At 51.0% G+C, this 57,671-nt stretch carries 50 protein-coding genes and 1 riboswitch (2 of these 51 running past the window's edge); of the genes, 13 read left to right on the top strand and 37 right to left on the bottom strand.

Annotation, left to right across the window (positions count from 1 at the left end; all coding sequences use genetic code 11):
* The 3 genes in view from BJP58_RS23775 to BJP58_RS23765 are tightly spaced (at most 25 nt apart) and all read left to right on the top strand, a layout consistent with a single transcriptional unit that may run on beyond the window.
* Nucleotides 1–1,278, top strand: the 3' portion of a protein-coding gene (locus BJP58_RS23775; RefSeq protein WP_194540832.1) for a sulfatase family protein. It extends 261 nt beyond the left edge of the window; the window shows 1,278 of its 1,539 coding nt (coding positions 262–1,539); the start codon falls outside the window, past its left edge; the stop codon is at nucleotides 1,276–1,278.
* Complete coding sequence (locus BJP58_RS23770) at nucleotides 1,278–1,925, top strand: chromate transporter (protein ID WP_194540831.1); 648 nt, start codon at nucleotides 1,278–1,280, stop codon at nucleotides 1,923–1,925. Before BJP58_RS23775 ends, BJP58_RS23770 begins: the two co-directional genes overlap by 1 nt.
* Nucleotides 1,926–1,950: 25 nt before the next feature.
* Nucleotides 1,951–2,481 (top strand): chromate transporter, encoded by a 531-nt coding sequence (locus BJP58_RS23765; protein ID WP_194540830.1) that lies wholly within the window; start codon nucleotides 1,951–1,953, stop codon nucleotides 2,479–2,481.
* Between the two features lie 222 nt (nucleotides 2,482–2,703).
* Here the strand turns inward: BJP58_RS23765 and BJP58_RS23760 are convergent, their stop codons facing one another.
* The 3 genes from BJP58_RS23760 to BJP58_RS23750 all read right to left on the bottom strand — a co-directional run bounded on the left by BJP58_RS23760 (nucleotide 2,704) and on the right by BJP58_RS23750 (nucleotide 5,377).
* Nucleotides 2,704–3,450, bottom strand: coding sequence for a phytanoyl-CoA dioxygenase family protein (locus tag BJP58_RS23760; protein WP_194545041.1), 747 nt, complete (start codon nucleotides 3,448–3,450; stop codon nucleotides 2,704–2,706).
* A gap of 78 nt (nucleotides 3,451–3,528) precedes the next feature.
* Nucleotides 3,529–4,407 carry a helix-turn-helix transcriptional regulator gene (locus BJP58_RS23755; protein WP_194540829.1) on the bottom strand — a complete coding sequence of 293 codons (879 nt, stop codon included), beginning with the start codon at nucleotides 4,405–4,407 and terminating at the stop codon, nucleotides 3,529–3,531.
* A 61-nt stretch (nucleotides 4,408–4,468) separates the two neighbouring features.
* Nucleotides 4,469–5,377, bottom strand: a complete 909-nt coding sequence (locus BJP58_RS23750) for a LysR family transcriptional regulator (protein ID WP_194540828.1) — start codon at nucleotides 5,375–5,377, stop codon at nucleotides 4,469–4,471.
* Nucleotides 5,378–5,502: 125 nt separating this feature from the next.
* Here BJP58_RS23750 and BJP58_RS23745 point away from each other — a divergent pair, with 125 nt between their 5' ends.
* Complete coding sequence (locus BJP58_RS23745; RefSeq protein WP_194540827.1) at nucleotides 5,503–6,978, top strand: carboxylesterase/lipase family protein; 1,476 nt, start codon at nucleotides 5,503–5,505, stop codon at nucleotides 6,976–6,978.
* Entirely contained in the window at nucleotides 6,978–7,745 is a 768-nt protein-coding gene (locus BJP58_RS23740; protein ID WP_194540826.1) for a sulfite exporter TauE/SafE family protein, read from the top strand. Before BJP58_RS23745 ends, BJP58_RS23740 begins: the two co-directional genes overlap by 1 nt.
* 110 nt (nucleotides 7,746–7,855) lie before the next feature.
* On the opposite strand, the gene cydC is transcribed toward BJP58_RS23740, so the two are convergent.
* From cydC to BJP58_RS23640, 20 genes are all read right to left on the bottom strand, one after another.
* The gene (gene cydC, locus BJP58_RS23735; RefSeq protein ID WP_194540825.1) at nucleotides 7,856–9,580 is read right to left on the bottom strand and encodes a thiol reductant ABC exporter subunit CydC; all 1,725 of its coding nucleotides are present in this window, start codon (nucleotides 9,578–9,580) and stop codon (nucleotides 7,856–7,858) included.
* Complete coding sequence (cydD, locus tag BJP58_RS23730; RefSeq protein ID WP_194540824.1) at nucleotides 9,577–11,397, bottom strand: thiol reductant ABC exporter subunit CydD; 1,821 nt, start codon at nucleotides 11,395–11,397, stop codon at nucleotides 9,577–9,579. Before cydD ends, cydC begins: the two co-directional genes overlap by 4 nt.
* Before the next feature lie 65 nt (nucleotides 11,398–11,462).
* On the bottom strand, nucleotides 11,463–12,479 hold the full coding sequence (locus BJP58_RS23725; protein ID WP_194540823.1) for a cytochrome d ubiquinol oxidase subunit II: 1,017 nt from the start codon (nucleotides 12,477–12,479) through the stop codon (nucleotides 11,463–11,465).
* Entirely contained in the window at nucleotides 12,476–13,834 is a 1,359-nt protein-coding gene (locus BJP58_RS23720; RefSeq protein ID WP_194540822.1) for a cytochrome ubiquinol oxidase subunit I, read from the bottom strand. Before BJP58_RS23720 ends, BJP58_RS23725 begins: the two co-directional genes overlap by 4 nt.
* 380 nt (nucleotides 13,835–14,214) lie before the next feature.
* Entirely contained in the window at nucleotides 14,215–15,222 is a 1,008-nt protein-coding gene (locus BJP58_RS23715) for a LacI family DNA-binding transcriptional regulator (protein ID WP_194540821.1), read from the bottom strand.
* Between the two features lie 366 nt (nucleotides 15,223–15,588).
* Nucleotides 15,589–16,803, bottom strand: coding sequence for a TraB/GumN family protein (locus BJP58_RS23710; protein WP_194540820.1), 1,215 nt, complete (start codon nucleotides 16,801–16,803; stop codon nucleotides 15,589–15,591).
* Nucleotides 16,804–16,923: 120 nt separating this feature from the next.
* Nucleotides 16,924–17,106 (bottom strand): hypothetical protein, encoded by a 183-nt coding sequence (locus tag BJP58_RS23705; RefSeq protein ID WP_194540819.1) that lies wholly within the window; start codon nucleotides 17,104–17,106, stop codon nucleotides 16,924–16,926.
* A gap of 80 nt (nucleotides 17,107–17,186) precedes the next feature.
* Nucleotides 17,187–18,491 (bottom strand): ABC transporter permease, encoded by a 1,305-nt coding sequence (locus BJP58_RS23700; RefSeq protein ID WP_194540818.1) that lies wholly within the window; start codon nucleotides 18,489–18,491, stop codon nucleotides 17,187–17,189.
* The gene (locus BJP58_RS23695) at nucleotides 18,484–19,386 is read right to left on the bottom strand and encodes an ABC transporter ATP-binding protein (protein WP_194540817.1); all 903 of its coding nucleotides are present in this window, start codon (nucleotides 19,384–19,386) and stop codon (nucleotides 18,484–18,486) included. Before BJP58_RS23695 ends, BJP58_RS23700 begins: the two co-directional genes overlap by 8 nt.
* Nucleotides 19,387–19,407: 21 nt before the next feature.
* Entirely contained in the window at nucleotides 19,408–20,310 is a 903-nt protein-coding gene (locus BJP58_RS23690) for an ABC transporter ATP-binding protein (protein ID WP_194540816.1), read from the bottom strand.
* Between the two features lie 6 nt (nucleotides 20,311–20,316).
* The gene (locus BJP58_RS23685; RefSeq protein ID WP_194540815.1) at nucleotides 20,317–20,718 is read right to left on the bottom strand and encodes a GntR family transcriptional regulator; all 402 of its coding nucleotides are present in this window, start codon (nucleotides 20,716–20,718) and stop codon (nucleotides 20,317–20,319) included.
* 75 nt (nucleotides 20,719–20,793) lie between these two features.
* Nucleotides 20,794–21,495, bottom strand: a complete 702-nt coding sequence (locus BJP58_RS23680; RefSeq protein ID WP_233354739.1) for a hypothetical protein — start codon at nucleotides 21,493–21,495, stop codon at nucleotides 20,794–20,796.
* An 855-nt stretch (nucleotides 21,496–22,350) separates the two neighbouring features.
* A complete protein-coding gene (locus BJP58_RS23675) occupies nucleotides 22,351–22,815 on the bottom strand; it encodes a DUF420 domain-containing protein (RefSeq protein WP_098741840.1) in 465 nt (154 codons plus the stop codon).
* Nucleotides 22,816–22,839: 24 nt separating this feature from the next.
* Nucleotides 22,840–23,748 (bottom strand): cytochrome c oxidase assembly factor CtaG, encoded by a 909-nt coding sequence (gene ctaG / locus BJP58_RS23670; RefSeq protein ID WP_194540813.1) that lies wholly within the window; start codon nucleotides 23,746–23,748, stop codon nucleotides 22,840–22,842.
* Between the two features lie 99 nt (nucleotides 23,749–23,847).
* Complete coding sequence (locus BJP58_RS23665) at nucleotides 23,848–24,171, bottom strand: cytochrome C oxidase subunit IV family protein (protein ID WP_071222061.1); 324 nt, start codon at nucleotides 24,169–24,171, stop codon at nucleotides 23,848–23,850.
* A 3-nt stretch (nucleotides 24,172–24,174) separates the two neighbouring features.
* Nucleotides 24,175–24,795 (bottom strand): cytochrome (ubi)quinol oxidase subunit III, encoded by a 621-nt coding sequence (locus tag BJP58_RS23660; RefSeq protein WP_009590523.1) that lies wholly within the window; start codon nucleotides 24,793–24,795, stop codon nucleotides 24,175–24,177.
* Nucleotides 24,792–26,639, bottom strand: a complete 1,848-nt coding sequence (gene ctaD / locus BJP58_RS23655) for a cytochrome c oxidase subunit I (RefSeq protein ID WP_374198253.1) — start codon at nucleotides 26,637–26,639, stop codon at nucleotides 24,792–24,794. The genes BJP58_RS23660 and ctaD overlap by 4 nt, the downstream gene beginning before the upstream one ends.
* Nucleotides 26,640–26,725: 86 nt before the next feature.
* On the bottom strand, nucleotides 26,726–27,775 hold the full coding sequence (coxB, locus tag BJP58_RS23650) for a cytochrome c oxidase subunit II (protein ID WP_100540082.1): 1,050 nt from the start codon (nucleotides 27,773–27,775) through the stop codon (nucleotides 26,726–26,728).
* 434 nt (nucleotides 27,776–28,209) lie between these two features.
* The gene (map, locus tag BJP58_RS23645) at nucleotides 28,210–28,959 is read right to left on the bottom strand and encodes a type I methionyl aminopeptidase (RefSeq protein WP_194540811.1); all 750 of its coding nucleotides are present in this window, start codon (nucleotides 28,957–28,959) and stop codon (nucleotides 28,210–28,212) included.
* Between the two features lie 267 nt (nucleotides 28,960–29,226).
* Nucleotides 29,227–29,415, bottom strand: a complete 189-nt coding sequence (locus tag BJP58_RS23640; RefSeq protein WP_006208082.1) for a hypothetical protein — start codon at nucleotides 29,413–29,415, stop codon at nucleotides 29,227–29,229.
* Between the two features lie 380 nt (nucleotides 29,416–29,795).
* Between BJP58_RS23640 and BJP58_RS23635 the strand changes: the two genes are divergently transcribed.
* From BJP58_RS23635 to BJP58_RS23620, 4 genes are all read left to right on the top strand, one after another.
* Complete coding sequence (locus BJP58_RS23635; RefSeq protein WP_194540810.1) at nucleotides 29,796–30,842, top strand: serine hydrolase domain-containing protein; 1,047 nt, start codon at nucleotides 29,796–29,798, stop codon at nucleotides 30,840–30,842.
* A 161-nt stretch (nucleotides 30,843–31,003) separates the two neighbouring features.
* Entirely contained in the window at nucleotides 31,004–31,282 is a 279-nt protein-coding gene (locus tag BJP58_RS23630) for a transposase (protein ID WP_194540809.1), read from the top strand.
* Between the two features lie 66 nt (nucleotides 31,283–31,348).
* Entirely contained in the window at nucleotides 31,349–33,307 is a 1,959-nt protein-coding gene (locus tag BJP58_RS23625; RefSeq protein ID WP_194540808.1) for an electron transport protein, read from the top strand.
* A gap of 103 nt (nucleotides 33,308–33,410) precedes the next feature.
* The gene (locus BJP58_RS23620) at nucleotides 33,411–33,749 is read left to right on the top strand and encodes a DUF4870 domain-containing protein (RefSeq protein WP_071222068.1); all 339 of its coding nucleotides are present in this window, start codon (nucleotides 33,411–33,413) and stop codon (nucleotides 33,747–33,749) included.
* A gap of 227 nt (nucleotides 33,750–33,976) precedes the next feature.
* Here the strand turns inward: BJP58_RS23620 and BJP58_RS23615 are convergent, their stop codons facing one another.
* From BJP58_RS23615 to BJP58_RS23580, 8 genes are all read right to left on the bottom strand, one after another.
* Entirely contained in the window at nucleotides 33,977–35,341 is a 1,365-nt protein-coding gene (locus BJP58_RS23615; protein WP_194540807.1) for a nucleobase:cation symporter-2 family protein, read from the bottom strand.
* Between the two features lie 39 nt (nucleotides 35,342–35,380).
* A complete protein-coding gene (locus BJP58_RS23610; protein ID WP_009593434.1) occupies nucleotides 35,381–35,950 on the bottom strand; it encodes a xanthine phosphoribosyltransferase in 570 nt (189 codons plus the stop codon).
* 144 nt (nucleotides 35,951–36,094) lie between these two features.
* Nucleotides 36,095–36,195, bottom strand: a riboswitch (purine riboswitch).
* A 162-nt stretch (nucleotides 36,196–36,357) separates the two neighbouring features.
* Nucleotides 36,358–40,218: a stalk domain-containing protein gene (locus tag BJP58_RS23605; RefSeq protein ID WP_194540806.1), complete on the bottom strand. Its 3,861-nt coding sequence runs from the start codon at nucleotides 40,216–40,218 to the stop codon at nucleotides 36,358–36,360.
* Between the two features lie 151 nt (nucleotides 40,219–40,369).
* Nucleotides 40,370–41,724 (bottom strand): IS3 family transposase gene (locus BJP58_RS23600; RefSeq protein ID WP_194540805.1). Its coding sequence is split into 2 segments (ribosomal slippage): nucleotides 40,370–41,271 and nucleotides 41,271–41,724, totalling 1,356 coding nucleotides; the frame shifts between segments, so codons are not numbered across the junction.
* Nucleotides 41,725–41,806: 82 nt separating this feature from the next.
* A complete protein-coding gene (locus BJP58_RS23595; protein ID WP_194545040.1) occupies nucleotides 41,807–42,904 on the bottom strand; it encodes a metallophosphoesterase in 1,098 nt (365 codons plus the stop codon).
* An 85-nt stretch (nucleotides 42,905–42,989) separates the two neighbouring features.
* Complete coding sequence (locus BJP58_RS23590; protein ID WP_194540804.1) at nucleotides 42,990–43,295, bottom strand: hypothetical protein; 306 nt, start codon at nucleotides 43,293–43,295, stop codon at nucleotides 42,990–42,992.
* 224 nt (nucleotides 43,296–43,519) lie between these two features.
* Entirely contained in the window at nucleotides 43,520–44,416 is an 897-nt protein-coding gene (locus tag BJP58_RS23585; protein ID WP_194540803.1) for a TrmB family transcriptional regulator, read from the bottom strand.
* 96 nt (nucleotides 44,417–44,512) lie between these two features.
* A complete protein-coding gene (locus BJP58_RS23580; RefSeq protein ID WP_194540802.1) occupies nucleotides 44,513–45,334 on the bottom strand; it encodes a zinc ribbon domain-containing protein in 822 nt (273 codons plus the stop codon).
* Between the two features lie 375 nt (nucleotides 45,335–45,709).
* On the opposite strand from BJP58_RS23580, the gene BJP58_RS23575 reads away from it, so the two are divergent.
* The gene (locus BJP58_RS23575; RefSeq protein ID WP_194540801.1) at nucleotides 45,710–46,078 is read left to right on the top strand and encodes a hypothetical protein; all 369 of its coding nucleotides are present in this window, start codon (nucleotides 45,710–45,712) and stop codon (nucleotides 46,076–46,078) included.
* Nucleotides 46,079–46,282: 204 nt separating this feature from the next.
* On the opposite strand, the gene BJP58_RS23570 is transcribed toward BJP58_RS23575, so the two are convergent.
* The 3 genes from BJP58_RS23570 to BJP58_RS23560 form a co-directional block, all read right to left on the bottom strand.
* A complete protein-coding gene (locus BJP58_RS23570) occupies nucleotides 46,283–47,161 on the bottom strand; it encodes a M15 family metallopeptidase (RefSeq protein WP_194540800.1) in 879 nt (292 codons plus the stop codon).
* 189 nt (nucleotides 47,162–47,350) lie between these two features.
* Entirely contained in the window at nucleotides 47,351–48,088 is a 738-nt protein-coding gene (locus BJP58_RS23565; RefSeq protein ID WP_194540799.1) for a hypothetical protein, read from the bottom strand.
* 70 nt (nucleotides 48,089–48,158) lie between these two features.
* Nucleotides 48,159–51,260: a DEAD/DEAH box helicase gene (locus BJP58_RS23560; RefSeq protein WP_194540798.1), complete on the bottom strand. Its 3,102-nt coding sequence runs from the start codon at nucleotides 51,258–51,260 to the stop codon at nucleotides 48,159–48,161.
* Between the two features lie 312 nt (nucleotides 51,261–51,572).
* On the opposite strand from BJP58_RS23560, the gene BJP58_RS23555 reads away from it, so the two are divergent.
* On the top strand, nucleotides 51,573–51,785 hold the full coding sequence (locus tag BJP58_RS23555) for a PLDc N-terminal domain-containing protein (RefSeq protein WP_194540797.1): 213 nt from the start codon (nucleotides 51,573–51,575) through the stop codon (nucleotides 51,783–51,785).
* Nucleotides 51,786–52,209: 424 nt separating this feature from the next.
* On the opposite strand, the gene BJP58_RS23550 is transcribed toward BJP58_RS23555, so the two are convergent.
* The 3 genes from BJP58_RS23550 to BJP58_RS23540 all read right to left on the bottom strand — a co-directional run bounded on the left by BJP58_RS23550 (nucleotide 52,210) and on the right by BJP58_RS23540 (nucleotide 55,360).
* Entirely contained in the window at nucleotides 52,210–53,499 is a 1,290-nt protein-coding gene (locus BJP58_RS23550) for an ABC transporter substrate-binding protein (protein ID WP_071222082.1), read from the bottom strand.
* Nucleotides 53,500–53,642: 143 nt separating this feature from the next.
* The gene (locus BJP58_RS23545) at nucleotides 53,643–54,479 is read right to left on the bottom strand and encodes a carbohydrate ABC transporter permease (protein WP_194540796.1); all 837 of its coding nucleotides are present in this window, start codon (nucleotides 54,477–54,479) and stop codon (nucleotides 53,643–53,645) included.
* Nucleotides 54,479–55,360 (bottom strand): carbohydrate ABC transporter permease, encoded by an 882-nt coding sequence (locus tag BJP58_RS23540; protein WP_071222084.1) that lies wholly within the window; start codon nucleotides 55,358–55,360, stop codon nucleotides 54,479–54,481. The genes BJP58_RS23545 and BJP58_RS23540 overlap by 1 nt, the downstream gene beginning before the upstream one ends.
* Nucleotides 55,361–55,512: 152 nt before the next feature.
* Between BJP58_RS23540 and BJP58_RS23535 the strand changes: the two genes are divergently transcribed.
* A complete protein-coding gene (locus tag BJP58_RS23535; RefSeq protein WP_194540795.1) occupies nucleotides 55,513–57,297 on the top strand; it encodes a cache domain-containing sensor histidine kinase in 1,785 nt (594 codons plus the stop codon).
* 1 nt (nucleotide 57,298) lies between these two features.
* A protein-coding gene (locus tag BJP58_RS23530) for a response regulator (RefSeq protein ID WP_194540794.1) crosses the window boundary here: on the top strand, nucleotides 57,299–57,671 show its beginning. The gene runs 1,244 nt beyond the window's last position; the window shows 373 of its 1,617 coding nt (coding positions 1–373); it begins with the start codon at nucleotides 57,299–57,301; its stop codon lies beyond the right edge, outside the window.

Raw genomic sequence — 57,671 nt, 5'->3', positions numbered from 1 at the left:
TTCCAAGACGCAGGCTATCGAACCGCACTGGTGGGAAAAGCGCACTTCCAGCCGTTAAAATCCACGGAAGATTACCCATCCGTAGAGGCCTACCCGATTCTTCAGGATTTGGAGTATTGGCGGAATTTTAACGGACCTTTTTATGGATTCGATCACGTCGAGCTGGCCCGAAACCATACGAATGAGGCCCATGTCGGACAACATTATGCCCTATGGCTGGAGGAGCAAGGATGTGCCAATTGGCGGGAGTACTTCCTGCCCCCTACGGGAACTATGGACCCTACCCAAACGTACACATGGCCCATACCGGAACAATACCACTACAATACCTGGATCGCCGAGCGAACCACCTCTCTGTTGGAGCAATATAAAAAGGGGGATGACCCCTTCTTTATGTGGGCGAGCTTCTTCGACCCGCACCCGGAATACCTGGTGCCGGAACCATGGGATTCGATGTATGATCCGGAAAAACTCACGATCCCATCCTTAACGCCTGGTGAGCATGACCGCAATCCGCCGCACTTCCGCTTGACGCAGGAAGAAAATCCGGATTTTTCGCATCTCGCTGAAACCGGGTTCGGCATTCACGGCTACCGTTCCCATCATTATTACGAATACGGCTCGAAATCCAGATTAACGGAGTATGACAAGAAGAAGCTGGTCGCCGTGTATTATGGCATGATCAGCATGATGGATAAATATATCGGCAGCATTCTCGATAAACTGGATGAACTGGGGCTATCCGAGGATACGATCGTTGTTTTCACCACCGATCACGGACATTTCTTCGGCCAGCACGGCCTTCAAGCCAAGGGCGGGTTCCATTACGAGGATTTAATCAAGCTTCCATTCATTGCACGATATCCAGGGCGGGTGCCTGCCGGAAAAAGGACAGATGCGATGCAGTCCCTGGTCGACCTGGCCCCTACCTTCTTATCCTTCTGCAGTATACCGATACCGCCAGCGATGACGGGCATCGACCAAAAGGATGTGTGGCTCGGTAACGCGGACACAGCGCGGCAGCATGCTCTCTGCGAATTCCGGCACGAGCCTTCGACGATTCATCAAAAAACGTACATCGAGCAGCGCTATAAGATCACCGTTTATTACAATCAAACCTACGGCGAGCTCTTTGACCTAGAAGCGGATCCCGGCGAGCTGCGCAATTTATGGGATGAACCGGGGTACGAGCAGCTAAAGGCGGAGCTTCTGCTCAAATACATCTGGGCCGAGCTTGGCAAGGAGCCGATGCCGATGCCGAGAATTCATCACGCCTGATGAAAAGAACAAACGCATATTTTAGCAGTCTGAAAAAAAAATTGACGCTGCTAGCCCGGCTATTTTGGACCTTCTGCTGCATCGGCCCCTCCACCTTCGGAGGCGGGTATGCAATGCTGCCTATTATTGAGCGCGAAGTGGTGAGCAAGAAAAAGTGGGTAAACGAGGAGGAAATCGGTGAGCTTATCTCGCTTGCCGGTTCCGCTCCCGGCGGCGTCGGCGTGAATGCGGCCGCGATGATCGGCCACCGGCAAGCCGGTATTGCCGGGGCTGTTTCGGCTGTGCTTGGCGTGACATGCCCCACGTTTTTGATCGTGATTCTGATCAGCGTAGGCGCCGTTTTTTTTCGGGATCAACCCAAGGTTGAAGCCGCTTTAAAGGGGATGCATGGCGCCGTTATTGCGTTAATCGCCGTCGCTGCTTACCGGATGGCCAAACATGCCGTCTTCGATGCGACAACAACGATAACCGCGCTTGCCACCGTATCGGTGATGCTGTTTACAGGCGTGCACCCTCTCTATCTCATTGCTCTAAGCTTACTATGCGGAATGGCCGTCATTCCGATCAAAAAACGGCTGGGCTTTCAAGCGAATACGGAGAAGAAGGCTGCGCCCAACAGCCGCCCGGAATTGGAATATTACATTTGAGAGAGACGAATCGGGGCGATAGGAAATGTATTGGGACTTGTTCATAATGTTCATAAGTGTAGGCCTTGTGTCCTTTGGCGGCGGTTATGCGGTAATCCCGGTCATTCAGAAGGAGGTAACGGAAAAAGGGCTGCTGACTGCCGCAGAATTCCAGCAAACCGTGGCGCTGGCCGGCATGGCGCCCGGTTCGATCGCCACCAATGCCGCTACGCTGATTGGCTATCAGTCCGCCGGCTATATCGGAGCCGCCGTCTCCACCGCGGGCATCATCCTGCCGTCGCTGGTCGTCATCGTGCTGCTCTCCGCCCTCTTCTACCGCATGCGGAGCAATCCATGGGTCCAATCTTCTCTATACGGTCTGCGTCCCGTAACGACAGGACTCATTGTATATGCAGCTATTCACTTTGGGTATCCCGATGAGGGGGAAGGGCTCCTACAGGGCCTGATTCCTACGCTGCTAATTTGCGGCGCCTGTTTATTTCTCTTGCTGAAATACAAACTCCACCCCCTGTTGATTCTCCTCATGGCCGGTGCTGCAGGTATTGTTTTATTCTAATAAGTTGGATGGCTGTCGGCCGTGTGTGATGGATTGGACAAGATTGGCTTTCCAAAGCACGAATAACAAGCCGGAACCTTCATGATCCGGCTTGTTATCGTTTCTTTTTCTATGTGTCATCCGTCCCGAAATCCGCTTGGCCATCCACTCGTTTAACCTGGGCACTATGGGACACATTCAGTTTCGAATCAAAATCGGCAGCCCGGGGTATCCCCATCCAGGTTATTCGTTGACGAATTTCGTTCCGGCTATGTTCTTACCGCGGGCCAGCCACACCTTAAAGCCAGGATTCTTATCCGGATAGACCAGCGCTTCCGTCGAGAAATACCGCATGGTGTACCCGCAGCGACGGTACGGGCTTGTATTCGGCTCCGCGCCATGAATGATCCGCGAATCGTGAAGCGAGCACTCTCCCGCTTCCAACTCAAAGTAAACCGCTTGAGACTCATCGATGGAACCGCTCTTGATTTGGGTGTCAAACAAATTGCTCGCCCGGTCCACTTCCTCATAATCCGAGAAACCACTATCGTGCGTACCCGGAATGACACGCATGCATCCGTTTTCCTTCCAGCTGCGGTCAATCGCCAGCCATACGGTGATAATCTTGTCGAAGCTGCTTAATCTGCCGTTCCAGTAGGCCGAATCTTCATGCCATGGCGTTGCACGTCCCACATGCGGATCTTTACAGATAAAGTGGCTGGACCACAACCCGATATTCGGGCCGATGATGGGTTCCACCAGATCCAGTACCTCATCGGATAACAGAAAGTCGAGCAGCCTTTCGTCACGGAAATGCGGCGTATCCAGCTCGTCAGATAATTTGCTGCCCTTCTCCTCCAGTTGCTCTTCAAAGATGGATGTCAGAACCTGCATTTTTTCGGTACTAAAGAGCGGCTTCTTGTACAGGTAGTACCCATGTTCCTTATAAAACTCAACCTCCTGCTTCGAAAGAGCTTGCGTTGTCATCATCATAACCTCCAGTCAAGTAAGGATTTCGTTAACTGTGGTCATTATATCCCGGAGGGTCAGGGCCATACTGCGCATTCGTTAGGATAAATGCTGCATATCTTCGGCTTTCTCTGCCTTGTTGCGGTACTGGCGGGGGGACATTCCCTTTCGCTGACGAAACACCCTTTCAAAATGCCCCAATGTATTAAAGCCGGAAGCGTAACAAATCTCGGTAACGGGCAGCGAGGATGCCTGAAGCAGCGATTCGGCGAAATGCATTCTGACGTTTTGCAGATAACGTTGAAAAGACTGCCCCACGGATTTGGAGAAGCACTCGCTGAAATAAGTAGCCGAGTATTGGGCCTGGCTAGCTGCATCTTCCAATCTCAAATCCTCACGGAAATGATGATGAATATAGATTAGGGCTTTTTGCAGGTTTAAGTTGAGCTGCCGATCTCTCGTCCCGTTCGCGGGCAGGAGCCGATTTGCGGCGCTGCCACGATACAGATCCACCAACAGCCGCTGAAGCGTAGCCCGGATCGCGATCTCGCTGCCTTCCCGCCAGACTCCGTTCTCCTCCTTCATCCGTTCATAGTCGGCGAACACCACCGGGAGCCGCTTCTCCTCAAGCTGTGCTTGCAGCAGAAGTTTCCCGCCGAATAACCAATGGTAGACGTTATCATCCATCATAGCTTCGGTGAAAATGAGATTATATATTTCAAGTGGTTCCTCTTCCAAGGAAACCAGCTCATGAAAATCGGCAGGCGTCAGCAAGAAGATGGTCCCCGAAGAGAGCGGATACGAGGAACCGTTGAGCCTGTGCTCGCCTTTTCCGGAAACCACATAACTCAGCTCGTAAAATTCATGCCAGTGCAGCTGGATTCTCCCCGGATGAACGCCGTGAAATACTTGAACAGGCGCGTGGGGCTGTAATCGGTACTCTTCATTGGTTAGCCTGGGAGGCTGCTTGGTTTCCACTTGAGACGCTCCTTTTCGCTTTCGAAATCACATTAACTTCCTCATTGATAAGCCGAACAAGCTAGAATCCGCTCCGAGCGATGTCCTGCCGGTGCGATTCGGCCAGCCGAGCAAAGTACCGAATGGCAAAATCCCGAAACAGCACCGCCGTATGCATGAGGTATCGGTCCTTGGGCCAAGACAAGGAGATGGAGCGTTTGCACCAGCTTTCTTCGAGCCGGAGCTGGACGACATCAGGTCCGGTTGACCCGCCCCATGTCACCACCGGCAGGAAGGCGACGCCCTGACCGGCTCGAATGAGACCGCGGACGGTGGCGGGATCATCGCTCTCGAATCGGATGCGGGGAGTAAACCCGGCAAGACGGCAGAACGCATCGGTTGTTTCCCGCAGCGATTTACCCGGAGGCAGGGTAATGAAGCTCTCATCCTTGAGCTCCTGCAAGCTTACACGGTCTCGATCCGCGAGCGGGTGCTCGGCGGGAACGGCAACCACGATCTCCTCTTCGAGCAAGCAGACCGACGCTGTTCCCTTTGGTGGTGCTGCGCCATCGGATAGGCACAGATCGAAGCTCGGCATATCTTCGAATGACGAAACATGCTGCTGCAATTGAAACTCTGCATGCGGCCATTCTTTGCGAAAATCGGCCAGTAGATCCGGCAGTAAATGTGAGGAGACGCGAACATCAAGCGTGATAACGGCGGAGACGCAGCCATTAGCATCCTGCAGCTGCAGCTTTCCGTCTTCCAGTGCTTGCAGCGCGATATCCACTTGGCGAAGAAACAGCTTGCCGTGCTCGTTCAGCCGTATCGTTTTATGCTCCCGTTCGAACAGCTTGGTTCCCAGCTCGGCTTCAAGCGACGCGATCATTTTGCTTAATGCCGGCTGCGATATATGCAGGCTATGGGCTGCCTTTGTCATATGCTGCATTCGGGCGGCAGTCTGAAAATATTTTAATTGCAACAGTTCCATACTGATCCCCACTTTCTACAATACATAACTCCCAAGTTATAATTAATATATTCAAATATATATTAGGGCTCATCAAACAAACAAGATATAATAATCTCATCTTGTAAGGATAGGAGACGATCGACTTGATCGTACAGACATTATCAGGAACAGTTGAAGGCGAAAATTCAAACGGTGCGTATGTATTCCGGGGCATCCCCTATGCGGCCCCGCCAGTCGGCAAGCGCAGATTCAAGCCTCCGGTCCCTCCGCAACCCTGGCCGGGCGTGAGGCCGTGCAAGCCATTCGGACCTATCGCACCGCAGAAGCATAATCCGCAAAGCGGCATGCCGAAGCTTGTACAGTCCGAAGATTGCCTAAACTTGAATGTGTGGACACCAGGCGCAGGCGATAAGTTAAAGCCTGTCATGGTCTATATCCATGGCGGGGGATTCATATCGGGCAATGGAGCGGAGTGCGACGGATTTCGCTATGCAGCCGAGGATGGAATCGTCTACGTATCGATCAATTATCGGCTCGGCGCATTAGGTTTCTTGTATTTGGGAGACCTGCTGGGCAAAGAATATGCAACCTCCGGTAACAATGGCATGCTGGATATTGCGGCCGCCCTCCAATGGGTTCAGTTGAATATTACCGCTTTCGGCGGCGACCCGTCGCGCGTAACCGTCATCGGCAATTCTGCCGGGGCCAAATGCACGGCCGCACTTTACGTGATGGAAGCGGCACAGGGCTTATTTCAACGGGCTATAGCCCAAAGCGGCGCAACGCAGTCGATACGGGATTGCCAAACCGCCAATGTCACGACTCTCCGGCTGCTAGAAGAGCTGGGGTTATCGCAAGCGCAGGCGCATCAGCTGCTTGAACTTCCTGCGGAGAGAATCATCGAAGCGCAGTCAACGATCGGCTCCAATACCTCGCGCAGCCTGCATATGTTCGGCCCGGTATCCGATGGCCATGTTATCCCCGTTGATCCCCTGGGGAGCCTAACCGGCAGCATCGGTCTGCCGCCGCTGCTGATCGGCACGAATGAGGATGAAGCAGCCATCTTCATTCAGGATGATCCCGTGCTTCAATCACCGGCCTTCGAGACGCTTGAACGATTCTTCGGAGCGAATGCAGCTGTCGCGTGGGATGCTTATGGTCGCTATAACCAATCGATGTCATCGAGTGATGCCTGGAACAAAACGTTAACCGAGCATCTATATACGATTGGAGCGATGCAGTTCGCAGAAGCCGTGGCATCGTCCGGAACATCGGTATGGATGTATCGGCTTCAATGCGGCGGCACGCTCGGCGCGATACACGGTTATGAAGGCAGTCTCATCCATGCTCAGTTAATCCGCAATCCCATGTCCGAAATGTCCAGCAATGAGGATCCATATGCTGTAGCAGCTGAGAGTTATGCACTGGCAACCGCCATGCGGGAAGCATGGGTTGCATTTATACAAAGCGGAGATCCGAATATCCATGCGCTGCCGGCTTGGCCCGTCTATGGAAGCGGACACGCCACCATGGTTCTGGACAAGATTAGCTGCGTTCGCGATGACCTGCCGGTTCCGGCCGGGATCGGCGTTCCTCATCAGGTTTGGAGGATGGTCTGATGCAGTTGGTCGATATCGCCCTCGTTATGGTGCTGCTCGGACTCCTTCTCGGTTTTGTGGGTGCAGGCGGCTCAGGTTTCATTATATCCATCCTAACCGTCGTATTCGGTTATCCCATTCATACCGCGCTGGGTACCGCACTGGCGGCGATGTTCTTCTCGTCGCTTTCCGGTTCTGTCAGCCATTACCGGGAAGGGAACATGGCACTGAAGACAGGGGGCGTCGTCGGCTTGGCCGGTGCGGCAGGGGCATGGGTCAGCTCGGGCTGGTCCTCGCTTATTCCCGAGGATAAGCTGGGCTTCATGACATCCGGTATGCTGTTCGCCTCTGGACTAGCCTTATGGTTCAGGATGCTGTACGTTTCACGTCGATCGAAGACTTCCGGGGACTCTGTGACACCCGGCATCCATGACTTCCGATACTGGCTGCAGGCACTGCTAATCGGACTCATAACCGGCGCCTTATCGGGGCTGTTCGGAATCGGCTCCACCCCGTTCATCCAGTTAGGGCTTATGCTGATTCTCGGCATGTCGATGCGTGTTGCCGCCGGCACGACCATGCTGGTCATTATGCCAATCGCACTGGCAGGAGGAGCCGGGTACTTCTCGATCGGGTACCTGGATGTTCAACTGCTCGCCGCTGTTGTGATCGGTACGATGTCCGGCTCGTATGTGGGGGCAAAGTTTACGAAGCGGGTACCCGTTGTCTGGCTGAAAACCTGCATGGTCCTCACCCCCATGATCGGTGCCGCCATTCTATTGCTGTAGAGTTTGCCCAACTCGTCAGGGAGTTGAATGAGCAAACATGATCTCTAAGTGAATTGCTGCGCAATCTCCCAGTCATGACCTGACGAGCGTTTCCAGCGAACACATTCGTTTTATCCGTCTTCGCCGATCATTTGCAGCTCAATTTGTTTCATTTCATAAAAATATCCCTGCTGCTCCATCAGCTCTGAATACGTGCCCGCTTCAATAACCCTGCCTTGGTCCATGACCAGAATCCGGTCCATCTCTTCCAAGCCGGTCAGCCGATGGCAAATCAGAACAAGCGTATCGTTAGCCGCTTGCGCCAGCAGATGCCGAAAAACACGCTGCTCCGTAACGTAATCCAGTGAAGACGTCGGTTCGTCCAGCAGCCATAACCGTCCTTCTCGTAGCATCGCCCGGGCCAAGGCTAAGCGCTGCTTCTCTCCCTCCGATAAGTTCTCCCCCTTTTCATACATCCTATCGTCCAGGGACTTATTCGGCAGCTGCACTTTATCCAGTATATCCGACAACGCTTGATCGGAATGATGTTCCTCGTTCAGCAGCAGGTTGTCCCGAATGGTGCCCCGAAAGAAATGACTGTGCTGCAGCACAACCTTTGAGGCTTGCCAAATGCTCGCTTCATCCAGTTCCATAACCGAAGTATCATTTAAACGAATCTGACCGTCTGTCGGCGTGCGCAGCTTGAGCAGCAATTCGATGAGGGTGGTTTTCCCTGATCCGCTCGGACCGACAATGGCCGTTTTAGATCCCGGTGGTAAGTAGAGGGTTATGTCTTTCAGCGCTGGGCGCCATTCATCTTCATATTGAAAGGAAACACCGCTCAGCTCAATGGAAACGGCTTTCTCGATAGGCAGGACACCGCTTGGCTGCGGCGGCTGCTTATCTAGGGCGTGAACCGTTTCCGCAAGCCGAGCTGCCGCATGTTCGCTATCCAGCTTATAAGCAGGCAGTGTGGCCATTGGCGCAGCTTCTTCAAACACCGTAAGCGAAGCCATGACCAGCATGGCTAGAAATACGCCGGCAAGCGAGCCATCCATTATTAAGTAGGCGCCAAGAATCAGCACGCCCCATGAAATCAGATACGTTACAAAAACATGCAGCGATTGCCCGCGCAGCAAATGCCGGGCTGCCGCTTGCTGTTCCGCTGCCAATGCGGCGGAGGTACGCTGCAGCTGCCGCTCCCGCTTTTTCATTTGTCCGTATACTTTCAAATCCCGGAACCCGTATAGCAGCTCGGTCACTTCTGTGGAAAGCGCCGCTCGTTCTTGGCGCACGCGGCCATGTATCCTTCTCTGTCCAAGGAGAACAAGTCCTGGAACCACAAAAGCCGTTGCCAGCATCCCCAGCACAAATAAACAAGCAATCCAGAATGAAAAGGCGGAAGTAAACAAAACCGTAGCCAGAAACACCATAACAACAATGACAGGCGGATAGGCGACGCGCAAAAAGTAATGCTGTAAACTCTCCACATCCCCAACGATCCGTGCGAGCAGCTCTCCGCTCCGCTTTTTACCCAATATCCCCGGCGTCAAAGGAACCAGCTTGGCAAAAAAGGATGTCCGCAAACGGCTGAGCAGAGAGAATGTCGCCCGATGGGAATACAAGCGTTCCGCGTAGCGGCTTGCCGCCCGCAGCAGACCCAGTATTTTTACCAGGGACGTCAGCACAATCAAGGTATAAAGCGGCGGAGCAAATACAGTCTGGGAGATCACATACCCGCTTGCGGCAAAAAGGCATACACCTGCAATGCCGGCAACGAATCCTCCGAGGATGGCGATGGCAATATCCTTCCGTTCCTGAATCATCGCCTTGGTTAAAATAGCCAGCTCATTCATGCGAGTCCCCCTTTCCGCTGCGCATCCACCAGGTCAGCATATTGGGGCAGACGCGCTAGCAGCTCATCGTGGCGCCCGCTGTCCAGCAGCGCTCCGTTGTCCATAAACAATATCCGGTCGGCATGCCGTATCGTGTACAAGCGGTGCGCCACAGTAATCATGGTCGCCTTGCTTGCAAGCTCGGCAATGGACCGCTGCAGAACACGTTCGGTGTGCAGGTCCAATCCGACGGTGGGCTCATCAAACAATATAACAGAAGGCCGCTTCAAAAAAGCACGGGCCAGCGCCAGCCTTTGCTTCTCTCCGCCTGACAATCCCCGGCCTCCTTCGCCGACAAAGGTGTCATAGCCCTGCTCCAACGCGGCTGCAACCGCAGCAAGTCCGGCGGCCTCCGCCGCCTGCACGACTTCTTCCCTGGTGACGTCCCTGCCCGCGCCAATCGCAATATTGTCGGCAAACGTGCCGGCAAAAATATACGGATGCTGGGTAATGTAGCTGACATGTTCAAACCATGAAGCCTCATCGTAATGCGCAAGCGGACGTCCGTTCACCAGCACTTCTCCCGACGTTGGCGCAAGCAGCCCTGCAATGAGATGCAGCAAAGTGGTTTTGCCGGATCCGCTTTTACCGACGATGGCGATTTGCTCCCCTGGCCCAAACGACATGGAGCCGGCAGCAAGCTCGAACGAATCCGTCCCATACCGAAACCGGACATCCCTCAGTTCGATGGTCGGCGGCATCCGAATCAAACCTAAATCGGCTGTCCCAGACTTATCCGTCATATCCATCGGATCGACCTGGTGTGTTTTGTCCTTTTTCCCGGCCTCCTCTTTCCGATCTGTCACTGCTCCTGCTTCCCTTGTTTCCGTAAGCATCTCCTCTACTTTTCGGACAGCCCCCATGCTGGTACGACCGCTGTGAAAGGCAGTTCCGGTGTTTTTTAACAGGCTGTAAAACTCGGGCACCAGCAGCAGAATCAAAAAGGCGGTGTGGAAGGAAAGCGACTTGAAAACCAGCAGCTGCAGCGCCAGCTCAAGCGCGACAACGCCAATGCTAAGCATGACGATGGATTCCAGCATGAAGGTGTTGGTAAACGCAATCCGTAAAATGCCCATCGTTGCATCCCGGTAGCCAAGGCTGCTGCGTTCAATCTCCTGCTGCTGATGATTCGTCCGTCCAAACAGCTTGAGCGAAACCAGCCCTTGAAGAGAGTCGAGAAACGTACCGGAAAACTCGGCCAGCTGTGCGAATTTCTCCTCTGATTTGTTTTTCGTTTTCAGACCCACAAGCACCATAAATAACGGGATAAAGGGAGCGGTAACCAGCATAATCAAGCCGGAATTCATATGCTCCGTAAAAACAATGACCAGAATCAGGACAGGAATGATGGCGGCTTCTATCATACGCGGCATATATTGGCTGAAATAACTGTCCGCCTCGTCCACGGCATCCAGTGCTACACTGACTTTTCCGCCCGTTTGTCCACGAAGCGTTGAAGCTACGGAAGCGTTAGCCAGCTTTTGCAGCACCGCTGCTCGCATCTCCGTCTTAGCGCTGGCAGCCATGTGCAAGCCGATGATCCCGTTTCCATAAGACAGCAGCGTCCGCGCAGCCATCACGGCCAGCAATGCGCCAAGTATGGCAGCTACCGACGAAAAGGAAGCCCGCTGCACAAAAATCCGCTGAACCGCTTCGGCGAGCAGTGCGGCCTGGCCTGTCATGGCAGCACCGAGCGCAAGCGACATGAACCCCAAGAGTATCAACCGTTTCCTTTGTGCAGACATTTGCTGGGACAGCAGACTGGTTTTCCCCTTCAAATAAACTCCCCTCCTTTATACTAAACCGATGCAAGTACCCTTACATGAAGATACCCAAGCCCCGATTATTTTTTGCCTTTTACATAATCCGCATCAAACAGAAAGAGCTTGAAGACTAGTATAAGGGACGGAATCAGCAGGCATAGGCCGCCGATAAAGGCTGCCACAAGCGCAGCGCCCATCGACTCATGCGTGGCCCCGCTCTGAATGGTAATGTACGGATCCAGAATATAAGGATACTGCCCGATGCCGTATGCAAAAAATGCACAGAAGAATTGCAGCATGACACAAATAAAAGCCAGTCCGTAGCGGCGTCCTTTGTACAGCAGCCATATGGCTGCCATGAAAAAACCGACGGAAAGCGCCAGCAGCCACCATAAATCCATCATGTTTTGAAAATGCCGCTCATTATGCTGACTGAGGAAAATAAATGCCGTGAGCGCGGCAATAATGGTTGGCGTACTCCAAAACAGGGCATATGTGCGCACCAGCTTTAGCGCTGGCTGATCGTCCGCCCGTGAGGCGTAAAAGGCCAGGAACGATCCGCTTATGAACAGCACCGATACGATGGCCAATGCAACGATGCTCCACGACAACGGACTGGTTATGAGCGTCCAATATTCCAAAGAAACAGCCCCGCCTCTATCCACAATAAAACCGCCTTCGGATAGCGTTAATGCGACCGACAAGGAAGCCGGAATCAGCAAACCTGTGGCCCCGTATAAAAACAGATACACGATGTTTTCTTTGGAGCCGTAATTTTCAAACGCATAAAAGGAGCCGCGGATTGCCAGCAGAATAATGGCGATGCTTCCCGGTATAAGCAGCGCAGAGCCATAATAATAGGCCGTGTCCGGGAAAAACCCGACGATGCCGATAAAGAAAAAGACAAAAAACACATTGGTAATTTCCCAGACCGGCGATAAATAACGGGATATCAATCGATTGATCAGGTGGTCCTGCTTCGTCAAACGGGCATAGAAGGCAAAAAAACCAGCGCCGAAATCAATGGAGGCTATAATTAAATAGCCGTATAAAAACAGCCAAAGGACGGAGATGCCTATCAACTCGTAATCGATCATACCGGCTCACCCTTTCCCGTGGAGTGTTTCTCTTTCACAATCTCGTCCAGCTCGGCTTCCGCCGGTTTATTACGGAACAACCGTCTCAGTACAAAGACACACATGGTCCCCAGCACAATATACAGCAGCAGGAAGAGGAAAAAGAGAATTCTCACATTCGGTGAAGTCGTAGCTGCCTCCTCTACGCGCATATATCCGCGGATTATCCACGGCTGCCGCCCGAGCTCCGCATAGAACCAGCCCATTTCAACGCCCAAAAATGCAAGGGGTGCACTAAAAACAATGACCCGAAGCAGCCACTTGTTGAGCTCATTGCGTCTCTTCCAGAACAAAAACAGGAAATACAGGAACGCAACGGCCAACAGAACAAAACCGATCCCGGCCATGAAATCAAACAAATAGTGGACAAGCAGCGGCGGTCTTTCATCCAGCGGAAACTCCTCCAGCCCTTTTACCTCGGCATCAAAGTCTCCAAAGGCCAGGAAGCTGAGCGCTTTCGGAATATGAATGGCTCCCATGACCTTCTGCTCCGCATTAAGCCAGCCCAATAATATCAGATCTGCACCGCTTTCCGTTTCAAAATGCCATTCTGCGGCGGCCAGCTTCTCCGGCTGATGTTCTGCCAGAAACTTGGCCGACATATCCCCGGCTAAGGTTGTCAGCACGCTGAACACCAGAACAACCCCCATCATAAGTTTCAATGCTTTTTTGTAATATGCCGAGGCCCCTTTTCTCAGAATAACGTAGGCTGCGATACCCGCCAGCAGGGCAGCGCCCGTTAAATAGGCCGAGGTTAGTACATGGAATACTTTTGAAGGCGTCGCCGTATTCATCATCGCTTGCAGCGGGTTAACCGCCGTAAAGTGGCCTGCCTCCATGACAAAGCCTCCAGGCTGATTCATGAATCCGTTCACCGTCGTAATAAAAATTGCGGACATGCCTGCCCCGGCAACAATCGGAATCGTCAGCAGCCAATGCGCATACGGATTGCGGAACCGATCCCAGGTGTACATATAAATCCCCAGGAATATGGCTTCAAAAAAGAATGCAAAAACCTCCATAAATAACGGAAGCGCGATGACATTCCCCGCCACTTGCATAAAGTTCGGCCATACAAGCGCAAGCAGCAGGGAAATCGCTGTTCCAGTCACTACACCAACCGCCACCGAAATCACGAATCCTCGTGTCCACCTTTTGGCCATGAGCATGTAATGAGGATCCTTCTTACGTATACCAACGAACTCCGCAATGGCAATCATTAACGGAACACCGACGCCGACCGTGGCAAAAATGACATGAAACGCCAAGGTTAGCCCCGTCAGCCATTTGCTCCACAGCACCGTATCTATAACCACGAGATCCTGCCTCCTTTTAAACCCTGTTCATTCGTTTGTCGGGATTAACCCTAATAAGTACATACCCGATATTTAAACGTTATTATAACGAAGGAATATCACAAATGAATCACGAAAGCCTCTCGTTCAATAAACAATCGAATCTTTCCGACAACTCGGTGAAAATCAAGAAAATCACTCTATCGAGTCATTGTTCTATTAACCGATGTATGGTATTTGAAGCTGCTGGGGCATAAGCGGGCCGACGGCTTACGAATGCATTATGGTTTGTCGTCAACCATTCATGCTCATCTATTTATACAGTCGATAAAAAAGAAAAGTCCCCGTTAATTCGGGGACCAGGCACTCTTCGTTATTCCTATATAAGGATGTATTACTGTTTATTCAGGCGTGTCTTGCACAGGTCTAACCGTAGAGTCTCTCACGATGAGCTCAGGGTCAATTCGAACATTGCCCCCGCGTTCCATCGTTCCATCCATGCGCTTCAGCAGCATATCCGCTGCGGCAAGCCCAATCCGGTCAGCAGGCTGCCGGACCGTTGTCAAATGGGGGCGCAGCTTGGATGAGATATACTGATCGTCATAGCCGACAATGGCTACCTGTTCCGGAACCCGGATGCCTTCTTCCAAAAGAGCGTTCAGGACCCCGAGCGCGATATTGTCATCGCCTGCGAATACGGCGGTAGGAAGTCGTCCTTCCCGCAGCCATTTGCGACAGACATCGTAGCCAAAGTCGATTTCGAAATCGCCCGTAATCATTTCGAACGGCGCCAGGCGCTTTTCCTCAAGCGCCTGCAGAAAGCCGCTGCGACGTTCCCTCGTGCTGCGGAACATATCCTGCCCGCTGATATGCGCAATGGAGGTATGGCCGAGATCGAGCAGGTGCTTCGTTGCGGTATAGCCGCCTTTGTAGTTGTCTATGGTGACGGAATAAGCGTCATTATCCGGCTTCTGGTTGTCTATCAGGACATAAGGGATATTTCGGCGTTTCATTTCCACGATATAGTTGTCTTCTTCTAGCGGCGAGAGCAGAATCAGTCCGTCCACGCGGTCTTCCTGAATCAGATAATGGGCCTCGTCGGAGCCTATACCCGTAGAGACCGAAATGGCCAGGAAATAACCGTGCAGTGCCAGCACCTCATTCAGCTCCTTGACCACAGCGTCGAAGAAAGAGTCCTGAAGGGTAGTTACGATCAACCCAACGATTCCTGTCTTACCCCGTGCTAAACTCCGGGCAGCGGCATTGGGACGGTAATCAAGCTCCTTGATGGCTTCCAGAACCTTTAGTCTGTTCTTCTCTCGAACGGATTCAGCACCATTTAAGACACGTGAAACGGTCACGACGGACAGTCCTGATTTTTTTGCTACGTCAAATATACTAACCTTCATTGTTTATACTCCTTGCGGCATATTTTCCGTACGTTTACAAAACTTAACACTAGTATACATGTACGGGGCCTGGCCGCGAAGCTAATTTAACAAAAGCACCGCCCCTTTCGGGACGGTACGATAGTTTGCATTAACGTTTGATAATTTCCATGACTTTTTACTGAATCGTCGGCATCACTTCTTGACAGCGCCACCCACAACTCCTTCCGATGCTTTATTCCTTTGAACACTGGCCCACCCCCTCTACGATGGGCATAGATACAGATTCGGCATGCTTCCTGTTTCACAATTAAAAAACCTTCCAATGATCGAATAACGATCATTGGAAGGTTTTCATTTCCCCGAAGACTACAACCCTGCGGCTATCTATTTGCGAACGACAGTATAGCCTTTATCCTGCAGCAGCTTCACGATGCCATGCTCACCCAGATAGTGGGCTGCGCCAACCACGATGAAGTACTCTTCATTTTTGCCGTTTTTCAGGTATCCGTCGATTTTCTCGGCCATGCCGATGTTTCGGTCAATCAGCATCGCTTTATTGTATTCCTCGTCAACGGCCATGCTGTTGGTGAACTCCAGCAGTTCCTCATCATTGCCCGTCTTCCACATTTCACCTAATTGCTCGACACTGCCATCCAGTACATCGAAATTGTCCAAGACGATGTTGAGATTCTTCTCCTGCAACTCTTTAGAGAAGCCATTGAACATGCCCAGCTGCAATTCGTAGGATTCCAGCTCGATCACCGGAATTTTGCGCTCGATCGCTTTCTGGACGAAATACAGATCGATTCCTGCAGCCGCTTCGTATCCAGCCTTCACTGCTTTCAAGCTGCTGATCGTGGATTCCGCTACCCAAGGCTTGAATGCATCTAAGGCATTCGGCTGCATGCCGCTCTCCGTCAGGATTTTGCCGAGTTTGGCGTACGTCTCGCTGGTCACATGATCCTTGAGTGTTGTTCCATCTTTATACATCCCCATATCCATGATCAGCTGCTGCTGAGCTTCGTCAGCTGCTTTGCTGACATCAACCTCGACACCGAGATAGTCCGCTTCGGCAAAGGCTTCCTCAAACTCCGGACGCAGCGGGTAGAAGCTGTCATCCGCGATGTGCATAGAGCCTACCAGATAAACGGTATTCCCGTTGCTCTCCACTTCCCACATGAAGCCGCGGCCACCTGTTTGAGCGACCTCCGTTTCTTTGGAAACCAGCACAACGGTGCGAGTTTTCGCATCCCAGCTAACCTTATAACCCGCAGCGTCCCCAACAACCCGAATTGGCGCATACGTTACGCCATTGATTTGTTTCAGTTTGCTTTTCAGCGTAATGGTTTTGCCGTCCACAACCACATGGATCGTGTCATCTGCAGCATCCGTCAGTTTCACATCCATCGCCTGGAGCGTTGTTCTGAGCGGGACGAGCGTTGTGCCCTTATCTATAACCGGTGTGCCAAGCGAGTATTTAACTACTTCGTTATCCACTTTTACTGCTGGCTGCTGTGGAGCAGCCATGGCAGGCACTGCCGAAGCAAGCAAACCTACCGAAATCGTGAGTGACAATATCATTCTTTTCCAATTTTTCATTTATGTAATCTCCTTTATGTTGTTGTAATCGGGTGCGATTAAGAATAGCCGTGCATCAAACTATTTATTTATGGGGTTATATTCGCCATACCGCTGTCGGTATGGCGCCCCCCATATCTTCTATTTCTTTGCTCCAGCAGCCCATAAGCCTGCTATAGCGATCACGGCAACTGCTCCCATTAATCCTTCTTGCATGGCATCCTTTAGCGCAGAACCTTCCGTGTTGAACATGAAGCCGAACAAAATCACGACTGCAGCAGCGCTTAAAAACATTAATAATTTCGAGCTAGTACTTTTGGTCATTTTAACAACCTCGCTATTAAGGATCAGTATCAGATTTAAAGACATCCATTAAAATTGAAAATCACTTGTACAGTTCGTGCTTACATCTTATAAGCTTTCATCGCTTTTCTAAGCTCCTTGAACGTAGGGCGTTTGCCGTACATCAAGACACCGGTACGATAGATTTTCGCTGCCAACCAGCCAAAGACGAGGATGGATACGATCAGGATCGCCAGTGAGAGCAGGATCTCCCACAATGGGATATCTCCAAGTCCGATGCGAACCAGAATCGTGGTCGGCGAGATGAACGGAATATAGCTGGATACCTTCATCAGCATCGAGTTCGGAGCGCTTAAGCTAAAGATCGCGATATAGAATGCCACCAGCGACAGCATCGTGATCGGCATAACCGCCTGCCCCAAATCCTCGGTACGACTGACGATCGAACCAATGGCCGCATAGAGCATCGCGTACAAGAAATAACCAAGGATGTAGAAGATTAAACCGAACACCAGAAGCATCGGGTCGATCGCCGTCAGGTCGAGATTCATGTCCTTCAATGTATCCATATTGTGCGGCAGCATCAGGTTCACGGCGGTTACAACACCGAATGCCGCGATCTGCGACAGTCCCAGCAGGAACATGCCAATAACCTTACCAAACATTTGGCTCAGCGGAGATACGCTTGTAATCAAAATCTCCATGATGCGGGAGCTCTTCTCTGTCGTTACTTCAGATGCGATCATGTTACCTGTTCCCATCAAAGTGAAGAAGAAGAGAATAATCAGTGCATACACGACAATGTAGTTAATAACCTCGGAAGCCCCTTCCTTCTCTCCGGAAGCTCCGCCCGCGTTACCCGTTTCTGTAGGATTGATACCCCGAGCATCAATCTGAACAGGCGTATTCAGCTCATTGATCTGCGCATCGGACAAATTAAGTCCGTCTACAATGCTGCGCGTCTTCGCCACTTGCAGAGCTGCTTGCAGGTTGGATTGCAGTTCCGGACTCATGGCCTCGTCTTCAGAGCTGTAGACCACCGTCGGGAACGCATTGCCTTCTTTTGCTTCAAATTTCAGATAACCTTCGATAACGCCATCTTTAATGTCTTTATTCAGAGCGGCTTCATCAGCCGTTTCATATTTTACAAATTCATAGGAAGTTGACGGCAGATTACTCCAAGTGGTTTCCAGTTGTTCGGCAAGCATTTGCTCCTGTCCGTAAACCAGTCCGATGCGGGTGGTTTCTTCGGAGCCCGCCTTATCTCCCGTAAACATTTGAATCAGAAAAGGAAGATTGATCCCGATGGTAATAATGAGTGCAAATATCAAGGTCGAAACAAGAAAGGACTTCGTTCTTACTTTATTCATGAACGTAAATCGGATAACGGTCCACATATTATTCATTGGATTCACCTACCGCCTTTATGAAGATTTGATTGAGTGTCGGCTCCTTCACTTCAAACCGATGGATCGTGCTTTGCGACATGGCTGTATTCAAAATCTCTTGCGCTGCATCAACCTGGCTGATCCGGATGGAGTAGCCGTCCTCTGTCCGCTCCACAGCCGTTACGCCTGGCAGGGCTTCAAGACCACGGACTTCACCGGACGTACCGAGCATCACCTCTTCTCGAGGATACTTGGATTTGATATCCTTCAGGTTCCCCTTCACTACCGTATTGGAGCGATGCAGAATGGTAATGTTCTTACACAACTCCTCGACATGTTCCATCCGGTGGGTGGAGAACAGAATGCTCGTGCCTTTGTCGCGTAGTTCTTTTACCGTTGATTTCAGAAGTTCGACGTTCACCGGATCCAGACCGCTGAAGGCTTCGTCCAAAATCAGAATTTGCGGGTCATGAACAACCGCTGCGATAAAGCCCATTTTTTGCTGATTACCCTTAGACAGTTCTTCAATCTTCTTATCATAATAGTCAGGTACTTCAAACCGTTCCAGCCAATATTTCAGACTCTTATCCGCGTCTTTCGCGGACATGCCCCGCAGCTGTGCCAAGTAGGAAATCTGCTCGCTGACTTTCACTTTCGGGTATAACCCGCGCTCTTCCGGCAAGTAACCCATAATGTGACGCAGTTCTTTGTTATACGGCTTTCCGTTATATAGAATCGTTCCGTCATCCGGGTAGATCAACCCAAGCACCATCCGCATGGTGGTTGTTTTGCCGGCGCCGTTCGCGCCAAGCAGTCCGTAGATTTCACCTTCCTCAACCTGAAGCGAAATCCGGTTTACTGCCGTTTTGTCCGCATAAATCTTAACTACATTGTCTAATTGCAAGCGTTGCATATCGTAAAACCCCTCTCTATCCTAGTTCTGCACGTTGGCAGGAATGTTTCCGTCAATCCATAATCGAAGCACTTCATCCAGCTCCAGGGAACGGGTCTGAATAAACGGTATGCCTGCAGACTGCAGGATCTTCTCCACTTCCAAGCATTCCGTGGTTATAAAAGAAATCGTTGTTGCTGTCTCTTGTTTGTAACTCAGAATACCCGGCAGCTCCTCCACAATGGAGGCATCCCCTTGTATCCAGCACTCCTTCCAGTTATCCAGCAGCGAGTCCTTCTCCACCATGCCCAGCAGCTTTCCATGATGAATGAGAATGACGTAATCCGCCAGCCGCCGGATTTCATCCACAACATGGGTTGAGAGCACGATCGTTGTATCCATGGACTTCATTACTTTGTGCAGCTGGTCGATCATCAGCTTCCAAGCGAAAGGATCGAGACCGGAAGAAGGTTCATCCAGCAGCAAGAACTTGGGCCTTGGTGCAAGTGCAGCGGCGATCTCGAACTTGCGTCGTTCCCCTTTGGACATCTTGCGCAGTTTTACGCCTCGCGGGACATCAAACCGGGATAGCAGCTCATCGAAAAAATAACCGTCCCAAGTGTCATACCAGGATGCGCGAAAGCTGGCCGCTTCATCTACCGTCAAATGCTGCTCCTCTACACTCAACTGTTCAGGAACGAATCCCATTTGTTTACGGATCGAGACCGGAAGCTCTCCCCGGTAAGACTCGCCGAACCAGGTGATCTCCCCTTCGTCCGGAAACACGGTCTGCATCATCATGTTCAGCAGCGTGCTTTTTCCCGAGCCGTTAGGCCCCACCAGGGCAACAATATATCCTTGAGGAATCGACAATTCGATCGGGCCGATGGTTTTCGTTCTCCGTCGTTTAATGACATTACGAAATTCAATGATATGTGGTTCCATGACGTGTTAACGACCTCCTTTTGCATCGAGTACTTCCCGAATCACTTCCATGAACAGTTCCTTCAATTCATCCTCGTTAAACTGAACGGCAAGCCCTTTTTCGACTGCTATTCTTAACGCCTCAATAACCGCATCGCGTTTATACTGTTCACGGGCCTGATCCCCGACGCCGGCCACAAAGGTTCCCGTACCTTGTCTCGTTCGCAGCAGCCCTTCATTCTCAAGATCCTGATACACCCTGCGTACCGTAATGACACTACAGTTCAGATTCCCGGCAAATTCCCTAATGGACGGCAATAACGTTCCCTCCTCAATCTGACCGCTAATAATGAGTGAGCGCAGCTGTGTTTCAATCTGGTGATATAAAGGCTCTGCGCTATTTTCATTGATCTGAATCGGAATTCGCACCTTTTATCACCTCGCTTTTCTCCTGTGCATAAACCCGTGCTATTGCGATTCCATACGGATTCATCTTCATATCCTTCATGATAAGTCCCTGGTCTGCTGCCGAATGTAGGTTATTTTGCTTATAAGGAGCATAGATGCCAGTCCAACCATCAGCGATCCCCACATGACCGGAGATAGCAGGCCCCATTTGATGGAGGCTCTCACAACGAACTCGAAAACGCTGTAACCCAGCAAGCTAAGCATAACGGCCGTTCCGGAGGTGATCACCATCACCAGAAGGGTAATCCCGAAGTACTTCTTACCGCTGCACATATTCTCCCAGTAAATATAGGGTCCTGTTATTAAAAACCCGATGCCCATCCAGGTCAGTATAAATGCAATATAACTAGGGATATCCATCGCGGTTCTAATATGATTGCCTATCGCATAAATGACTCCAAATAATACGATGCCGTTTATGATGAAAGCGATCAGCGAGTTTATGATCCGGCTTACGAAGATGGCCGAGGCAGGTACCGGTAGACTCCGGTAAAAATACAGCATCCGGGTGTATGAATCCTCGTTCAGATACCGGAAGGACCTCCTGCTAAAAAGGAATCCCAGCAACGGAGCGTAGAATACCAATAGAAAGTCAATCAGTGGATTGATGTACTCATCCAAATGTTCAAACTGGTTGTCAATGATAACGCTGGTGGCAAACCCCATATACACCATAAACATTATGTTCCATACAATTTGCAGCTTGTCGCTAGCGAAGTCTTTCTTAACGATCTTCATCGCATTATGGAGAACTTGTTGCAATGCAGCTCACCCTTTCATGTCTTCATATATTCATTTCGTTATCATCGCAGTTAAGTTTCACTGTGCTTAGTGTGATTACTGTGCTCACTGTGTATATCTTTATACACAGTATATAGTGTGTATATAAACAGTGTCAATAGAAGTTGTAAAAAAAAACCGGCAGAGATGCCTGTCGGGTATCACTTCCCCATGGCGGCTCATTCAAGAGCTTCCTGCACAAGGGGAGTGTAGCCGCGGAGGAGACCTGGCGTTCGCCTTTGAAACCGGGAAACATCCATCTCGTCTAATCCCAGTTTCCTGGTTTCAACAGCGACCGGAGCGGATACACTCCCCCTCCCTGCCCTCTCACTCTCTAAACACCTGTCCGAGGCTTCCTGACGGGTGTCACTACCCCATGGCGGCTCATTCAAGAGCTTCCTGCACAAGGGGAGTGTAGCCGCGGAGGAGACCTGGCGTTCGCCTTTGAAACCGGGAAACATCCATCTCGTCTAATCCCAGTTTCCTGGTTTCAACAGCGACCGGAGCGGATACACTCCCCCTCCCTGCCCTCTCACTCTCTAAACACCTGTCCGAGGCTTCCTGACGGGTGTCACTACCCCATGGCGGCTCATTCAAGAGCTTCCTGCACAAGGGGAGTGTAGCCGCGGAGGAGACCTGGCGTTCGCCTTTGAAACCGGGAAACATCCATCTCGTCTAATCCCAGTTTCCTGGTTTCAACAGCGACCGGAGCGGATACACTCCCCCTCACCATACCCACAATTCTCTTGAATGAGCCTCCCCGCGCAAACAAAAAACACCCGCCAGATTCCTCTGACGGGTGTTCTCCCACGCTTACATTCCAAATATCACTTTCCATACAGGCTGGGTATGCCCGCCCGGATATAACAGGTACAGCAAGGTATACACGGCTACGCCGGTAATGGCGGTAAAGAACCAGATGATCGACGTGACTCTGCCCCATTTGCGGTGCTTGGAATACTTCTCCTTGAAGCCGAGGGTCAATGTCGTGATCCCGAATACCGCTGCGACGGTAGCCAGGACAATGTGGAAGACCAGGAATACCTGATAATACGGTTGCAGATCATCAGGTCCACCCCATGACGTGTTCCCGATGAATACGGTGCGCGAGGAATAGATGATAAAGAAGATGACGGCTGCGACGGCCGCCCAGATCATTACCTTTTTGTGGGCTTCGCGCTTCCCCTTAATGATAAGACCCCAGCCAATCGCTACCAACACGGCGCTGATGACAATAAACGTTGTACTGACCGTGGGAAATATAAAAAACCAATCCATATGGATCCCCCTTCAATAATCCCCTTACGCCTGATTGAGCTTGCCGGGAGGAATCTCGCTAGGCAAAGGATCGTCTTCCTGATTTTCTCGTTTGTACCAATGAAAGAACACATAGGCTAGCATCGAGGCAAAAATAATCTCTTGGAAAAACTTCATGATGATCCCGCCCACTCGCTGGTCAATCGCAGGCTCCAGATAACCGAAGAACTCAGGTCCGCCAAATTGGCTAAGCAATGCCGAGGTATCGCCAGCTACGCAGTATCCCATCGCCTTCGCCCATACCACCGGATCGCTGTACGTTGCGTACATGGGCTCGCTCGAGAATATAATGAGCGCACACGCCGGAGTTAACAATACCATGTTGAGAAAAATGTATCCCATTTTCAAAAGACCTGAGGACTTGTCCTTCTCCGGAATCGGGTTAATGATAGCCCACCACATCAACAGTGAGGCGATGAACAGGATTAAATAGTACAAGCGGTGCACCCAGAAGTTCAACATGACAAAGTCATGGATAACCGGGACGTGATAAAAAGAAAACAAACCGTTAAACAGAACCGCGGCAACGATCGGACGCGCAAGAAAACCGAGCTTCTTAAACGGGTTGACCTTATCGAAGGCACGCCACATCCAGACAGGAATACCCAGAATCAAGAGCGGCATCGCCATTAAATAGGACATGGCCATACTGACCATATGAAACGAGAACATCGTATGTCCCAGCAGTTCAATAGGTCCACCCTGCGCAAGATAGAACGTAAGCATACCGCCTACAAACAGCGCTTTCCTTCCTGCGGAAACCGGAGCGCTCCCTTCGAATCTACTGCTCAGCGGTCCGGTCAACAGGAAGTAGCCTGCTGTCACGAGCAGCATAAATGCCAGGAACAAGGGACTCCATTTATCTGCAAAACTAAAATATTCTAAGCCCAGCATGCAAAAACCTCCCCTAAACGGGTTAAATTCTGTCGAAATTGTGACACCTTCCTACGATTTAAAAAAAGAGGGGGCTGAAGAGCCCACCTCTTTTTCATTTTACCACCAAACCCAGAACAGTGCCATGACAATACAGGTACTAGCTACGAAGAAACCGCCAATCATAAATAGGATTGGCATCAGATGCCCTTTGTCCTTCAAGTGCATCCAGTAACCCATTTGCACGAACACCTGCAACACAGCCATAACCAGCAAAATGATGATCGTAAATGCTGTGTTGATGCCACCGGCTGCGACAGCCGCAAAAGCAATCGCAGTCAGGACGATCGAGAAAATAAAGACAACAATGTGTTTCTCAGGACCTTCCACACGATGGCGGTGTTTTACTGTAGGCCCCTCATTAGATTGTTGATTCGCAGTCATTCCTTAGCCCACCTTTCCAAGAAGGTATACGACCGAGAAGATGAACACCCATACAACGTCGATAAAGTGCCAGTACATGGCAGAAACATATACCTTAGGTGCTGTAACTACGGTTAACCCTTTTCTGTACAGCTGAGCGATCAACAGGCTGATCCACACAACCCCAAACGCAACGTGGGCACCGTGGAAGCCAACCAGCGTATAGAATGCAGACGAGAATGCACTCGTCTTCATGTTAAACGATTCATGCACAACATATTCATAGAACTCATAAATTTCAAGGCCAAGGAACCCAAGACCCAGAACAACGGTTACGATCAGCCACAACTTCAGCTTCTCGATATTGTGACGGTGGAGCGCCTGAATAGCGAACACACTGGTCAAGGAACTGACAAGCAATATCAACGTTGCCGCTGCCGTAATCGGCAGAGAGAACAGCTCAGCTGCGGTTGGGCCTTCGTTGTTCTGTCCGCGAAGCGCCAGGAACGTTGCAAACAACGTACCGAAGAGCACGGCCTCTCCACCGAGGAAGAGCCAGAAACCAAGAACCTTATTACGGCCTTCGAGTGTTGCCTTCTCCGGCTCGTGAGGAAGTTCGCCGTTTACATGTTCAGCGTGACTCATGCTTTACCCTCCCCTTCCAGTTCTTCAACTTCGATGTGATATCCATGATCATCGTACAGGGAACGAGCGATCATTGCCGCGAACGTAATCAGAAGACCAACAATCAGAACGATATATTTATTGAAGATTAAGCTCATGAACGAATTTGAGAAGTCCTCCGTGCTAAACATGAAACCAAGACCCGCGATAAACAGACCCAGTGACATCACAAACGGAAGGATGCTTGGCGAAGGCATGTGGATTGGACCAACCGGTTCGGATGGTGTCATCTCTTTATTGCCTGCCATCTTCTCTTTCCAATAAGCGTCAATGCCGCGAACAAGCGGAATTTGCTTAAAGTTGTACTCTGGAGGTGGAGAAGGAATACTCCACTCGAGCGTACGGCCATCTTCCCATGGATCGGCCGGAGCACCAACCGGTTTTCTCGAAGTGATCACAACGTTAGCCAAGAAGGCCAGAACGCCAATCCCCATCAAGATTGCGCCGATGGTACTGATAAAGTTAAGTTCGTCAAAATTCTGATTCGGCAGATAAGAGACAATCCGCCGCTGCATACCCAGCAATCCAAGGAAATGCTGTACGAAGAATGTCAAATGGAAGCCGATTGCGAACAACCAGAACGTCCATTTGCCAAGCGTTTCGTTCAATACCCGGCCGAACATTTTTGGCCACCAGTAGTGGAGTCCGGCAAACAAACCGAATACCAGACCACCAACGATAACGTAGTGGAAGTGAGCTACAACGAAATACGTATCATGGAACTGGAAGTCTGCCGGAGCAGATGCCAGCATGACGCCGGTAACTCCACCCATAACGAACGTCGGTACGAAACCGATCGCGAACAGGTTTGCACTGGTAAAGCGGATTTGACCGCCCCACATCGTAAAGAGCCAGTTAAAGATTTTGATACCGGTAGGAACGGCGATCAGCATCGTTGCGATGGAGAAGAGCGCATTCGCTACAGGACCAAGACCTGTCGTAAACATATGGTGAGCCCAAACCATGAAGCCCAAGAAGGCGATCAGGATGGTTGCAAATACCATGGAGCTGTATCCGAACAAACGTTTACGAGAGAATGTCGGAATAACTTCTGAAATAATACCGAATGCCGGCAAAATCAGAATGTAGACTTCAGGGTGACCGAAGATCCAGAAAATATGCTGCCACAATACGGAGCTACCGCCAGCCGCAACATCAAAGAAATTGGCACCGAGCAAACGGTCAAAGCTAAGCAATACGAGACCTACCGTAATGGCAGGGAATGCGAACAGGATCATGGCCGATGTGATGAAAGCCGTCCATGTAAACATTGGCATTCTCATGAAGGACATTCCAGGTGCACGCATCGTTATGATGGTAGCCAGGAAGTTGATACCACCGATCAACGTACCCAGACCCGCAATCTGAAGACCTATGGTATAAAAGTCTACACCGTGCGTGGACGAGTAGTCATTTGTGGAAAGCGGTGTATAGGATGTCCAGCCCGCATCAGGCGCGCCGCCCATAATCCAGCTAAGATTGAGCAAAAGTCCACCGAACAAAAACGTCCAAAATCCAAGCGAGTTCAAAAATGGAAATGCGACGTCACGTGCACCGATCTGAAGCGGAATAACCGCGTTCATCAAGGCGAAGATAACTGGCATAACACCAAGGAAAATCATCGTCGTTCCGTGCATTGTAATCAATTCGTTAAATACTTGAGCCGATACCAGATCGTTCATCGGCTTGATCAGCTGCAAGCGAATCAGAATCGCTTCAATACCGCCAATCCCGAAGAAGAAGCCGCCCGCTATCAGGTATAATATCCCGATTTTCTTGTGGTCAACGGTTGTAAGCCAATCCATTAACCCCGTGTAGCGCTTGACGCTATGGCTTTGAGCATGAGCGTGAGCCAAGGTTTGTACCCCCTTTTAAAGTTCTTGCTGCTGTATTAATAATCCAACTTATAATTGGCCAAGTAATCGGCAATCTGCTCGATTTCTTCGTCACTGAAGCCGAGATCCTTCGGATTAGGCATCGTGTTGCCAGGTTTTACAGCCTGAGGCTCCATCAGCCATTCCACCAGGTTGTCTTTCGTAGGCTTCGTGCCTGGTTTGCCGCTTATGTCGTTCAGCAAGATACTCGCAATCGTCTCACGTGATCCAATGCCGGTCAGGTTAGGACCCATCGCTCCGCCTTGGTCGCCTACAGCGTGGCAAGAAAGGCAGTTGGTCTTGAATTTCTCGGCGAGTGCCGCATCCGCAGGAAGCACAGCAGGTTCTTTAAATGCCGCTACCCATTTGTCAAATGCCGCATCGTCAACCGCTTTCACCCGGAATTCCATGAAGCCGTGAGAAGGACCGCACAACTCTGCGCATTTACCAATGTATGTATCTGCTTTGTCAGCAACCAGAGTCATGTAGTTAACGCTGCCTTCTGTGTTTGTATCCATCTTGCCGCCGAGCGATGGTACCCAGAAGGAGTGAAGCACATCATTCGTTTTTAATTGGAAAGCAATTTTCTTGCCTACAGGAATAACCAGCTCTTGAGCGGTTCTTACGCCGTAGTCTGGATAATTAAACTCCCACCAGAACTGATGAGAAGTAACTTCCACCTTAACTGCATCTGGATTGTTCCAGTCGTTCTCTCCGTAAGCAAATACCTTTTGAATAGTAGGAACTGCAAGCACGAGTACCAAGAGCAGCGGAATCGCCGTCCAAATAATCTCCAACTTATGGTTACCTTCTACTTGCTCAGGAATTTCATCTTGTCCCTTCTTTCGACGGAATTTAACAAGCACGTATGCGGCGATTCCAAATACCACAACCATTACGACGATCATAATCGAAATGGAGAGCTTAATTAAATCCAGTTGACCTTGTGCTACCGGACCTTGTGGTCTTAAGACCGACAAATCCTCTCGGCCGCAGCCGGATAACACCAAAGCAAACATGGCCATCAAAGGAAGAAGACGCTTTACAGCCTGCCACCGTTTCATCATTGATCTACCCCACTTTTCCGATTTTCGTAGACTACCATCCGGCGCAAACAGCGGTAATCTACCTGCACAATCACGGATGAAGTAATCCTGTCAATTAAAGCAATCACTTATTAAATATAAGTTCATGGGTTGCTTTTGTCAATCATTCACAGGGAGTTCACAAATTGTTCGAAAAGTCGTCAAAGTCGCGCCATTACTGATTTTGCAATCGCTTTCAAAGCGTATCCACCGTCCCGCGACCCATCATTCGACATTCTTCACACCCTGTCAGCGACAGCCTTCATAGCTATATATACAGTCATTTCCGCCTTTTTGAATCTATATGCAGCCGTCCCCCATTTATCTGGCACCCATGATATAAGGAGGTCTCCTTCGAAAAGCCCTGATGCCTCACGAAGAAAGCCTCCTATTATTATGGTATATTTTTCTGCATCTTAATCCGTCAGGATAACAGCTTCTCCACGAGTAATAGCAATCGTATGCTCATACTGGACGCCCACCGATCCGTCCGCACTGGAAATGGTCCAGCCGTCATCCCCCCAGAACACGGCACCCGAGGGGCCCAGGGTGAAAACGGGTTCGATGGTAATGACCATTCCTTCTTTGAGTTTAAGTCCCCTTCCTGGAATGCCATAGTTCGGGACATCGGGCGGCTCGTGGATGGCGCGGCCGATGCCATGACCGACAAGCGATTTGACGATCCCGTAGCCTTCCCTTTCGGCAACCTGCTCAATGGCATAACCTACGTCGCCCAAGGTTGCGCCGTGCCGAGCGGCCTCAATCCCTTTAAACAGCGCTTCATGGGTGTGCTGCATCAGCTGGTTTACTTCCCTTGAAACCCGATCTACCGCATAGGTCCAGCCGGAATCCGCCAGCCACCCGTTCTTATTCACCACCATATCAATGGTCACAACATCCCCGGATTGCAGCGGCCGCTGATCGGGGAATCCATGACACACCACATCATTGACCGATGCACAAGTGGCGTATGGAAATCCTTTATATCCTTTTTGCTCGGGCAAAGCCCCATTCTTCTCCAAAAATCTCTCGACCCTGGCATCGATCTCGCTCGTTGTGATTCCCGGTTTGATGACTTTCGCTATTTCACGGTGACACGCAGCCAATATACGTCCCGCCTCGCGGATATATCCGATTTCTTCCTTCCGTCTGAGCTGTGTCCTCACATCTGTCCACTCCCTTATATCCTTATCGGATCGATTGCTAACAATATATGTAGGGACAGATGCAAAATTCCCCCAGGAAATAGACTTTCCGAGGAGATGAGTCTGTTCACTTAACGGGGACTGGCAAACGCAAAAAAACCGCTTTCGGGACATTCGCCCCAAAAACGGTTTAACCATAAACTCTAAATTGATTCATATCATTAGTCATTAACAAGGTGAAGATGCGATGCGTGTTGGTTATTTCTATAGACCAGGTGCTATTACAGGTTACGAAACGGAGGAATTCAGCTTGCCAAGTTCATGCTCAACAACAAGTGTAAGCTCTTCTTCATAGCCCCCCATAATATGGTACTTCCGGACATACTCCTTTACAAATTTTTTCGGATCTTTAGGCCGGAAAATTCGTGTCATTTCCCGCAGACTTTCCTTAACCTCATTGTGACCTTTCGTTGCCATGATGGATCCCTCCCAAAACGTGTGGAATAAAATTACTCCGTTTAAAGAGAATGCCGAAAAGATCTACCTCCATTAAGTTGAAGCCATATTGCAGTTCTTACGGTGACCATTAGGTTGATATTCAGCAACTTACCAATGCACCTGACACTATACATACCCTAACAGCATGCAACTGAATCATTAATATATTATATCATATTCTTCTGTTTGTTTCATCTTTCCCAAAAAATGTTTTTTGGTACTATGTTTTTCATCAGATCATCCTTTATCCCCGGAATTGGTTAAGATACATTCAAACGCAGCTCCCGCGATCTCGAAATCAGCGAATATCACAAATAGATACGCATAACATATTCTAGACTCAAGGAGGTCTACAGTTCATGCCGAACTCACAGTCTATCCTGCATTCCCCTGTCGATTTAGGATCACCTATCCCTGCCGCTGAGCCTCATGAGGCAGGGCTGCACCTCGATTCGCTTAATCAGGTCGACCTGATTATTCAGAAACAATATCCGAAAATGCGCAGCTTTCTCCTGCTGCATGCCGGCAAACTCATCTACGAACGCTATTACAACGGTCATGGCGTTTCCTCGCTGAACGATCTCAGGTCCGCTACCAAGAGTTTCACGTCAGCATTATGCGGCATCGCCCAATCACGCGGCGAATTACCTGATCTGAATTCCTCTTTAATGGACATTTTCCATCGATATGTTCCCGAACGAGCCCATCCGCTCTTACACAAGGTATCCCTTCATCATCTGCTGACGATGACCTCGGGCTTTGCGTGGCAAACCGGTAAAAAGCTGGGGGAACCGCTCATTCACCGATTCCACCGCAACCGGAAATGGACGAGCTTCGCGCTATCCCTCCCTGTCATGGAACAGGAAATGGGCCTCTTTCAATACCGGAGCACGGATTCCCACCTACTCTCCGTTGCCATTAGCGAGGCTACGGGAATGGATGCTTACGCCTATGCCAGACAATATTTATTCGAGCCGCTCGGCATTCGCCATTCCGCCTGGTCCCCAAGCCCCGAGGGCCACAGCATGGGTCACGTCGGCCTCTATCTCACCTCCCGCGACATGGCCAAGTTCGGTCTTTGCTGCCTGAATGGGGGACGATGGCAAGGCAACACGCTCATCCCGGAATCATGGCTTAAGCAAGCCCTCGCCCCGCAGGTCAAGGGCTATCCCGCCTTTGGGGATTACGGATTTCAGTGGTGGACCGGCATTCAGAACGGGACTCCCTTCGCGCTTGCACACGGCCATGGAGGGCAGCAAATCTACCTTTTTCCCCAATTGGATACGGTCGTCGTATTTACTGCCGACAGCAAGGTCAGCCGCTGGAAGAACCCACGCTCTCTGCTGGAGCGCTATATTCTTGATGACTTAAAGTCAAAACCTGCTGCATCACCGTCAGGCAGCTGACAGATCGTCCTGTGGCCATCCCTACACTTAGAGCATCCGGTTCTTTCCCAAAACCGTAATCTGACTTACCTTGCAAATTTCAGCGGATAGTACCTCCTCTTTCTGGTTACTTTATGCGATATGAATCATTTCTAAAATCAAGCCTGAGAGGAGCATGCGACATGTCCGGAAAAGACAAGGATCTCCACCCTATTTCGCGAGAAGAGGTTGAAGTAGACGGGACATACACAAATGAATGGGGACGGGAGGAATATTTAAAACGCGGCGAAGAATTCCCGTTCGATCCCCAGAAGGGCTCCACGGAATGGCGGCTGGCGGAATATGATTTTGAAAACCACCATCAAGGCAGGACAGACGAGCGTCTGGTTCCGAAAGAGAAAGGCCCTGATAAGCAGGTTAATGCCGAATCGCCGCTACGCCATGATGTGCATGTAGACTAAAGCCCTTGTATATCGGCAGTGAAGAGATGATTCATCAGATCTGCTCATAAAAAAGGGTGATAAGACATGCGAAAATCGAAGCGGCTTCTGCTATGGCTGATCCCGATCACCGTCGTAGGGGCCTTATGGCTTGCTGCTAATATCGTGGAGCCGGAATACGCCTATATACCGCCTGCACATAAATTGGAGAATACTACGCAAATCCAAGCCCAGCAAACGGGCTTCATTCGCCAGTATGATATCTGGGGCAAGACGCTTACGGTTCCCGGTACCGCCCTGAAGGATCAGGACCCCCGCTTAACAGCCGCCCATGGCGCCGTTGAGGTGACAAAAGATCTGCTTGCCCTAGGGCGTCGTACATTGTATGAGGAATCTTTTGGCAATGAGGTGTTTTTAACTGATATTGTGGGGATCATCGGCGGTCCGATGAAGCTGAATAATATTGCAAAAGCCCTCGCCGAGTTAAAAGGACGGGGAACAACCAATTTGCGCGTTGCACTCGATCAGGATGTAACGATCGGCGGCAAGACCTACCGCAAGGGGGATAAGATTGATACCGGCTTTGACGTAGCCAAAGGCGCCTATGCCCCCGTTGGCGTCACATTTAAATATGCCGAAGGCAAGGGTCGCATCGGCGTTAGCTGCATGGCCTGCCATGCAACCGTCAACCGTGAAACGGGAATGGTCGTCGAGGGCGCGCCCAACTCCGATCTGAACCTCGGTTTCATGCTGGCACTGGCCCCGAATAGCGCGGCTTATTTTACCCATACGGACATTACCAGCCTTGTGGATTATGTAAAGAACGAGCAGCGTACGATTGTAAACTCCAAAGGAAAAACCGAAGCGCTGCCGGATCCCGCCCTGCTGGAAAAAGCCGTTGACGAAAATCTCATCAAATGGATGCCCGGCACGTTCGATACAACCGCGGATCTGGTCAGTGACGTGACCCAAATTCCCGATATGTTTACGAAGGGCGATCATCCATACAGCTGGAGCGGCTTCGCTGCCGCGGGCCCCTTCAAGGGGCTAAGCACCTTCAGCAACAATGTTCATGCCCAGAACACGGATACCTTGAGTCAAACCGAGGTTAGCGAACCGATGTGGGGAATCGACAAAGAGATTTATGTGGGCACCATTCTGCAAAATGCAGCCTATCGCAAGTTTCGCTATGATCCGGGCAGCGGGCTGAAGCCCACCGAATTCTTTAACCGGCTGGATCCCAATCCCGGCACCCCCGGCGTGAATGAGGTTGTTAAGATTCCGAATTTCCCGAAGGTTTCAGCCATCGCACCGAACGGGCTGTACATCAGCTCGCCGGGCTTCAAAGCCGGGGAGCAGGTGAACGCCATGTCCGCCTATCAGAATACGATCCGTCCGCCGGAAACGAATACCAAGGATATCTCCGATGCCAAGACGATCAACCTCGGAGCGGAAGTATTCAAAAAAGCGCAATGCATCACTTGCCACGCTGGTGACTTCTATACGAATAACCACGTTATGCGCGCGGCTGAAATCGGTACCGAGCCTGCAAGGGCAAAGGCTTTCCAGCGAACGCGGAATGCTTTTGGCGATTCGGAGTTCTACCCGCCCGACACGCCTGTCCCAATCCCTCCGGATGCCAAAATAACCAAAATCCCGCTGGATAATATCGACCCGGAGCAGATCAAGTTGGGCTTCGGCCATACATCGGGCGGCGGTTATAAGGTCAAAGGGTTGATCGGTCTTCGCTGGTCCGCACCGTATTTGCACGACGGCGGCGTAGCAGTCGGGCCAAAGCTGACGCAAACCGGCGTATCGCAGACCCTGATGAAAGGGATTCACCCTGACCCTTACAACAGCCTGAAAGCCCTGATAGACCGTAAGTTGAGACTGCAGGTCGTCGAGGCGAACCGCAAGGATTCAAGACTGAGAGACACCCATGTCACCGGTCAGGGACATGAGTTTTGGGTGGACGAAAGCAGCGGGTTCACGCAGGAGCAGCAGGATGCTCTCGTGAAATATCTGCTGCAATTGAAAATGAAATAAGTTCGGGATTTAACCATCATACTTTGTCCCATCGGCTCATAAGGTAAGGTATAAATAAAGCTTGCCCTACCCCAGAACCGGTCTAAGACAAGGAGTTGATGAGATGTCCCCTTTCAAATCGTCCACAGGACTTCCCGAGAATCTGGCCGCTACGCTGTGCTATTTTTTTCCCATGGTCGGAGGAATTCTGTTTCTTTCATTAGAAAAGAGAAGCCGCTACGTCATATTCCACGCGCTGCAGTCCTTGCTGGCCTTCGGCATCCTCGCCGTCGCTCACCTGCTGTCGAGCGCGGTGCCCATCATCGGCCTTCTGGCCTCCGCCCTTCTGGCGCTGGTCGGCGTCTTGATGTGGCTGGTGCTTATGGCAAACGCCATTCAGGGAAAATGGTTCAAGCTGCCCTGGATCGGCAATATTGCAGAGAAACAAATGCAGCGCGTCTAACGCTTATACATCACGTAAAACGGCTGCCTCCATTCTATGGAGGCAGCCGTTTTTGGTTGGAACGAACGGGACCAGTATCAAAGGAAAACCGTCTATCGACGTCCTGTCTGCAGAAACCAAACCGCTAGTTAAGGAAGTTTTTCTTACGATCTAAGGAGGTTAGCCTCTGAGATTGTTACTTTAACTAAAAAACAGCCGGAGGTCCGGCTGCTTACAGTGGGCATTGGTTATGCAGCATGCCCTTCTGCGGTATCACCTTGCTCTGTATGAGTGGGCTTCGTATACTTCAAGCCGTTAAAGATCAGGTTCAGCACAATCGCGGTCAAGCTGCCGGCCACGATGCCGTTATCGGCAAGAATGCGCAGGTTGTCAGGCAGACTTGCGAACAGACCCGGCACGGTTGTTACACCAAGGCCCATGCCGACAGAACACGCAATAATGAACAGGTTCTCGTGACGGTTAAGGTCTACTTGATCTCCTAACATCCGAATACCGGAAGATACAACCATGCCGAACAAGGCTACCATGGCCCCACCGAGAACCGAAGTCGGTACAAGCTGCGTCATGGCGGCAATCTTCGGAACGAATCCGATCAAGACTAGCAAGCCGCCAGCCACCACAATCACATCGCGTGTCTTCACACGGCTCATCTGAATCAGGCCCACGTTTTGAGAGTATGTGGTATAAGGGAACGAATTGAAAATACCGCCTACCACAATCGCAAGACCTTCCGCACGATAACCACGGGACAGATCCTTGGAGGTAATATCGCGATCCACGATTTTGCCAAGCGCCATAAACACGCCCGTCGATTCGGCAACGCTGACAATCGCCACCAGAATCATCGTCATGATCGGAACGATCTTAAACTCCGGCGTGCCAAAATAGAATGGCTGCGGAGCACGGAACCAGCCGGCTTCGCGCAGCGGGGTTAAATCCACTCCACCGTAGAATGCAGCTACCACGGTGCCGAGAATGAGACCCAAAAGAACGGAAATCGAACGCAAAAAGCCTTTGGCAAAACGATTCATGATAATAATGAAGGCTAGAACGCCGAAGCCAAGGGAAATGTTAAGCGCGCTGCCAAACTCATCCCCTGCACTTTGCCCACCACCAAGGTCAGTTAAAGCTACGGGGATCAGCGTCAAACCGATAATCGTAACAACGCTCCCTGTAACGACAGGCGGGAATACCTTAATCAGCTTGCCGAATAAACCGGAGAACAGAATGACAAATAAACCGGAAGCGATTATCGCTCCATAAATAGCCGACATCCCGTGCTGCTGTCCGATAATGATCATCGGACCTACGGCCTGGAACGCGCAGCCAAGCATGACCGGAAGACCGATGCCGAAGTATTTGTTGCCGAATACCTGCAGCAAAGTAGCGACCCCGCACGCCAGCAGGTCGATGGCGATGAGATACGTCAGCTGCTCCGTCGTTAAGCCGAGCTGCCCGCCAACGATAAGCGGTACGATGATTGCCCCTGCGTACATTGCCAATACATGCTGCAAACCCAGCGAAAAGGTTTTGCCCGGACTCCGATTTTTATCGAAAATCGGTTCTTGCACCGCTTGTTTCTGTTGTTCCATGGCTTCTTGATTCCCCCCAATAAATTGTTAGCTTTCGTTCTATGCGAATGTCACTACGCCATCTTCAAGTGATGCAATCCGTACGAGCGATTCTACCCGATAACCCGCTTCGGCCAGCAAACGTCCTCCTGGTTGAAACGCCTTTTCAATAACGATCCCGATGCCTACCACCTCTGCACCCGCCTGCTCTACGATTCGGGCAAGCCCGAATGCCGCCTCGCCGTTGGCAAGGAAGTCATCCACGATCAGCACTTTATCGCCGGGCTTGATGAATTTCTTCGCGACCGTAATTTCGTTCGTCTCCTGCTTGGTGAAGGAGTACACCTTCTCCACAAATATATCCTCACGGAGGGTCAGCGACTTCTGCTTCCGTGCAAAGATGAGAGGCACTTCCATCTCAAGGGCGGTCATAATGCCGGGCGCGATGCCGGAGGATTCAATGGTCAATACACGAGTCACGTTCGCTTCCTTAAACAATCGTGTAAATTCCTTACCTACCTCTTTCATCAATACCGGATCCATCTGGTGGTTCAGGAACGAATCCACCTTCAGTACCTGTCCGCTTAATACAATGCCTTCCTCTTTCACCTTGTTCTGCAGTAATTGCATGATGCTCCCCCTTAAATTTGTTTACATTCCAAGCAAAAAAGCCCACTTCCTCCTCTCACCGAATCGCCGGGAAAGAAACAAATGGGCATAAACAGCAAAAACGCACCTTGAGCCATAGAAGTCAAATGGAATTGACCTGGCTTGTCCGCTGCTGCTATAACCCGTAGTCCAATCATTTCCGGTGATCGGGTAGAGACATGCAGGCCAATTCCTGCACCTATACGAGAAAATGTATGATTCGTGTACCATAGAATGCTTACGTGTAAATGTAATATTTCCGAATGAATGAAGTATAACGCATTCCCTATGAAAAAATAAAGTGAAAATTTACGGAAATAATAAACTACCGGTCAATTAAACGAAAAAAAGCCGCCCCATAAGTTTCATGGGACAGCCTTCCTAGAGCATTAACTTGTAGGTATAACTTCAATTATCCATTCCAGAGGATCACCAATGGACTGGGGTACATCGCCGCTTACATCAACGAGCTGGATTCGAAGCGTATATGTTCCAACATGAGCTTGCTGCCAGCGGAACAGGATATCATTCCCATTCCCTTCCAAATCCATATCCCCGGCCGTTAAACCTGCATTCACCCGGTATACCCCTTCACTATCGGGAGCGACGATCTCATACCCGGGCTCCGTCAAGGTGGTTACGGATTCATGCGGCTTCATCCGGAATCCGAGTACGCCCAGATTTACCGGCTGACCATTGTCATCGAGTATCGTCAATTCATAACCAATCTTGGTGTCCTCGCTCAGTCCGTACGCTTTGGAATAAAAGCCCCAATACATATCAATGGCTGCCGGAAACGGGCCTTCGCCAATGAATTCGAATTGCGAGAAAGGGCTGACCTGGATGGAACGGACGCTTTCTCCAAGCACCGTCAATTGGCCTTCTTTGACCTCAAGCAGTTCGATCTTCTCCGTATAACTTCCGGAATCCAGCAGTTCGGCATAGAACTCCAGCGGAGTATCCGGTGAAGCGACCTCGCTTAACTTAAAGCCGGTACCTTCAACTGACTGCAGCAGAAAGCTTCCCTCTGCATTGGATTCCACCGTCTGCTCGCCATGACGGACAGGGAGTCCAACAACCGGACTTCCATCCCTTGTCAGCGTCACCCTGACTTGAACTTCCAGGTCATCGGCAAAGCCTTGCGTTTCAAAATGAATGGATCCAAAATAATTGTCTGGACGTGCCGATAGTTCACCGCTCATATCATCGCTATATATGACCTTTACAGATCGATCAGGTAACGGCGGCTCCGGCTTGGGAGGTTCCGTCACCGGAGGCTCAGTCACCGGAGGCTCAGTCACTGGGGGCCCAGTCACAGGCGGACTGGCTACAGGCGGCGATATGCTGCCTCCTGATCCCGTGCCACCGCCCGGACTAACCGGCGTCGGCTGCCGAGCGCCTTTCTCCTGCTCTGCCTCTTTTTTGCCCTGGAGAAACCGTTCCTTCTCCTCTGTGCTTAAGGATTGAAGAAGCTGCTCTTCGGCCTTCTTTTTCATTTCTTCCTGTGCTTTCCTGTTAGCTTCATCCTGCTGTTTCTTCTGCTGCTCGAGCTTAGCCAGCATATCGCCGAGATGCTGCTGCAGCTGCTCCATCCGATCCTGCTGCTGCTCAAGCTTCTTTCTTTCCTCGTCCTGTTGGCGCTTCAGTGCTTCCAAGCGCACCTGCTCCAGTCCAGGGTCGAGTCCAGCTGTTTTATCCAAGTCTTTCACTTGGCCAAGATCAAGTTTCTTGCCCGAATCCGTGTTTGCTTCTTTAATCAGTTTATCAAGTTCCTCTTTGCTTACTTTTTTCTTGTCCAGAGTTTCTTTCACGATGTTTCCGATGAGGTTATCCAAATTATCTGCGACTTTTGACAAATCATCCGGAGATTTAACATTCAAGTCCTGGGCGACGTTTCCGCTTTGTCCTGACTGTAACTCTTGCCGCATCTTCTTGAGGAGCTCCTCGTTCTCCCGGTCGATGTCGTTCTGATTCTTAATTAGCTGCGCAATGACTTCCGGCGAGGCATTCCCTATCAAATCCTCAATATCGATAAATTGTACAGGGAGCCGTCCCTCTTGCGAACCGCCTATCGAAATTTGCTGCGTTGGACTAATGGTTATTGGGCCTGATGGCTGCATGGAACCGTCTTTGCCTGTCGGCGTCACTGTACTCGTGACTTTCCCGCTAGCCGTTGCTACGGTTGTCACTCCGGTTAAGGGGTTGACGGTTATTATAAAGTGCGTGCCTCGCACGCTATTCGTCATATAACCGGAACGTACTTCGAAACGATCCGTCGACCGGCTCAAGTCGGTGACATCATAATAAGCTTGCCCGGCCTCTAAATTCAGTCGAGTCACGTTGGAGATGCCAACCTTGCGAAGCTGCTCGGCAGCCAATCTCGTGTTATTGCCTAATGTGATGACATCGTCGGTATCCACAAGCCGCAGCCTCGCGCCTCCTATGCCAGAGCCGGTAACAATTTCATCGCCTTCACCCAGGATCATTCCCTTGTAGGCATCTACCTGCGCATACCCGCCGTAACGGATCTTGGCCGAACCGGTGATTTCCACGATCTGCATGCGTCGGGGCGTAACGTTCGAAGTGCTGAAGCTAACGTCCCCCTGCTTTATTTCTCGTTCAGCCAAATCCCGGATGATAACCAGCTTGTCACCGGCGTTCCACTGCACATCTTTCCCCAGCAGTTCTGCCACCGTTCGAAGCGGAGCCATCATCTGGTCATTCGCAATATACGGCTTAATTCCAGCCTCTGCCCTGGTAACCTCTTCTCCTGCCTGTTTCCGGGTCATATATTGACCTTCGGCTTGCAGCGTGATCACATCTTCGCCTCGAGCCAATGTTAATTCCTTATTCTTGGCATGATAGCTCATACGATACCCGAGAAGCTTGCCTATCGTTTTGACGGGCACCATCATCTGCCCCTGTTGTATAACAGACAAGTCACCCAGTTCGGTTACCTGATCTCCGTAAGCAGCCGTGATCCCTTTTCCTGCTTGCCATGCTTCGGGAGCTTTGTATCCGGACCATACCCGGACAGCCCCGTTGCGTTGATCCGCAATAAATAGTGCCCCGTCGCCCGCAGCCACCGAAATATCGGCTGGTGAATGGAACCGGGTTTCACTTTCAATTCCATCCACGTAGCCTCCGATCCCGCCTGTCAGGGTGGTTACTTGCTCCCCTTTCAATTGACGGACCGCATGATTACGGGAATCTGCAATGAGAAGCCCATCGTCCGCACTCCATGTCAATCCCCGGGGCGAGTTGAAGCGTGCTCCATTCGAGTCTCCATCCTGATAACCCGGATTGCCGTATAAAGCGTCCTTATCGTAGTATCCGGATGATGGCCCGCTGCCTGCAGCCGTTGATACGGTCCCCTTCCCAAAATCGATGTAGCGAATCACGTGATTGCCCGAGTCGCTGACATACAAATTGTCTTTACCATCAAGCGCTAGCCCTGCCGGCTCATTAAATCGAGCTTCCGTAAGAGAACCGTTCTTATAGTCTCCCGCCAACGCGACGACACCAGCCCGGATCTGCACAGCACGCGTGGACGGGGTCCCAATCGTCATCACTTCCCCGTCTGGCGAAATCCGCCGGATGACGTGGTTTAAGGTATCCGCCACATACAGAATGCCGTCCTTGGTAACGGCGATATCCTGCGGCTCATGGAACAGGGCATCTTTAGACTTGCCGTCTTTAAGACCCATAAGTCCGCTGCCCGCTATGGTAGTTACTTCGCCATTTTGGTCGATTTTACGAATCGCATGGTTGCCTGAATCGGCTATGTACAATTGTCCGTTTCCATCCACCGCAATCCCGGACGGCCGGTTAAAAAAAGCACGCTCTCCCTGTCCGTCCAGCAGACCGCCGATCGGGAGTCCTCCGCCGTCCCGCTTGTAGGATAAGGATGCCCCTGCAAGAATGGTGCTCTGCCCGTCCTTTATCCTGCGAATGACATGATTCTCCGTATCGGATACAACAACGGAGCCATCCGGCAGCCAAGCTACGCTCCCTGGTTGCCGCAGTCCTTCTGCAGCCAGTGACGAAGATAGGCCAGCGACATGATCGGGCCCTCCTGCAACCGTAACCGATTGACCTAAAGGCATCCCGTTGCTGTTCTTAAGCCCCTCCTTAACCACGATGGGTGCCGCGGATACCGTCTCAATTGCCCCGGTTCCCGCTAATCCGCTTCCAACTAGGGCAGCGGCTATTGCCAATATTCCAAGCTTCCTGCACGGAATCGATCGCAACCCGTTTACCTCCCTACACTCAATGTGTATATCTAGCAAAGATCATACAATAATCCGGTCCTTTCTGGATACAATATTTTCCCAAAATATCTGACATGAAAAAAAGCCACCTCACTGATGTGACCCCCAAAAGTTAGACACGATTATTTCATTAGGCAGCTTTCTCAAAATGAGTTCGGTACTGTACCGGACTCATTTTTAATTTTGCCTTTAACCGTTTGGTATTGTAGTATTCAATATATTTTTTCAGTTCTTCCTTAAAATGTTCCACATTTTCAAACTCTTTGTAGTACAGAAACTCCGACTTAAGAATGCCGAAGAAATTCTCTATGACGGCATTGTCGTAACAATTCCCTTTTCGTGACATGCTTTGGAGAATGCCACTCGACTTAAGCGCATGGCGATACGGCTTCATTTGGTAATGCCATCCTTGATCTGAATGAATGAGAAGTTGGTGTTCTTCTGGCAGACGCTTCAGTCCTGCATCCAGCATCTCGGATACCAGAGAATAGGTTGGTCGTGAACCCATGGTATAGGTGATAATTTCCCCGTTGAATAAGTCCAAAATGGGCGATAGATACAGCTTTTCTCCAAATAACTTAAACTCCGTAATGTCCGTCACCCATTTCTCATTTGGCGCCCCAGCCGTGAACTGGCGGTCCAGATGATTCGGTGCAATCTTGCCGACGGTCCCTTTATATGACTTATACTTTTTCATGCGAACCAGGCATTGAAGGCCCATCTTCTTCATGAGCCTCTGAACCTTTTTGTGGTTAACTTTCCATCCACGGACGGCCAGTTCATCACGAATACGGCGATATCCGTAACGTCCATCATGCTCCGCGTAAATGGACTGGATTTCAGCCTCCAACTCGGCATTCGGATCCGGTTGGTTCATACGCTTTACAAGGTTGTAATAGGTGCTGCGCGGGATACCAGCCAGCTGTACGAGTGCCTTCACCGGATATTTATGCCTTAGTTGCCAGACGGCTTGTGCTTTGTCTTGTTTGGTGATTTTTCCTTGTTTCGAACTAAGGCATTCAACTTTTTTAGATACTCATTTTCCATTTCAAGCTGTTTGATACGTTCTTCGAGTGCTTCAACAGACCCTTCAACTACGGATCGTTTGGTAGACGAATTGGGATTTTTCTTCATGGATGGACGCCCCTTCTTTTTTGGCTCAAGGGCTTCTAAACCGCCTGTCTCCATCTTTCTCTGCCAGGAATACAACATGGAGAAGTCCGGGAGTTTAAACAAAGCAGCGGTATCCATGAGAGAAGCGTCTGATTGAGCCATATGATTGAGTACGTCCAGTTTAAAGCTTGCCGGATAATTTGTATAGCCGTTAGTAAAGGCAGTCTCACCATGCATCTCATAGAGCTTCAACCAATATTGGAATTGAGACTTGGTAACGCCCATTTGATTTGCGTATTCGGTCTGAGATAAAAGAACAGAATCATACCCTTGAATTAATGCCAATTTGCTATCCTTAGTAAATTTAGTCATAAAAAAACTGCACCTCCAACTGTTAGATGTGTCTAACAATTAGGGTGCAGTTCACACAGGTGGCTTCATCCCTCAATATCATCTATTGAAATGTAACATGGATCTGTACAATTTCGGAGCGGGAACCCAGACGAATCGGAGGTCCCCAGAAACCGTAACCTGAGGACACGATGGAATGCATCCGGCCTTTTTGCAGATACCCCCAATCATTCTCGAACATCGCCTGCGTAATCAGATGCGCCGGGAATACCTGCCCGCGGTGCGTGTGTCCGGAAACGATAAGGTCTACGCCCTGCTGCTGTGCTTCCTCCAGCGCATTCGGCTGATGATCGAGCACAAAGATCGGCTTGGATAGATCGGCCCCATCCATGATCGTGGACAACTCGGCCCGCTCCTGATCCTGTTTATCCCGTCTGCCAACCAGCGTCAGACCCTCGACCGTCAATTTCTCATCATACAGCACGGTCATGCCGCTATGCTCAAGAGCCGCGATCAGTTCCGGCATTTCGCCTTCGAACCGGTCATGATTGCCAAGCGAGGCATACACGCCATACGTTGCCTGGATACCGGTCAGGATCTGATCGATCCCCTGGCTTAAATAGGCATCCAGATCGTCATCGATGATATCGCCAGGGAACAATACCAGATCCGGCTTTAAGTCATTAATCTCCTTCACCATACGCGCAGCGTGGGCTTTACCTGACAGGACGCCGAAGTGCATATCGGACGCCATGACAATATTCAGCTCCTCAATTGTGCCGGCGTCCTTGTCCACGTGAATATCATATGCGCGAACCGTTGGACTATAGGCATTAAAAGAACCGAAGCCGATCACAACGACCAATAGCACCAACACGATAAATCCCGCCGCCTTCTTCAGGCCCTCTCTTCGCAATGCCGTCAATCTTAGCAGCCACAGCATGATGTGCATCAACGGGAGCAGGATGATCAGGACATAGAAAATAGCCATCCAATACGATCCTATCACGCTCAGCACCGTGAGGTTGCCGAAGAACCGTCCTGAAATAAACGATGTCGAAACAACGGTCAGCACCATTATGTATATCCATTTGAGCACAATGGACGGACCTGGCTTCATCCAGCTCCATACGCTTCGGCCAATATAATAAACCAGCAAGCCGTAAATCAATAATGCTGCGATTCCTGCAAAAATAAACATCTCCATCCCCTTCCGTACATCCATTATAACAAGCGGGTTTTGCAAATCCCAGCGGATGTCAGCGGAAGGCAGATGGGTTTATTCGTTACAAGCCCGTGCGCTGTTTAGGCAGCAGCTCATTCAGCAGCGATTTCAGATTGCGGTCTTCCGTATATTTTTCCTGACCCATATCGAGTTCGTTCACACGTATATAAGTATAACTTTCCGCGGGATTTTCCGGTTTAAATAGAAGTTCATCCTGCGGGTCAGGTACCACCTTATACTCCATTTCATGAAACATATCGAGCAGCTGCTGACCTGTAGGATTCTCTCCTTTATCAACAAAAATCAATCCTCGGAGCTTCTTGGGTCCTTCCTTATGTCCCACTGTAAAATGAACGATGCATTCCATGCTCATTCATCCCCCTTCTCTTGGTTGTCATGATTGCGATTAAAGACCACCGCATTTATCCTCTTGCCAGCTGCAACTTTCATTCCCGCCTGCCTGCAAATAAACGCCAAGATAAATCCCGGCGTTCCTTATCTTTATGTTTATTACATTGTACGATGAACCATGATGCCTAACTGTGATAAAAGTCACTTCTGGAAGGGCCTCTTCATGTGCCAGTCGGAACCCTAGGCCGTATTACGATTGCTATCCCCGTCCATTGGGTCAGAATCAGCTTCATACTCCGCGCCCGATTTCGATTCCGCAGTCTGGTCATCCTGTGCTTCAGCGTCGGCTTCCGCATTAAGATACTGGCTCTGAATCAGACCAAAGTGCTCTCCATAACGGGCTTCCAACTGCTCACCCATATCCTGTTCAAGCTGGAACAATACCATCTCTTGAGTAAAATGGTGCAGCAGCAGCTCCGCCATTACCGGATGCTCCGTGATAACCGCCCCTGTATCATATTCCCCGCCGCGCATCCCTAGTATGCACCACTGCCGATCCACAACAAAGGAGAATTTCCGGCCGCCTCCCCGGCGCTCCGCAAGTCCGTTCCACCCAGACCATGCCAGCGTTCTTGAGAGACCCTGGTCCGGGCCGTCACAAGCCCACAGCACCTTAACACCCCTAGCCTCCGCCTCAGCCAGCGGTTCACGCAGAAGCGAAGCTTCTTCACGCCAGACGTCAACCACGATCTCCTGTTTCGCTCGCTTCAATTCCCGGACGAGCACATCAAGCACCGCCTGATCTCCCTCCATACTGAGGAAGGGAGCGGCCGTGCCGCTTCCTCGCGGCAAGCTCTTCTCAACAAAAGCGAGTGATGCCTCCACACGGCCGGATATCATCCGCGTCAATTCCTCCGGTTTCAGCGAACGGTAACGGACGGGTTCCCCGTCCATTCGCTCAAGTGCCCCTTGCCGCTCCAAACGCTGCATGGCTGCATAGACATTAGAACGCGAAGCTCCAAGTCGTTTTGCCACTTCATAACCACCCGCCGGCCCATACTCGGCAAGGTCTACCATAATTTTCGATTCAATCTCCGTAAATCCCAAATTCCGCAAATGATGCAGCAATTGTTCCATAATATTAGTCCTCCCAAGATGCTCGAACGCTTGCTCTATCATTCACACTGTCTTATTAACCTCGCGCAAGGGCATGATCGTCCGAATCCCTATATCTTAAATCTGTTCAGCTCCACAGCGCGGACACCATTTCGAGCCTTTTGGCAGGTCGACACTGCAAATCTGGCACTTCACCATATCGCGCGTCGCCTCATCATCACCAACATAGTCCTGACTTTGGTTATTCTCCTGCCAGAAACGAATGCGGCGGTCCAGTTCCAGCTGCCGCTCCCGCTCCCGCTCAAGTTCTTCCCAGTGACGGCGCTCCTTCTCCTGCTCTTCCTGCTCGATACGCAGCTGTTCCGGATCAACCTCAGGTTCGGAGAGATCCATTTCCTCGTGCTGCCGTTCCGGCTCCGGCTCGTACATGTCCGGCTCGTATGGATCCGGATTCGAACGGTAGTCATAGGTAGACAATTCATCCTGTTCCTGTTGTTCTTCAGCCGCTGCAAATTCATGTTTATCAAACACGATCTTACGTTCAGACTCCCTTGGTCCGTCCGATGCTGACTTCTCAGGGTGTATCAAATTAGCAAGCTTGTTTCCGCAGTACGGGCAGAAATTCGCATCCAGCGCGACCACCCGTCCGCATTCACAGACCCGCTCATTCTTGAGGACCGCAATGCGGTTTCGAATCGCTTCGATTTGCTCCTGCAATCCATCGCAGGTTTGCGCAAGCTCAACCATTTCTTTTTCTGCCATCGTCATGTCCTGCAGACGGTAGCCCTCATAGAACACTTTACCCATCTGTAAGTAATATGAGTTCTTCTGCTGTTCGATTTCGGAAATTTGGCTGTTGAGTTTATTCACTTCCACCACGTGCTGCGCCTTTTCCGTTGCGCGGTTGGCTCCATCCTTAAGCTTTTGTAAAATATTCATTTATGAATCCTCCTCTTTCTCATATCCCGATTGACCGGCAGTCCGCCGGCACATTGTCATATCACTTCATTAAGGTTATTAACGATTTTTAACTAGCCATAAACCGGCCATCCCATATTTTTACCGTTCGCATACTACTCGATGTGATGATCCATGCTCTCATCGTCCAGTATACTGCCGCCATGGTGATTCTATCATACCAAATTCCTTGCCCCATGTGAAAAAGGAAGCCCCTTCCAACTTCACGGCTGATTCATCCCGGCCCCGAACGTGTATATGATTAGAAAACTGGACAGTACAATGCCGGATACTGTCGGCCGCAGCCGCATCCTATTCCGTGCAGCCCCTAGCTGCCGAAGACTGGAGGGATTTAATATGACAAACGATAAAAAGACGTATTATGTTTCAGTCAATCACAACCTGATCCAGGATGTGCCGAACGATTCGAACGAATATGTCGTATATATGGATGATGAAGAGGTCTCAAAGCTGAGGGGGCTGCTCTATGAAGTCAGCAGCAGCGATCGGTATGCGTTTAAACGCACATTCGTCCCTTACAAGTCGGCAGATCATGACGATGCTGCCGAGCAATACGATGAACGAACGATCAACCTCTACCACTTTCTCCATGAACATGGGGATGAACGCACCCGCAAAACCATTGAGGACATGAACATCATGGGCAAGCTGACCGACACCGGCTACGATGATCCCGGTTATGAGGACTCGCCATTAAATAAGTAAAGACTATCAGAATGGTAAGCCTCTGAAGTGTATGCTTTCTTATCTCTTAAAATACGAATGAATCCCGGAGCCAAGCCGCCCCGGGATTCATTCGTATAACAAGAACATCGCCCGGTCTTGCGCAGGTCCTGTTCTACTTTATAGATTCGCAAGCCGGGGTACAAGGATAAAAAGTCCCGTTTATCCTACGACTATTAGCACAGCTTACAGTTTAATGTTTGCCTCATCGAAGTATTCCTCCAGCGTCAAGCCGCTGTCGGCAATATCCGGCGCCAGATCCTTGCCTACATAACGGATATGCCACGGCTCGTATACATAGCCGGTAATATCCTCGGCCCCTTCCGGATAACGAATGATAAAGCCGAATTCCGGCGCGCGTTGCGCCAGCCACTGCCCTTCCTCCGTATGCCCGAACGCTTCCTCCAGCGCATTGCCTGCGCTAGGGCTGGACACGTCTATTGTAAGGCCTGTCTGATGCTCGCTCGTACCCGGCACCGCGCTTACACGATTAGCCTCGGCTTCCCCTTTGGTACGAACATTGTTCTCGTATATCGTTTTTTGACGGGCATAAGAACGGTATCCCGATACGGCCCGGAGCTCGATGCCGTCTGCTTGGGCCGCAGCGAACAATTCCTCGAGCGCATCCGCCGCTTCTTTTCTCAGATGCCGTTTTTCGTGCGGCTCATCAAAAGAAAATGGAACATCCGGCTCCACGAGGTCACTTGGTTCATAACCATCCGGCAAGCTGCGCTGCTTATTCACAACCACCGTCATCGCCTCTGCGTTGGTTACAACCTGCTTGCCGCCGCTTTCCTGGATCGTGGCCTGAAGCGCATTCTCGCTCCGCTTCGCCATGACCGGATCCGCCGGCTGATTCTCAGCCCCTGTCTCTTCATTGCCCGCGCCGCCCTCAGGAAGTGTGTTTCCTTCCTGGCCCTCAGCCGGCGACTGCAATTCCTGACCCTGTTCCTTGCCGGAACCGGCATCATCCGATTGACAGCCTGCCAGAATGGCTCCTGCTAACAGCAAGGATGACAGCATTGCGCTTGTAAATCGTGTTCGTTTTCCCGAAAATGCATTCATCTATGGCTTCTTCCTTTCCCACGGTTTGTCCTGCATCCATTGTACATTAATCAGAATGAGCAGAACAAACGAGCGGCTGTCGAAACATCCCGGATAATCTCCGTTTACGTCAAATATCCGGCAGATTGCCCCGATTTATGGCGCCGTATCTATCAAATTCATTACAATGCTGTGATGGATTGGTAACCCTTACGGCGACTTTAAGCTGCGGCGCTTCTGCTCGGCTTGCTTGGCCGCGCCGCGGGCAATCACGCTGAGCGCTTTGGACGCGCCGCGAACGCCTGGCAGTAAGCTTGTCCAGTCGCCGACTGGGCCCAGCTGATCTGCCGGAGGCGGCGGTGACAGCTGCACCGCCAGCTCACTAAGCTGCGGGCCGGGCCGGTGCAATCGGCCCTCGGCCGCCGCTTCGGCCACCCATTCGCCCGGAGAAGGGCCGGAAGGCCCCTTCTCCTTCGCGCGGGCGGCCTGCTCTGCGGCAGAGCCGCCTGCCTGCGGCGGAGCTGCTTTGGCCCAGGCGCCAAAGACGCCGGCCAGCAGCGCTTCCCGCGGCAGCCCCAGCAGCGTCAGCTGCTGGAGCGGCTCAGCCGCAAGCCGCAGGGCTGCGGCAGCCAGCACGGCTGCGGCGTGTCCGCAGGCCGCTTGGCCGCAGGTGCAGCGGGCAGAGGCGGCCGGCTCTTCGCCCTGCAGGGGGGACGGCGCCAGCTCGGCCAGCCAAGGGGCGTCCTGCCCTGCAAGCAGGCGGTACAGCGCCTGCGGGTCTTCCTCCAGATAAGCCAGCACGGCCTCGCGGGCAGCAGGGCTCAGCGTCTTTACCTGAACGCTGACCTCATAGCTCCCCGATGATTCGGGCGCTCCATCCACTTTCCCTTTTAACCATCCGGGTTCGATCACCAGCCCGGTCCGTTCGGCCGATTCCGCAGATTCCATAACCCACACCTCCTTGGCGTCCATTTTTGTATGCCTTTTTACGCTGCTTCACACGCCGTATGCAATCCGGTTACATCCAATCCTGCTCTTGCAGCTCGATCAACTGGCGCAGCTCACCGTCCGACATTTCCGTCAGCCATGTTTCGCCCGACCCGACCACCTGCTCGGACAACGCCTTCTTCTGTTCAATCAGCTCGTCAATCCGTTCCTCCAGCGTTCCCTGAGAAATCAGCTTGTGCACCTGAACGTTGCGATGCTGGCCGATCCGGAACACACGGTCCGTCGCCTGATTCTCAACCGCCGGGTTCCACCAACGATCATAGTGGAGCACATGGTTCGCACGGGTCAAATTCAGACCTACGCCCCCGGCTTTTAACGACAGAACAAAAAACTCGGTCCCCTCGCCTGCCTGGAACGCCCGTACCATCTCATCCCGCTCCCGTTTGGGCACCCCGCCATGAAGGAAATACGGCTCCTTCCCGTATTTACGCCCAAGCATGCTTACCAGCAATTCACCCATGCCTACATACTGGGTAAAAATCAGCGCGGATTCTCCAACATCCGCGATGCTGTCGAGAATTTCAAGCATGCGCTCCATTTTGCCCGAGGACTCCGCACGCACCGCACGTCCTTCGTCGCGTCGAAGCAGCTGCGGATGATCGCATATCTGCTTCAGCTTGGTGAGGGATGAAAGCACAAGTCCCTTGCGCGCCATGCCCGTCCGGCTTTCGATCTGTCCCATCATCTCATCGACAACCGCTTGGTACATCGCACCTTGAACCTCGGTCAGCGGGCAATACGATTTCAATTCCAGTTTCTCCGGCAGATCCTTGCGGATATCCGGATCGCTCTTGAGTCTGCGCAGCATGAATGGAGATACGAGCTTATGAAGCTCGCGGAATCTCTCCTGCTGTCCCTCTCCCGGCGCATATCGCTGACGGAAGGCGTTAAAGGAGCCGAGATATCCCGGATTAAGAAAATGAAAGATCGACCAAAGCTCCGCCAAACGGTTCTCCACCGGTGTTCCGGTCATGGCAATGCGGTGAGGCGCGGATAATTTCATGACGCTCTGCGCCTGCTTCGTCCGGTAATTCTTAATATATTGTGCTTCGTCAAGCACCACACTCGACCACTGGATAGCGGATAAATCACCGCCGTCTCTTCCCGCCAAATGATACGTGGTCAGCACGATATCATGATTGGCTGCTTCCTGCAGGAAGTCTTCTCCACGCAGACGTCGAACGCCATGGTGCACATGCAAGGTCAGATCCGGTGCAAATCGCTGGATTTCCCGCTGCCAGTTACCCAGAAGCGAAGTCGGGCAAATAATCAGCACCGGACCGCCAGCCGTTTCCGTATTGAGACGCTCTAATAGACAGGTTATAACCTGTACCGTTTTTCCAAGTCCCATATCGTCGGCAAGGCAAACACCAAATCCCAAATCGCGCATTACGCTAAGCCACTGGTATCCCCGTTCCTGATACGGTCTCAGTTCGCCGTGAAGCGAGGAAGGAATCGGGCGAGACGGCAGCTTGCGGGCCGTTTCGCCATCCAGTAAGGAGGACAGCAGACCGGTTGTCTCCACTTCCTCGATAAAGAGACCTTTCCACATGCGTTCTCCATCCATATCCGCGCTAAGATGCATCCATTCCGCAAGCTCCATCTCGCCCTTCTCATGGCGTTTCATGAACCGCAGCACTTGGCTGATCTCCTTCAGATCCACCTCAACCCATTCCCCGCGGAACTGGACATAGGGCAGATTCTGTTCGGCCAGAAACTTCAATTCTTCGCGCGTCAGGGATTGGCCTCCCATCGCTGCGGAGATTTGAAATCTGACCAGATGCTCCATGCCGAGCACCGGCAGAGGATGCGCTTCGCCGGATGGTCTTGCATCCGGCATCATTTTGAGGGATAAGCCGACGCGGCGGCGCCCTTCCCTGCTCCATCGTGAAGGCATTTGAACCGTGACTCCGCTTGCCGTTAATTTCGGAACCGATTCCTTCATAAATGTGGACAAGCGGTCAAGCGACAGGGACACGCTCTCGGGAGCACGTCCGTACAAGCCAGCGGCCAGCTCCGGTGCCAGCTCTGCCGCTTCTCCCAGCTTCATCAACAGCTGCAGCTGAACCCTAGAATACATCCGTCCGCGGATCAGCTGATCGGATTCCGGATTTCCCCAGATGCTGCGGACGGGCATCGATAAGCCTTCATCCTCCTGACTGCGTGCCCAGAAGGACACCTTCCAGTCCTTCCGGCTCTCATCCAGGGGCGGCTCAAGCCGCAGCCCAAGTCCAATGGTCCCGTTCTCGGGAGGCTGATCCTCCCCGCTGTCATAAGGAAACGCCGTCCCTCCAACACGTTCAACGGCTTCCTCCAGCTCGCTCACTTCCTCCGCCGTCCCTTGAATGGGAATGTCCCGACTGACGGTCAACAGGCTGTTCCACCACAGCTCGGCCAGCGGAGATTGTCCCCGCCGGTAGTTCGCCAGATAGGTCCGCAGCTTATCCTCCGATTCGCGGACAGCCGCCCGGACTTGGCTGTCGATCACGCCGCACAGAAAAGAATACAGCACAATAGCCCCTGCTTCCTCACGAGTAGAAGGATCGAATCCGGCAAGAGCTGCCGGCGTCCCAATCGCAATGGGCGGGATACTCGCTGCCAGCTGTAGAAAGCGCGCGCCATCCTCGGCAGACAGCTGCGGCTTCCATACCGCCTTTATATTTTGCATCGTTGTCCGACGCCTGCCTACGGAAGGCACCTCGGCCGTCCCTGGTGCAAACTTCCCTTGCAGGAGCAGCTCCAATGCGAATCTGCTCGCTTGTACCCAATATTCCATTTCTTCACCAACGCTTAGGCCCTGAGTCTGGTAATACTCAGGATCCAGCGAGATCAGCAATTGAAATGCGTCTCCCGGTGTCAGAGCAAGCCCTTCCATCGTCCGTCCGCCAAGTGTCTTCCGTTCCGGACGCCGTGCGCTTTTCGATCCGAGAACTTTGGCCGGATATCGGAGCTCGGCAAGCCGGAGGGAAGCGTTAGCGAAGGGACGGATTCCATCCGGTCTGCGAAAGGTACGGACCACGCGGCTCCAAGCATCCACTCTCGGTTCCGAAACCTCACCGGAAAAACAAAAGAATACATCACCTAACCATACGCCATAGAGCGGTTGATTCATCGTTGTCTCCCGTCTTTTCCTGCTTTATAGATATTATTACTATCTTATACGATAGCTTCAACATTTCAAAACGATGCGAAATCGTTCTCACGCCAAAATAACGTCAACCTTTATCATACCATGTATTTACTATTTCGTAGTGATCTATGTATTGCAGATTTCTCCTATATAGGTTAATAAAATATCCGTAATCTTATGCAATCTCCGGTTACCGCCAGCAGGAAAACCCCAAATTTTTTCGTTTTTATGCGACCCTAATGCCGATCGACCGTATGTAGATCATACAATTAGAGTTCGGGAGGCTATTTCATTATGAGTTTTGTTGGCGTTGGTATTATCGGGATTTTGACATTATTACTGGGATTATTCTTCTTCCTTCTTCACATTGCCGTCTGCGTATGGGGTTATAATGACGCCCGGCGAAAAGGCCGCAGCCCTGAATTTGCGATTCTGGTTGTGCTCGGCTTGTTGTTCTTCCCTGTTGTTGGTCTCATTATTTATTTGCTGATCCGAAATCATTATTAGAGGTTGTTCAAAAAGTCCGCTTTTGATCACGAAGCGAATCAGGAAGCAGCTCGGCATCGAATCTTGAATTCAGCCGGGCCTTCCGGTGCTCACGTACCCAAAACGTACGCTCCGCTCCTCACTCCCTAGCTTCATCCAACCTTCTCGGTGCTGAAAATCGACCTTTTTGAACACGCACTATTAGTGAGAATCCTGCACTGCTTCTTCCCCTTAGCCACAGGGCATGCTTATCAACGATAAAGACAGTGCCACAAAGCTATTACCAATAAATAAAAAGGTCGAAGCACAGCGCTCGAAATGAGTCTGTCTCCGACCTTTTATAATGCATAAACTGTTTTGATGACTCGATATTCCCTTAGGGACAGCCCCAATTACGTCAATGGATCATTTCGATGGCATAGCGCTATAAGCGCCACCCTCGTGGTTACTTCGCTTTCAAGCTTTCCCATGATTTCTGAATGCCTTCGAACAATTGGTTCTTGTCCACATTGCCTGCCACATAACCTTGCATCTGGCTGCCGAATTCATTCATGCCGCCGTCAGGGAATTTGTTGAACTCCCAGCTGAGCGCTTTGTTCTCTTTGCTGTATTTCATGACATCGTTCCCCAGATCGCCAAGCGTCTCGCTGTTTGCTTCGATGCTGGTCAGTGCAGGGATGAACTTGAACTCTTCCGTAATGTAACGTTTACCGGTCTCCGAAGTGACGAGCCAGTTCAGGAATTCCTTCGCTTCATCCTTCACCTGCGATTTGTTGTTCACGACCCAGTTGTTTGGCACGCCGATCGGAAGTTTGTCATTCTCTTCGGCATTGTCATTGATCGGCATCGGCAGAAGGCCGATGTTCAGATCCGGATTGATGCCGTCGATCTGTACTTGCGTCCAGTTCCCGTTCTGGGTCATAGCCGCTTCACCGCTGGCAAAGGTCGTGATTTCCGTGTTGTAATCCGTCGTCAGCGGGTTCTTCTGGCCGTATTGGACGGTGAGGTCGAACAGTCTCATCCATTCGTCGAATTTCGCGTTGCCAACCAGCTTCTCCGTGCCTTCATTCATTCCTTTAACGAATGCATTCGGATCTTCCTGATGGGCGAACGGAATGTTCAGCAAATGGTTGGCCAAAATCCAGGTCTCTTGGTAACCGTTCACGAATGGCGTAATACCGGCTGCTTGCAGTTTTTTGGCTGCTTCCTCAAGCTCTGTGAGCGTCTTAGGAAGCTCGGTGATTCCCGCTTTTTCAAACAAATCTTTATTGTAAATAAATCCATAACCCTCGATCGTCATCGGTTGTCCGTACAGTTTACCGTCTTTGGTCATAGGCTCTTTGGCAACGTCAACAACATCCTTCACCCATGGCTGGTCTGAGAGATCCTCAACATTCTCGAACCACGTTTCAAGATCGCGGTATCCGCCAACGTTGAAAATGTCCGGCTCGTCGCCGGAAGCGAACTTCGCTTTCAGCGCCGCGCCATAATCCGAACCGCCGCCAACCGTTTGAATGTCCAGCTTAATGCCGGGATGCTCTTTTTCGTATTCGGCTTTCAGTTTATTCAGAGCCTCGGCGATTTCGACTTTAAATTGAAAAATCTTAATCGTTTTCGTTCCGCCCTCGGCACCACCATCAGCGCCTTGATTGTCCTCATTCTTGCCGCCGCAGGCTGCAAGCAGCGTAGAGAAAGCCAGAACCATGACCAGGAGCAGCTTACCGTATTTCTTCATTGTGAATCCTCCCTTTTTTTCTTCTATAAGGATCGTGTACTGCATTTGTTGATAGCGTTTACTTTTCCAGTATAATCAACCTTTTTTCGTTAAATCAGGGATTATATTGATCTGTGAGGGGGAAGGAATTGACCGATTGACAGCTATCCCTTCACCGCTCCTTGCGTAATGCCCTCAATGATGTATTTCTGCATGGCCAGGAAGAAAATAATGACCGGCATGATCCCCAGCACCAGCGCCGGCAGAGCCAAATCCCACTGCTTGGTATATTGCCCAAAAAAGGCGAAGGTAGCAATCGGAATGGTCCGAAGATCTGCGGACTGCAGGATCAAGGATGGCAGCAGGTAGTCATTCCATATCCATAGGGTGTTCAGGATGATAACCGTAACGAACATCGGCTTCATCAGCGGGAATACCACCCGGAAGAATACGCCGTATCCGCTGGATCCATCCACGGTTGCGGCTTCTTCGATCTCCATCGGGATCGATTTCACGAAGCCATGGAACAGAAATACGCTTAGCGGAACTCCGAAGCCCAGGTAACAGATAATGAGCCCGTACAAACTGTTGTTAATGCCCAGCGTTGCCGTCACTTTCACGAGCGGAATCATGATCGATTGAAACGGAATGACCATCGCCGCCACAAACAGTGCAAACATGATCCGGTTAAAGCGCGTGTTCCGGCGAACCATCTGATACGCGGTCATCGCACTTAACATCGCCAGCAGCAGATTGCTGGCTACCGTAACGACCAGCGAGTTCCAGAACGCCTGCGGGAAATTGGTGATATCCCACGCCCGTGAATAGTTGCTCCATTCAAGAGTGGTCGGGAGTCCTGCCGAGTCCGTCAACAGATCACCGAAGGTTTTGACAGAGTTCACGAACAGGAAGTAGAACGGGACCAGGAAGAGCAAGGCTACGATAATCATGATGATCTCCGTGGCCATGGTGTTCAGCCGGTATTTTCTCGTGGTCTCCATTACGCTTCAACCTCCTTGCTCTTCGTGAATCGAACTTGCAGACTTGTTATGATGGCAACCACGATGAAGAAGATGACCGCCTTCGCCGTTCCGAGCCCGAGACGGTTATTCGTATAAGCCTCGTTGTAAATATTCATGGCCACCGACTCCGTGGAGCCGAACGGTCCGCCTTTAGTTAAGGATAGGTTCAAGTCGAACATTTTGAAGGACCAGGAAATCGCCAGGAACAAACATACCGTAACCGCTGGCATAACGAGCGGAATAATGATGGACCGCAGTACCTGCCCTCTGCTCGCGCCGTCGATTTCGGCTGCCTCAAGAATATCCTTCGGCACGTTGTTGAGCGAGGAAATGTAGATGACCATCAGGTAACCGGCCGTCTGCCATACGAAAACGATTACAATTGCCCAAAAGGCAGTTCCCTTCGTACCGAGCCACGGCAGATTGAAGAATCCGAGGTTGGTGGCATTACCGATCGCCGCAAACCCTTTGACAAAAATAAACTGCCAGATAAAACCGAGCAGCAGGCCGCCGATGACGTTAGGCATGAAGAAAATCGTTCGGAGCACGTTCCGTGTTTTAAGCGGCTTGGTCAGGAAGTACGCCAGTAAAAATCCGAGCAGATTCGTAAGGATGACGCCAAGCACCGTAAACCGGGTTGTGAACCAGAAGGCATCACGGAATTTATCATCATTGGTAAAAATGGTAACAAAATTATCAAAGCCGACAAAGTCGATTTTGCTTGACACGCCATTCCAGTTCGTGAAGGAATAATAAAGACCCAGAAGGAACGGAATGATCATGATCAGGATGAAAAAAATAGTGGAAGGTCCCACGAAAAGAAACTGCTGCAGCAGCGCCGAAGATTTTTTTCGATTCATCCCTTGATCTCCCCTTTTCGTTTAAGTTGTTGTATGATGTACAGCCATTATGCGGTAACCTGTAAACAATAAACACGGAGAATCATGAACCGTTAGGTGTAAAATATTGACCATACGCGATGCCCATTCCATAACTCAGGGGGTGATCCTATATGAAATACCGCAGCATCCAGACCCGGCTGATCACATTCATGCTCGCCGTCACAACCATTCCGCTTCTGCTGTCGCTTTACATTACGTTTACGCATACCCGCGAGTCCGTGAAGGAGCAGACGGTGGATGAAAATATACGGCTGATTTACCAAGGAGCCACCAATCTGATGAACTATTTGCGCGTCATCGACCGCGCCTCCCTGTCCGTATATTCCGATCCCCATTTTTTGCGTAATCTTGCCCTGGATCCCGATAATCACCGGGTGGTGGCCGAGCTGTATACGACCTTGCAGGCCATTCAAACGGGCACGCAGGACGTGCATCAAATTTATCTGCACAATCATTTGACGGGACAGTCCACCCAGATATCCAGCAATTTGCCTCGCAGGGAATTCCGGCAGGCCCCTTACCGTAAAATAGAAGAATTCGGCCCGGGCAATACGGCCATCGAGCCCGTCCATCAGGTGCACAGTTACGGGTTCCCTCCGCGGCCTGCGGACATTCTGAATTTTGAAGTTTTCACCTTCTATCGCTCCATCACCAACGTACCGTCACCCGACCAATATGCCCTTATGGCGATCGATGTGAAACTTGACAGTATTTTGGCCATTTGCGATCAACTGTATGCCAAAGGGGAAGAACAGCTATACTTGATTGATGACAAGGGAAGCATCATCTACAGTCCGGATCCGCAGCAACGGGGGCAACGTCTGGACGACCCTGTGCTCATGGGCGAAATCGCTCAAGCGGAAAATGGTTACTACGATGGCAAAGACGCGATGATCGTATATGAGAAACTCGATTTGCCTTATGCGCCCTGGACGCTTGTCAAACAAATTCCGCATCAAACGCTGTACAAGCATTCGACAGAACTAACGAGCATTAATGCGATTATTGCGATTTTAGCACTGTTCATTGTCATATTCGGCACGCTATGGATATCCATTCGGATTACAAGACCCATTAAACAACTCACAAGCTATATGAATCAGGTGAAAACCGGTCGGCTTGACGTGGATATTGACGTAACAAGCCCGGACGAGATCGGGATTCTCTCCCGCCGCTTCCGAACGATGATGGACACCATCAACAACCTGATCCTGCGTGAGTACCGGCTGGAAATCGCCAATAAGACCAATCAGCTGAAGGCACTTCAGGCGCAGATTGATCCGCATTTTCTGTACAATTCGCTCCAGTCGATCGGTACCCTGGCCCTGCAGCATAATGTGCCGCGGATCTATTCCCTGCTCTCATCGCTGGCGAATATGATGCGCTACAATATGCGCAACAGCGAGGGCAAAGTGACCCTGCAGGATGAGATCAACCATGTGCGGCTGTATCTTGAGCTGCAGAAGCAGCGGTTCCGTGACCAGCTGGACATCACATGGGATTTGGATCCCGAGAGCCTTACGACTCCGGTTCCGAAGATGATCCTGCAGCCGATAGTTGAGAATTATTTTAAGCATGGCATGAATACGCACGCCGGCGTCGGCCATATATCCATATCTTCCCGCATCGCGGAAGATCGCCGCTTGATCGTCATCGTTGAAAATAACGGGTCCTCCATCGAAGAAGCCGAGCTCGCTTTGATTCGCAGCAAGCTTGCGACCGCTTACGGCCACCCTGACCGGAACGATGCCGGCAATGAATCGATTGGGCTCTTAAATGTTTTGATGCGATTGAACTTATACTCCGACAACAAGGCCGGATTAACGATAGAGAATGTAATACCACACGGCGTCAAGGTCACGCTCGATATCAACGCATGGGAGAGTGAACAGTAGAATGAGAGTATTGATCGTAGATGACGAACAGCATGTGCGGGAGGCTATAGGGCTTCTGGCAGACTGGAAGCGGCATGGCATCACGGAAATTGATCAGGCCGCTGACGGGGAGGAAGCGGTCCGCTTAATCGAGGAGAACAAACCGCAAATTGTCATGACCGACATGCGAATGCCCCGCAAAAACGGACTGGAGCTGCTTACCTGGCTCCATACTACGAAACCGGATATTAAAGTGCTCGTCATTAGCGGATATGATGATTTTGAATATGTGCGTCATACGATCCGTTCGGGAGGCATTGACTATATTCTCAAGCCCGTTGAACCGGACAGCTTGAACGAAGCGCTGGCCAAAGCGGTTCAAACCTGGCAGCTCG

Source organism: Paenibacillus sp. JZ16 (assembly GCF_015326965.1).
GTDB lineage: Bacteria > Bacillota > Bacilli > Paenibacillales > Paenibacillaceae > Paenibacillus_AQ.
This window is presented reverse-complemented; position numbering and strand designations above follow the sequence as displayed.

Bases quoted from the DNA above. Each gene is read 5' to 3' on its own strand.
- BJP58_RS23565 (WP_194540799.1), bottom strand. From the start codon at position 48,088: ATGGAATCTGCGGAATCGGCCGAACGGACCGGGCTGGTGATCGAACCC.
- ctaG (WP_194540813.1), bottom strand. From the start codon at position 23,748: ATGCTGGGCTTAGAATATTTTAGTTTTGCAGATAAATGGAGTCCCTTG.
- BJP58_RS23765 (WP_194540830.1), top strand. From the start codon at position 1,951: ATGTATTGGGACTTGTTCATAATGTTCATAAGTGTAGGCCTTGTGTCC.
- BJP58_RS23640 (WP_006208082.1), bottom strand. From the start codon at position 29,415: ATGGCAACGAAAGGTCACAATGAGGTTAAGGAAAGTCTGCGGGAAATG.
- BJP58_RS23700 (WP_194540818.1), bottom strand. From the start codon at position 18,491: ATGAATAATATGTGGACCGTTATCCGATTTACGTTCATGAATAAAGTA.
- BJP58_RS23710 (WP_194540820.1), bottom strand. From the start codon at position 16,803: ATGAAAAATTGGAAAAGAATGATATTGTCACTCACGATTTCGGTAGGT.
- BJP58_RS23725 (WP_194540823.1), bottom strand. From the start codon at position 12,479: ATGATCGATTACGAGTTGATAGGCATCTCCGTCCTTTGGCTGTTTTTA.
- BJP58_RS23740 (WP_194540826.1), top strand. From the start codon at position 6,978: ATGCAGTTGGTCGATATCGCCCTCGTTATGGTGCTGCTCGGACTCCTT.
- BJP58_RS23585 (WP_194540803.1), bottom strand. From the start codon at position 44,416: ATGGAACAATTGCTGCATCATTTGCGGAATTTGGGATTTACGGAGATT.
- BJP58_RS23715 (WP_194540821.1), bottom strand. From the start codon at position 15,222: ATGAAGGTTAGTATATTTGACGTAGCAAAAAAATCAGGACTGTCCGTC.
- BJP58_RS23665 (WP_071222061.1), bottom strand. From the start codon at position 24,171: ATGACTGCGAATCAACAATCTAATGAGGGGCCTACAGTAAAACACCGC.
- BJP58_RS23615 (WP_194540807.1), bottom strand. From the start codon at position 35,341: ATGGAACAACAGAAACAAGCGGTGCAAGAACCGATTTTCGATAAAAAT.
- BJP58_RS23625 (WP_194540808.1), top strand. From the start codon at position 31,349: ATGCGAAAATCGAAGCGGCTTCTGCTATGGCTGATCCCGATCACCGTC.
- cydC (WP_194540825.1), bottom strand. From the start codon at position 9,580: ATGAATGAGCTGGCTATTTTAACCAAGGCGATGATTCAGGAACGGAAG.
- BJP58_RS23750 (WP_194540828.1), bottom strand. From the start codon at position 5,377: ATGGAACTGTTGCAATTAAAATATTTTCAGACTGCCGCCCGAATGCAG.
- BJP58_RS23590 (WP_194540804.1), bottom strand. From the start codon at position 43,295: ATGGAATGCATCGTTCATTTTACAGTGGGACATAAGGAAGGACCCAAG.
- BJP58_RS23695 (WP_194540817.1), bottom strand. From the start codon at position 19,386: ATGCAACGCTTGCAATTAGACAATGTAGTTAAGATTTATGCGGACAAA.
- BJP58_RS23580 (WP_194540802.1), bottom strand. From the start codon at position 45,334: ATGAATATTTTACAAAAGCTTAAGGATGGAGCCAACCGCGCAACGGAA.
- BJP58_RS23690 (WP_194540816.1), bottom strand. From the start codon at position 20,310: ATGGAACCACATATCATTGAATTTCGTAATGTCATTAAACGACGGAGA.
- BJP58_RS23595 (WP_194545040.1), bottom strand. From the start codon at position 42,904: ATGTTTATTTTTGCAGGAATCGCAGCATTATTGATTTACGGCTTGCTG.
- BJP58_RS23560 (WP_194540798.1), bottom strand. From the start codon at position 51,260: ATGAATCAACCGCTCTATGGCGTATGGTTAGGTGATGTATTCTTTTGT.
- BJP58_RS23675 (WP_098741840.1), bottom strand. From the start codon at position 22,815: ATGGATTGGTTTTTTATATTTCCCACGGTCAGTACAACGTTTATTGTC.
- BJP58_RS23770 (WP_194540831.1), top strand. From the start codon at position 1,278: ATGAAAAGAACAAACGCATATTTTAGCAGTCTGAAAAAAAAATTGACG.
- BJP58_RS23535 (WP_194540795.1), top strand. From the start codon at position 55,513: ATGAAATACCGCAGCATCCAGACCCGGCTGATCACATTCATGCTCGCC.
- BJP58_RS23630 (WP_194540809.1), top strand. From the start codon at position 31,004: ATGTCCGGAAAAGACAAGGATCTCCACCCTATTTCGCGAGAAGAGGTT.
- BJP58_RS23620 (WP_071222068.1), top strand. From the start codon at position 33,411: ATGTCCCCTTTCAAATCGTCCACAGGACTTCCCGAGAATCTGGCCGCT.
- BJP58_RS23635 (WP_194540810.1), top strand. From the start codon at position 29,796: ATGCCGAACTCACAGTCTATCCTGCATTCCCCTGTCGATTTAGGATCA.
- BJP58_RS23550 (WP_071222082.1), bottom strand. From the start codon at position 53,499: ATGAAGAAATACGGTAAGCTGCTCCTGGTCATGGTTCTGGCTTTCTCT.
- BJP58_RS23610 (WP_009593434.1), bottom strand. From the start codon at position 35,950: ATGCAATTACTGCAGAACAAGGTGAAAGAGGAAGGCATTGTATTAAGC.
- BJP58_RS23540 (WP_071222084.1), bottom strand. From the start codon at position 55,360: ATGAATCGAAAAAAATCTTCGGCGCTGCTGCAGCAGTTTCTTTTCGTG.
- BJP58_RS23555 (WP_194540797.1), top strand. From the start codon at position 51,573: ATGAGTTTTGTTGGCGTTGGTATTATCGGGATTTTGACATTATTACTG.
- BJP58_RS23660 (WP_009590523.1), bottom strand. From the start codon at position 24,795: ATGAGTCACGCTGAACATGTAAACGGCGAACTTCCTCACGAGCCGGAG.
- BJP58_RS23570 (WP_194540800.1), bottom strand. From the start codon at position 47,161: ATGAATGCATTTTCGGGAAAACGAACACGATTTACAAGCGCAATGCTG.
- coxB (WP_100540082.1), bottom strand. From the start codon at position 27,775: ATGATGAAACGGTGGCAGGCTGTAAAGCGTCTTCTTCCTTTGATGGCC.
- ctaD (WP_374198253.1), bottom strand. From the start codon at position 26,639: ATGGATTGGCTTACAACCGTTGACCACAAGAAAATCGGGATATTATAC.
- BJP58_RS23680 (WP_233354739.1), bottom strand. From the start codon at position 21,495: ATGAAGATCGTTAAGAAAGACTTCGCTAGCGACAAGCTGCAAATTGTA.
- BJP58_RS23575 (WP_194540801.1), top strand. From the start codon at position 45,710: ATGACAAACGATAAAAAGACGTATTATGTTTCAGTCAATCACAACCTG.
- BJP58_RS23705 (WP_194540819.1), bottom strand. From the start codon at position 17,106: ATGACCAAAAGTACTAGCTCGAAATTATTAATGTTTTTAAGCGCTGCT.
- BJP58_RS23760 (WP_194545041.1), bottom strand. From the start codon at position 3,450: ATGATGACAACGCAAGCTCTTTCGAAGCAGGAGGTTGAGTTTTATAAG.
- BJP58_RS23545 (WP_194540796.1), bottom strand. From the start codon at position 54,479: ATGGAGACCACGAGAAAATACCGGCTGAACACCATGGCCACGGAGATC.